General features: G+C 39.0%; 45 protein-coding genes. 16 read left to right on the plus strand and 29 right to left on the minus strand.

The genetic code is table 11. The features are described from left to right. The 5 genes from JWP71_RS08780 to JWP71_RS08800 all read right to left on the minus strand — a co-directional run. A partial coding sequence (locus JWP71_RS08780; RefSeq protein ID WP_299498811.1) for a biopolymer transporter ExbD occupies positions 1-169 on the minus strand: 169 nt, incomplete at its 3' end. Positions 170-175: 6 nt separating this feature from the next. Then, positions 176-790 carry a biopolymer transporter ExbD gene (locus tag JWP71_RS08785; RefSeq protein ID WP_299498722.1) on the minus strand — a complete coding sequence of 205 codons (615 nt, stop codon included), beginning with the start codon at positions 788-790 and terminating at the stop codon, positions 176-178. Positions 791-875: 85 nt separating this feature from the next. After that, positions 876-1,703 (minus strand): MotA/TolQ/ExbB proton channel family protein, encoded by an 828-nt coding sequence (locus JWP71_RS08790; protein ID WP_299498724.1) that lies wholly within the window; start codon positions 1,701-1,703, stop codon positions 876-878. A gap of 633 nt (positions 1,704-2,336) precedes the next feature. Then, positions 2,337-2,678: a translation initiation factor gene (locus tag JWP71_RS08795; RefSeq protein WP_299498726.1), complete on the minus strand. Its 342-nt coding sequence runs from the start codon at positions 2,676-2,678 to the stop codon at positions 2,337-2,339. Positions 2,679-2,745: 67 nt separating this feature from the next. Continuing rightward, positions 2,746-3,621, minus strand: coding sequence for a diacylglycerol kinase family protein (locus JWP71_RS08800; RefSeq protein ID WP_299498729.1), 876 nt, complete (start codon positions 3,619-3,621; stop codon positions 2,746-2,748). A 217-nt stretch (positions 3,622-3,838) separates the two neighbouring features. Between JWP71_RS08800 and metK the strand changes: the two genes are divergently transcribed. The 3 genes from metK (at position 3,839) to JWP71_RS08815 (ending at position 6,546) form a co-directional block, all read left to right on the plus strand. After that, positions 3,839-5,089: a methionine adenosyltransferase gene (metK, locus tag JWP71_RS08805; protein WP_299498730.1), complete on the plus strand. Its 1,251-nt coding sequence runs from the start codon at positions 3,839-3,841 to the stop codon at positions 5,087-5,089. A 110-nt stretch (positions 5,090-5,199) separates the two neighbouring features. Then, positions 5,200-5,766 (plus strand): NUDIX hydrolase, encoded by a 567-nt coding sequence (locus JWP71_RS08810; RefSeq protein WP_299498732.1) that lies wholly within the window; start codon positions 5,200-5,202, stop codon positions 5,764-5,766. Between the two features lie 39 nt (positions 5,767-5,805). After that, the gene (locus tag JWP71_RS08815) at positions 5,806-6,546 is read left to right on the plus strand and encodes a lysophospholipid acyltransferase family protein (RefSeq protein ID WP_299498734.1); all 741 of its coding nucleotides are present in this window, start codon (positions 5,806-5,808) and stop codon (positions 6,544-6,546) included. A 45-nt stretch (positions 6,547-6,591) separates the two neighbouring features. On the opposite strand, the gene JWP71_RS08820 is transcribed toward JWP71_RS08815, so the two are convergent. Together JWP71_RS08820 and JWP71_RS08825 are read right to left on the minus strand one after the other, a co-directional pair. Beyond that, entirely contained in the window at positions 6,592-7,320 is a 729-nt protein-coding gene (locus JWP71_RS08820) for a LytTR family DNA-binding domain-containing protein (RefSeq protein ID WP_299498737.1), read from the minus strand. Between the two features lies 1 nt (position 7,321). Continuing rightward, complete coding sequence (locus tag JWP71_RS08825) at positions 7,322-8,329, minus strand: sensor histidine kinase (protein ID WP_299498739.1); 1,008 nt, start codon at positions 8,327-8,329, stop codon at positions 7,322-7,324. 201 nt (positions 8,330-8,530) lie between these two features. Here JWP71_RS08825 and JWP71_RS08830 point away from each other — a divergent pair, with 201 nt between their 5' ends. From JWP71_RS08830 to JWP71_RS08840, 3 genes are read left to right on the plus strand one after another with little or no spacing between them, the layout of a single operon-like run. Beyond that, a complete protein-coding gene (locus JWP71_RS08830) occupies positions 8,531-8,737 on the plus strand; it encodes a hypothetical protein (protein ID WP_299498741.1) in 207 nt (68 codons plus the stop codon). Continuing rightward, positions 8,731-9,663 (plus strand): ABC transporter ATP-binding protein, encoded by a 933-nt coding sequence (locus JWP71_RS08835; RefSeq protein WP_299498743.1) that lies wholly within the window; start codon positions 8,731-8,733, stop codon positions 9,661-9,663. The genes JWP71_RS08830 and JWP71_RS08835 overlap by 7 nt, the downstream gene beginning before the upstream one ends. Further along, positions 9,632-10,432: an ABC transporter permease gene (locus JWP71_RS08840; protein WP_299498745.1), complete on the plus strand. Its 801-nt coding sequence runs from the start codon at positions 9,632-9,634 to the stop codon at positions 10,430-10,432. The genes JWP71_RS08835 and JWP71_RS08840 overlap by 32 nt, the downstream gene beginning before the upstream one ends. Positions 10,433-10,460: 28 nt before the next feature. On the opposite strand, the gene JWP71_RS08845 is transcribed toward JWP71_RS08840, so the two are convergent. From JWP71_RS08845 to JWP71_RS08855, 3 genes are read right to left on the minus strand one after another with little or no spacing between them, the layout of a single operon-like run. Then, the gene (locus JWP71_RS08845; protein ID WP_299498747.1) at positions 10,461-13,628 is read right to left on the minus strand and encodes an ATP-dependent DNA helicase; all 3,168 of its coding nucleotides are present in this window, start codon (positions 13,626-13,628) and stop codon (positions 10,461-10,463) included. Positions 13,629-13,641: 13 nt separating this feature from the next. Further along, on the minus strand, positions 13,642-13,929 hold the full coding sequence (locus JWP71_RS08850) for a type II toxin-antitoxin system RelE/ParE family toxin (protein ID WP_299498750.1): 288 nt from the start codon (positions 13,927-13,929) through the stop codon (positions 13,642-13,644). Further along, a complete protein-coding gene (locus JWP71_RS08855) occupies positions 13,926-14,153 on the minus strand; it encodes a hypothetical protein (protein WP_299498752.1) in 228 nt (75 codons plus the stop codon). Before JWP71_RS08855 ends, JWP71_RS08850 begins: the two co-directional genes overlap by 4 nt. 101 nt (positions 14,154-14,254) lie before the next feature. Here JWP71_RS08855 and JWP71_RS08860 point away from each other — a divergent pair, with 101 nt between their 5' ends. Continuing rightward, positions 14,255-14,485, plus strand: a complete 231-nt coding sequence (locus JWP71_RS08860) for a hypothetical protein (protein ID WP_299498755.1) — start codon at positions 14,255-14,257, stop codon at positions 14,483-14,485. A 14-nt stretch (positions 14,486-14,499) separates the two neighbouring features. On the opposite strand, the gene JWP71_RS08865 is transcribed toward JWP71_RS08860, so the two are convergent. Continuing rightward, positions 14,500-16,218: a glycoside hydrolase family 3 N-terminal domain-containing protein gene (locus tag JWP71_RS08865; RefSeq protein ID WP_299498757.1), complete on the minus strand. Its 1,719-nt coding sequence runs from the start codon at positions 16,216-16,218 to the stop codon at positions 14,500-14,502. Between the two features lie 149 nt (positions 16,219-16,367). On the opposite strand from JWP71_RS08865, the gene JWP71_RS08870 reads away from it, so the two are divergent. Beyond that, the gene (locus tag JWP71_RS08870) at positions 16,368-17,003 is read left to right on the plus strand and encodes an outer membrane beta-barrel protein (protein ID WP_299498759.1); all 636 of its coding nucleotides are present in this window, start codon (positions 16,368-16,370) and stop codon (positions 17,001-17,003) included. Between the two features lie 130 nt (positions 17,004-17,133). Beyond that, positions 17,134-18,219: an acyltransferase gene (locus JWP71_RS08875; RefSeq protein ID WP_299498761.1), complete on the plus strand. Its 1,086-nt coding sequence runs from the start codon at positions 17,134-17,136 to the stop codon at positions 18,217-18,219. Between the two features lie 68 nt (positions 18,220-18,287). Here the strand turns inward: JWP71_RS08875 and JWP71_RS08880 are convergent, their stop codons facing one another. The 8 genes from JWP71_RS08880 to JWP71_RS08915 form a co-directional block, all read right to left on the minus strand. Then, complete coding sequence (locus JWP71_RS08880) at positions 18,288-19,106, minus strand: DUF5672 family protein (protein WP_299498762.1); 819 nt, start codon at positions 19,104-19,106, stop codon at positions 18,288-18,290. Between the two features lie 2 nt (positions 19,107-19,108). Further along, positions 19,109-20,938, minus strand: coding sequence for an ABC transporter ATP-binding protein (locus tag JWP71_RS08885; protein ID WP_299498764.1), 1,830 nt, complete (start codon positions 20,936-20,938; stop codon positions 19,109-19,111). 228 nt (positions 20,939-21,166) lie between these two features. Then, on the minus strand, positions 21,167-21,670 hold the full coding sequence (locus JWP71_RS08890; protein ID WP_299498766.1) for a hypothetical protein: 504 nt from the start codon (positions 21,668-21,670) through the stop codon (positions 21,167-21,169). A 414-nt stretch (positions 21,671-22,084) separates the two neighbouring features. Beyond that, entirely contained in the window at positions 22,085-23,029 is a 945-nt protein-coding gene (locus JWP71_RS08895; protein ID WP_299498767.1) for a hypothetical protein, read from the minus strand. Positions 23,030-23,039: 10 nt separating this feature from the next. Beyond that, positions 23,040-23,984, minus strand: a complete 945-nt coding sequence (locus JWP71_RS08900; protein ID WP_299498769.1) for a hypothetical protein — start codon at positions 23,982-23,984, stop codon at positions 23,040-23,042. Positions 23,985-24,247: 263 nt separating this feature from the next. Continuing rightward, on the minus strand, positions 24,248-25,183 hold the full coding sequence (locus tag JWP71_RS08905) for a glycosyltransferase family 2 protein (protein WP_299498771.1): 936 nt from the start codon (positions 25,181-25,183) through the stop codon (positions 24,248-24,250). Further along, positions 25,184-26,179 carry a glycosyltransferase family 2 protein gene (locus JWP71_RS08910; protein ID WP_299498773.1) on the minus strand — a complete coding sequence of 332 codons (996 nt, stop codon included), beginning with the start codon at positions 26,177-26,179 and terminating at the stop codon, positions 25,184-25,186. Positions 26,180-26,182: 3 nt separating this feature from the next. Beyond that, positions 26,183-27,070, minus strand: coding sequence for a glycosyltransferase family 2 protein (locus tag JWP71_RS08915; RefSeq protein WP_299498775.1), 888 nt, complete (start codon positions 27,068-27,070; stop codon positions 26,183-26,185). Between the two features lie 175 nt (positions 27,071-27,245). Between JWP71_RS08915 and meaB the strand changes: the two genes are divergently transcribed. After that, positions 27,246-28,151 carry a methylmalonyl Co-A mutase-associated GTPase MeaB gene (gene meaB, locus JWP71_RS08920; protein ID WP_299498777.1) on the plus strand — a complete coding sequence of 302 codons (906 nt, stop codon included), beginning with the start codon at positions 27,246-27,248 and terminating at the stop codon, positions 28,149-28,151. A 4-nt stretch (positions 28,152-28,155) separates the two neighbouring features. Here the strand turns inward: meaB and JWP71_RS08925 are convergent, their stop codons facing one another. Beyond that, positions 28,156-29,469, minus strand: a complete 1,314-nt coding sequence (locus tag JWP71_RS08925) for an aminopeptidase P N-terminal domain-containing protein (RefSeq protein ID WP_299498779.1) — start codon at positions 29,467-29,469, stop codon at positions 28,156-28,158. A 151-nt stretch (positions 29,470-29,620) separates the two neighbouring features. On the opposite strand from JWP71_RS08925, the gene JWP71_RS08930 reads away from it, so the two are divergent. The 5 genes from JWP71_RS08930 (at position 29,621) to JWP71_RS08950 (ending at position 35,135) form a co-directional block, all read left to right on the plus strand. Then, complete coding sequence (locus JWP71_RS08930) at positions 29,621-30,970, plus strand: OmpA family protein (RefSeq protein ID WP_299498781.1); 1,350 nt, start codon at positions 29,621-29,623, stop codon at positions 30,968-30,970. 99 nt (positions 30,971-31,069) lie between these two features. Then, positions 31,070-31,213 carry a DUF6728 family protein gene (locus JWP71_RS08935; RefSeq protein ID WP_299498784.1) on the plus strand — a complete coding sequence of 48 codons (144 nt, stop codon included), beginning with the start codon at positions 31,070-31,072 and terminating at the stop codon, positions 31,211-31,213. Positions 31,214-31,264: 51 nt separating this feature from the next. After that, on the plus strand, positions 31,265-31,645 hold the full coding sequence (locus JWP71_RS08940) for a RidA family protein (RefSeq protein ID WP_299498786.1): 381 nt from the start codon (positions 31,265-31,267) through the stop codon (positions 31,643-31,645). 8 nt (positions 31,646-31,653) lie between these two features. Beyond that, positions 31,654-33,762: an ATP-dependent DNA helicase RecG gene (gene recG / locus JWP71_RS08945; RefSeq protein WP_299498788.1), complete on the plus strand. Its 2,109-nt coding sequence runs from the start codon at positions 31,654-31,656 to the stop codon at positions 33,760-33,762. Positions 33,763-33,836: 74 nt separating this feature from the next. Beyond that, complete coding sequence (locus JWP71_RS08950; protein WP_299498790.1) at positions 33,837-35,135, plus strand: MFS transporter; 1,299 nt, start codon at positions 33,837-33,839, stop codon at positions 35,133-35,135. A 133-nt stretch (positions 35,136-35,268) separates the two neighbouring features. Here the strand turns inward: JWP71_RS08950 and JWP71_RS17350 are convergent, their stop codons facing one another. The 3 genes from JWP71_RS17350 to frr form a co-directional block, all read right to left on the minus strand. Next, positions 35,269-35,481, minus strand: a complete 213-nt coding sequence (locus tag JWP71_RS17350) for a PLDc N-terminal domain-containing protein (RefSeq protein WP_366143528.1) — start codon at positions 35,479-35,481, stop codon at positions 35,269-35,271. 11 nt (positions 35,482-35,492) lie between these two features. After that, positions 35,493-37,250, minus strand: coding sequence for an ABC transporter ATP-binding protein (locus JWP71_RS08955; RefSeq protein ID WP_299498792.1), 1,758 nt, complete (start codon positions 37,248-37,250; stop codon positions 35,493-35,495). A gap of 83 nt (positions 37,251-37,333) precedes the next feature. Beyond that, on the minus strand, positions 37,334-37,897 hold the full coding sequence (gene frr, locus JWP71_RS08960; protein ID WP_299498794.1) for a ribosome recycling factor: 564 nt from the start codon (positions 37,895-37,897) through the stop codon (positions 37,334-37,336). 143 nt (positions 37,898-38,040) lie between these two features. Here frr and JWP71_RS08965 point away from each other — a divergent pair, with 143 nt between their 5' ends. Next, positions 38,041-38,184, plus strand: coding sequence for an addiction module protein (locus tag JWP71_RS08965; protein WP_299498796.1), 144 nt, complete (start codon positions 38,041-38,043; stop codon positions 38,182-38,184). A 64-nt stretch (positions 38,185-38,248) separates the two neighbouring features. On the opposite strand, the gene pyrH is transcribed toward JWP71_RS08965, so the two are convergent. The 6 genes from pyrH to rplM form a co-directional block, all read right to left on the minus strand. After that, positions 38,249-38,953 (minus strand): UMP kinase, encoded by a 705-nt coding sequence (pyrH, locus tag JWP71_RS08970; protein ID WP_299498798.1) that lies wholly within the window; start codon positions 38,951-38,953, stop codon positions 38,249-38,251. A gap of 64 nt (positions 38,954-39,017) precedes the next feature. Continuing rightward, positions 39,018-40,127, minus strand: a complete 1,110-nt coding sequence (gene nagA, locus JWP71_RS08975) for an N-acetylglucosamine-6-phosphate deacetylase (protein WP_299498800.1) — start codon at positions 40,125-40,127, stop codon at positions 39,018-39,020. Positions 40,128-40,274: 147 nt separating this feature from the next. Next, positions 40,275-41,126 (minus strand): translation elongation factor Ts, encoded by an 852-nt coding sequence (tsf, locus tag JWP71_RS08980; protein ID WP_299498802.1) that lies wholly within the window; start codon positions 41,124-41,126, stop codon positions 40,275-40,277. Between the two features lie 93 nt (positions 41,127-41,219). Next, positions 41,220-42,086, minus strand: a complete 867-nt coding sequence (rpsB, locus tag JWP71_RS08985) for a 30S ribosomal protein S2 (RefSeq protein WP_299498805.1) — start codon at positions 42,084-42,086, stop codon at positions 41,220-41,222. An 18-nt stretch (positions 42,087-42,104) separates the two neighbouring features. Next, a complete protein-coding gene (rpsI, locus tag JWP71_RS08990; RefSeq protein WP_299498807.1) occupies positions 42,105-42,491 on the minus strand; it encodes a 30S ribosomal protein S9 in 387 nt (128 codons plus the stop codon). Positions 42,492-42,515: 24 nt separating this feature from the next. Continuing rightward, complete coding sequence (gene rplM, locus JWP71_RS08995; protein ID WP_299498809.1) at positions 42,516-42,953, minus strand: 50S ribosomal protein L13; 438 nt, start codon at positions 42,951-42,953, stop codon at positions 42,516-42,518. Between the last annotated feature and the right edge of the window lie 63 nt (positions 42,954-43,016).

Consider the following 43,016-nt stretch of genomic DNA (forward strand, 5'->3'; position numbering starts at 1 on the left):
CCAGGTCCATTGCTTTTGGCTTTTGGAGCGTAGTTGTAAGGATAAAGAAAGTGATCAGCAGGAAAGCAAGATCCACCATGGCTGTTAAATCCACACGGGTTGATGCTTTTTTACTCCTTACTTTACCTCCACCTTTTTTACACCCGCCGGAGGTATCTAATTCTGCCATAATTTTTTATTTTGTCACCGTTCTAAGCGATGTAATTAAACTAAATTTGTTAACCTTTTGCTTTTGCAGGGTTTTGATGATCTTGGCAATGGTAGGATATTCTTCCTTGCTGTCACCTTTAATTGCTATTTGCGGTTCTTTGTTATGAAGCAATACATTAGCCTTACGTGTTGCTAATACCCAGTTAGCCAAATCATTGTGCTCTGTGGTATCAACCGGCATACCGGTTTGTTTAAAATCGGTTTTTTCAGGACCGGTAAGGCTTAAAAATTGCGGCAAAACATTAAGCGCAACACCAAAAGACTCTGTGTGAGCAAAAGTGTTTATTTGCTCTGGTGTAAAAGCAATTTTATACTGATCGCCCATAGCTTTTATGGTCTCTTTACGTACATCATCGCCTTCAATAGTATAAAATACTTTACCCTCGCCAACAGTAATGATCGCAAAGTCGGTTTCAGGTATGGTTTCCTTAGCTATAGAAGCAGGAACCTCTGCACGAACAGGATCTTCTGTTTTTGGTTTTGCGGATAGTATAAAAAAGGTAAGCAATAGAAAAGCTACGTCGCACATGGCGGTCATATCAATTGCTGTACTCTTTCTTTGAACTTTTGCTCTAGACATATAATTTCTTTTAAATATAGTGTTATTAATGAATTAATTAACTCCGGACTTTAAGCTATTAAAGCCCGGATATTAACACTAAAATTTATTTGTTTTTGTGTGATGCAGCAAATGTTTGTACAATGCTGAAACCAGTTTCGTCAATTGCATAAGTTAAACCATCAATTTTTGATGTAAATACGTTATACATTACAATTGATAAAGCTGAAGTTGTGATACCCATAGCAGTGTTAACCAATGCTTCAGAGATAGCAGCTGATAATGCTGATGTATTGGTAGCAGCACCTGATAACTCGGCGAAGGCCTTGATCATACCCACAACCGTACCTAACAGACCGGTTAATGTACCGATAGATACTAATGTAGCGATGATTGTTAAGTTTTGCTCTAACATTGGCATCTCTAAAGCTGTTGCTTCTTCAATGTCTTTTTGGATAGCTAAAGTTTTTTGATCAACATCTAATTTTGTATCAGCTTCCATTTCTTTGTATTTTTTCAATCCTGCTTTAATTACAGCAGCAACAGAACCTTTTTGTTTGTCGCATTCTGCAGAAGCAGCATCAATGTTACCACCATTAAGGCAACCTTGTACTCTTCTAACAAATGAATCAACACTTGTAGTACCTGATGCTTTACCAATAACGATAAATCTTTCGATAGAGAAAACAATTACCATTAATACATAAGACATAACCAATGGTACTAATACACCACCTTTGTGTACAGTTCCGAAAATGTCTGCAGGCTCGCCACTTGCGTCTCCACCTTTATAGTGACTTCCATCACCCAGTATAAATATGAAAATACATATTGCAATAATAATGCAAATTGGGATAGTCAAGGTCGCAAACATGCCAGATGCACTTGAGCTTTCTTTTTTAACGGTAGTTGGTTTTGTTGGTGCGTTTGCCATTACTTTTAAATTTTAGTTTTTAGTTTTTGTTATTTTATTTAGTTAGTTAATTGCGTTTTTTAAAGCGGATAACAAAAATAGAATTTTAATGAAATAAAAAAACTTTTTGTCAATCTTTATTAATTATTTAATGCATTAATAGCATTGATTTTATAAGCAGCACCCCTATAACGTTTGGAAATGCAAAATTCATATTCGTTCAAACAATTTTTTACAATAAAACTTATTATTTTTTATAATAGCAAGCAATAGTTATAAAAGTTGTGTAATTATGCTGTTATAATTAAACCTTTTTGATATTATTACTTTCCTCAGCAGCATTCTTTCATGCTTTTTCAAAAAAAAGTGTGTAAAAAAGACACTATCTGTCATTATTTTTACCTAATTATATGGCTAATCCGTATTATTAAACAAATTTAACCCGTTATTTATTCAGTAGTGTTAATTTATAGCAATACAAAACGGTGGCGCGGTTATCAATAATCTTATATGCGAAAACAAGTAACGAAATACCTTTTAATATCACAAACACAATATTAACTAAAAAATTAGTCGGTAGCAAATTTTTTAAGACTTTTTTTTATTTACCCGTTTTTTAGGCTGATAGTTGCTATAACATTAAAACTTCAGCGCTTATCCACCCGCCTTTTTAGCTTTATATCCATCGGCTTGCAATAGGGTTATAATTTTATCTCTAAAGTCGCCCTGTATTAATATCTCGCCATCTTTCACTGTCCCGCCAACACCACATTTGGTTTTTAGCTTTTTCCCTATTACTTCCAGCTCAGCGGCAGCACCTATAAAGCCACCTATTGCAGTAACCAATTTGCCGCCACCTTTTCTATCAAGATAAATTTTTAAATTTTGTTGCTGAGGGGGTAAAGTACCCGGACCAGCACTATTATTTTCCTGATATTTAAAATCAGGATTAGTAGAATACATGATACCCGCAGAATTTTTGTTCTTTTTTGACATCCTTTAAGTTTTGCTGATGGGGTTTGAATTATTGTAAGATAAACCAGAGCTCTTACTTATAAACTCATTATTTAAAACTATTACCTACAATGACTTTTAATGAACCGGGCAAAACATTAATTTCAACTTCGTTACCTGTAATTTCAGGCTCGCCATCCAAATGCATTGGCCCGGGAGTATCTCGTTTAATAATTATATGCCTGCCTTTAATAATTTCTACAAACTTAGATCCGCTTGTAGTTTTGGTAAACATACGTATCCCTAATTCAGGAAAACGGTATAATGGAAAAGGCTTAATTATACAAACATCTATCAACCCATCCTGTACCGAAGCTTGCGGGGATATATGCGCATTATTTCCATATTGTGATGAATTAGCGAAGCTTAGCATAAAGGCTTTATAGCTATGCTTGATCCCATCAATTTCTAAATGATAGGTTTGCGGCCTATATTTTAATATTTCTTGTAAAGATGATTTGATGTAGGTAATAAAGCCCCGCTTCTTTCCATGAGCAAATACCTCGCTTATATGTGCATCAAAACCCATGCCTGCCATATTAAAAAATGGCTTACCATTAGCTTGCGCAGAATCTATTGTTGCTATCCTGCCTGTATTTAAATGTTTTATTGCCTGCTGCATATCCATAGAGATACCGAGGAAACGGGCCAGGCCATTACCGGATCCGCATGGAATGATGCCTAATACAGCGTTACTGCCCACCAGGGCCGATGCTACCTCATTTACAGTACCATCACCGCCCACCGCAACTATCAGATCGTAATTATTAATAGCCGATGCCGCTACTTCGCTTGCGTGTGACACTCCATGTGTAAAAACTATGGTAGCCTCTACATCTAAATATTTTCCAATTAGTTGCGGCACACCGTCCTTTTTCTTCCCGCCCGATATAGGGTTTATAATAAATAACGCTTTCCGTTTCAACTATATAATATTTTTCACTATCCAAAAGTAAATGTATTTTCGACTTTGTAAAAATTGTTTTATTTTTGGCAAATAATAGTGGACTGATTTAGTTGTTCAAGAGCATTGAACCGGATTGCAACCACGTAAAAAAGTGCTAAAACCCTGCTTCTTTACAAAGTTCAGTTAAATCCTTCTTTTTTATTGTACATAATAATAACATAATATATAAAAAAATATGCCCTACTTATTTACATCGGAGTCCGTATCAGAAGGACATCCTGATAAAGTTGCCGATCAGATATCGGATGCTTTAATTGATAATTTTTTAGCTCTTGATCCTGATTCAAAAGTTGCATGCGAAACTTTGGTTACCACCGGCCAGGTTTTTTTAGCCGGCGAAGTAAAATCAAAAGCATATCTGGATGTGCAGAAAATAGCCCGCGAGGTAATTAACAAAATTGGTTATACCAAAGGCGAGTATATGTTTGACGGAAGCTCTTGCAGCGTATTATCGGCAATACACGAGCAATCGCCTGATATTAACCAGGGTGTTGACCGCCAGGCTAAAGAAGAGCAAGGCGCAGGCGACCAGGGGATGATGTTTGGTTATGCTACTATAGAGACTGATAACTATATGCCATTGGCTTTAGATATTGCCCATGCTTTATTAATTGAGCTTGCAGCTATCCGCCGTGAAAATACCGAAATTAAATACCTTCGCCCGGATGCAAAATCGCAGGTAACGTTAGAGTATGATGATAACAATAAGCCAACCCGCATTGATGCTATCGTAATATCTACCCAACATGATGACTTTGACGAAGAGAAAGCTATGCTGGCCAAGATCAGTAAAGAGATTATAGGCGTTTTGATACCCCGCGTAAAAGCTAAATATCCAAAATATGCTCACTTCTTTAATAACGACATTAAATACCACATTAACCCTACTGGTAAATTTGTTATTGGCGGCCCGCATGGCGATACCGGTTTAACCGGCCGTAAAATTATTGTAGATACCTACGGCGGCAAAGGCGCCCATGGTGGTGGTGCATTCTCTGGCAAGGACCCATCAAAGGTTGACCGTTCTGCAGCATATGCTACGCGCCACATTGCTAAAAACCTGGTTGCTGCCGGTGTTTGTAATGAGGTATTGGTACAGGTATCATACGCTATTGGTGTTGCACAGCCCATGGGCATATACATAAACACCTATGGAACCGGGAAAGTAAACCTTAATGATGGTGAGATAGCCAAAAAAGTTGAGGCCATATTTAATATGACCCCGTATGCTATCGAAACCCGTTTTAAATTACGTAACCCTATTTATAGCGAAACCGCTGCTTATGGCCACTTTGGTAAACCAAGCGAGATAGTAACCAAAACGTTTACCCATCATGATGGTACAGTAATTAAAAAGGAAGTAGAACTGTTTACCTGGGAAAAACTTGATTACGTTGATAACGTAAAGAAAGCTTTTGGTTTATAACAATATCTTTAATTGATTTTTTTAATTTAGAGCGATGGATAACCCATCGCTCTTTTTTATTATCTAATAATACTAAACCATGAAATTGTTAAGGGATTAAAAAAACAATTATGCAGGAGCCTGAAGAAAATCCGTGGCAAATTTTAGCTGAAAAAGAAGTTTATAATAATACATGGATAAATTTAACCGAATACCAGGTTATCAATCCATCAGGCAATCCCGGTATTTATGGTAAAGTACATTTTAAAAACCGGGCCATTGGTATTGTACCGTTAGATGATGATATGAATACCTATTTAGTGGGCCAATACCGTTTTGTACTTAATGAGTACAGCTGGGAAATACCCGAGGGCGGCGGACCATTAAATGATGATCCGTTAGCTGCGGCAAAACGCGAATTACTGGAAGAAACCGGCTTAAAAGCTACAAAATGGACCGAAGTGCAGCGCATGCACCTAAGTAATTCTGTAAGTGATGAGCTATGCATTATTTATGTAGCGAGAGGTTTGGAACAATTTGAAGCTGAACCCGAGGAAACGGAACAGTTGCTGGTAAAAAAAGTGCCTTTTGAGGAAGTTTACCGTATGGTATGTACTGGCGAAATTACCGACTCTGTAACAGTAGCGGCAGTATTAAAAGTAAAATTACTTCTGTTGGAAAACAGCCTGCCTGAGTAATTATTAAAATATTTTTACTTTTGCGCGATTAGTTAACTCATGAAAAAGTTTCTCGGCTACATTTTATCACCAATTGCTATTGTGGCTTTTTTATTGCTACTATGCATATTTCAACCTATACAATGGATAAGCTACCGCTTTTTTGGTTATAAGGCACATAAAAGCGCTGTTGACCTTTTAAACTTATTGCTTACCAGCACAGTTTACTTCCTGGGTAACACGGTAACGTTTATTAATAAGCAGAATTTACCTGTAAACAGGCCAATAATTTTTTTAGCTAACCATCAAAGCATGTTAGATATTCCGCCGCTTATTTGGTACTTGCGGAAATATCATGCTAAATTCATTTCAAAAATTGAGTTGACAAAAGGTATACCATCCATATCCTATAATTTAAAATATGGCGGTGGTGCAAATATCAATCGTAAAGATTCGCGTCAATCTTTAATGGAAATGAGTAAAATGGGTATCCGCATGAAAGAAAATAATTGGTCGGCAGTAATATTCCCCGAAGGCACCCGCTCTAAAACCGGGCAGGTAAAAACTTTCCAGGTGGGCGGTATAGCTATCATCCTTAAAAAATGCCCTGATGCGCTGCTTGTACCTATCGCCATAAAAGATTCATGGAAAATGATACGTTACGGCCTATATCCCCTTAACACCTTCACCCCCATGACCTGGAAAGTACTGGAACCTATTGAACCGGGCAAAACCCCGGTTGAGGAACTGGTTGCCGAAGCAGAAAATAAGATCAAAGAAGCTTTAGGGCAAACCCCCTAACCCTTAAAGTTAATCAAAAAACTCTCCCTTCAGGGGGTTGGGGGGTTAGACGTTCTTCCCGTCAATGATCTTAAAAAAATCATCGCGATAGGTGTCTCCTACCGGGATAATTTTATCGCCTATCCGGATGCGGCTGCGCTCAATGCTATCAATCTTATTAAGCGCTACTATATATGATTTGTGCACGCGAATAAAATGCTTTTCGGGCAGGGTATCCTCCATCTTTTTCATGTTTTGCAGCGTGATAATGCGTTCGGCAGTAGTGAATATGGAGATGTAATCCTTCAACCCCTCTATAAATAATATTTGATGCAGGTATACCTTTTGTATTTTATGCTCGCTTTTAACAAAAATAAAATCGCTCATAAAATCCTGTTGCTGCTGCACCTGCACAGGCTCGGCTATCGCGGCTTTTGATGGCTGAATTATGCCTTGTGCTTTTTGCGCCGCCTTAAAGAACCTATCGAAAGCAATTGGTTTAAGCAGGTAATCAACCACATCAAGTTCATAACCTTCTAACGCGTATTGTGGATAGGCTGTAGTTAATATTACTTTGGTTTTGCCGTTAGCTATGCGCAAAAACTGTATACCGGTAAGCTCGGGCATTTGCACATCCAGAAATACAAGGTCGATATTACCATCCTGTACCAAGGTTAAAGCCTCGATAGGGTTGGTGGTAGATCTAACCAACTCCATAAATGGCACTTTGGATATATAGTCTTCCAGTATATGCAGCGCCAAAGGCTCGTCATCAACTATTAGGCATCTTATCATATTATAAAACTAAGGATAATTCGCAAGTGTAAGTATCTATTTCATTGCGTATATCTAAATTATATTTTCCGGGATATAACAGATCAAGCCGACGCTTAACGTTATTTAACCCGATACCACCCATATCATCGCGGTTATTACTATGCTTTTTGTTTTGAATATAAAAATGCAGATGCTCGTTGTCAACATTTATCAACAGGCGAATTGGGGTAAGCGAATCATTGGCTATGCCATGTTTAAAGGCGTTTTCAATAAAAGCTATCAAAAGTAATGGTACTATTTGTTGGTTTGTTACCTGACCATCTATTTTAAAATCAATAAAAGCTTTATGGCCAAATCTTATTTTTTGCAGGTCGATATAGTTTTGCAGGTATTGTAACTCTTTGGCCAGGTCAACTTTATTGTCATTACACTCATAGAGCATATAGCGCATTATTTCTGATAGCTTGAGTATAGCACCAGGTGTATTCTCTGATTGTTGATAAGCCAGTGAGTATATGCTATTTAATGAATTAAACAAAAAATGCGGATTTATCTGCGACTTCAAAAAGGCTAATTCGGCACTTAAGCGTTGGTTCTCAAGGTCGCGTTGTATACGCTCGTTCAGGAACCAATCCACACTAAATTTAAGTACAACGCTGAGGAATAGAAATATAATACTCACAAAAAGCGTGCTGGTGAAATATGACCAGAAACCCACCAGTACCTTCATATGTACCAACACATCTTGTTTAAACATAAGGCCGACACCATATTTGCCGACACCATATATGATTATAGTAAGCACCATTGCTATAGCATACATGCCATAACGTTTCCGGTTTAAAAGACGGGGAATAAACAGCAGGTAATTAAGATAAAAAAGGCTTATGTTAATACTCCCATACACTACAAAAATGACCAGGATGCGATGCCTCGTCATTTTATCATTATGTATTAAAAACAAAAAGAACGAGATAATACTTACCCAAATTAATATATGCCAGAATATTTGCCATTTTTTTTTCATCGAGCCAAAATTAATATTTTGAATTGTCGAAGTACATTATTTATATAGAGTTACCTATTTCATCGATGAACAGGACTTTATTATCTATGAACTGGCATTAACAGTTAATTAGCGTTCGTCTACAAATTACTGCGGTTGGTATAAATGTTTTTAGTGGGTCAGTTATTTAATATTCCTTTGTTGTATCAAAAATCACTTGCAATGAAAAAGCTATTTACCAACACCAATCCATTTATACTTTTACTTGCTCCGGTAATGTTTGCATTAATTATGGGCATTAGTTATCAGTTTGAACAAAAGAAACAAAATACTGATACAGCTGCTACTTCGGCACACACGTCATTATTTTACAAGGGCATTACCCTTGTAAAAGCTGTTTGCTCAATTGGTAACCTAGATGTATGGTAATCCAAACCGAAGGATTAACCTTTAATTTTGGTAGCCAAACAGTTGTTAAATCATTATCTCTACAAGTTCCGGAAGGAAGCATATATGGTTTTCTTGGCCCAAATGGCGCCGGCAAGACTACTACTATAAAATTACTGTTAAACCTTTTGCAAACACAGGAAGGAAGTATTCGTATATTCGACCTGGACTTTCAAACCAATCGTAAAGAAATATTATCTCAGGTAGGATCGCTTATTGAGCAGCCTGCTATTTACGCGCACCTTACCGGTAAAGAAAATTTGCTAAACCGGGCCATCCTATTACAAATTTCTGAAAACCGTGTTGACGAAATGCTGGAACTGGTGCATCTAACCCAGGCAGCGCATAAAAAAGCCGGTAATTATTCGCTGGGCATGAAACAACGCTTAGGAATTGCTTTGGCTTTATTATCAGACCCCAAACTATTGATTCTTGACGAGCCGACTAACGGCCTTGACCCTAATGGTATTATTGAAATACGCGAACTATTAAAAAAACTGGTAAGCAAACACAATAAAACTGTTTTTATATCAAGCCATTTACTAGCCGAAATTGAGCGCATGGCTACCCATGTAGGCATTATTAATAATGGCGAATTGCTTTTTCAGGGAAAGATAAAAGACCTGGAGTCGATAAGTCAACCTCTGGTACGTATTGAAGCTAACAATACTGTTGACGCGGCAAACCTGCTTTCAAAAAACGGTTACCATGTTATTGATGTTAATGACAATTATCTTGCTGTAACCTACCAATCAAAAGAAAAAATGGGGCAAATCAATGCTTTGCTTAATAAAAACGGGTATACAATTTACAGTATACACAAAGTACAAAAGGATCTTGAAAAACTATTCTTAGACATTACCCAAACCCCGAATAATGAAAGGCTTTATACTATCCCTACAGTCTGAATTTTACAAGAGCCGTAAAACATTAGGATTTTGGGCAGCTATATTGTTGCCATTAATATTAACGCTATTGGTTTTTATTGGCTTTTACGTAAAAAGTGAAAAAATGACCAATATGCCGGGTATTTTACTTTGGATGCGTTTTTCGGGGGCCATATTAGGCATAATGGGTTCATTACTGCTACCCATGTTTGTAATATTTGTAGCCTACTCTGTAAACAGCGTTGAACATAAGGCCGATACCTGGAAAACATTATTCAGTTTGCCTATAGCCAAATGGTCGGTTTATTCGGCCAAATATTTATATGCACTCTTTTTGGTTATTTTAAGCCTGGGCCTTTTTGCATTGTTTACCATTGGCTTTGGCAACTTATTGGGCCTTTTAAAACCAGGGTTAAAGTTTTCTGAATACCATATGGAAGTAATGCTGTTACAGGTTTACTTTAAGTTATTTTTATCAGCATTAGGTATTTTATCTATTCAGTTTTTGCTGAGCCTTCTTTGGGCCGATTTTTTAAAGCCAATGGGTATTGGGTTTGTATGTACCATAGCCGGTGTAATTATGGCTACAGCCAATTGGGAATACGATTTTTGGTTCCCCTATGCCTCTCCCATGATGGCATTAAAAACCATGATGCCGCATACAAAGGGCCAAAACAACTCTCAAATGGTAATTGATATTTTTACCAAAGATGTTTTTGTAAGCATTGTAATATCGGCAATAGTGTTTATTGCAGGATATTATATTGTGCAGAAAAAGAGTGTGAAATAATAGACTGTAAGCATTTTTTTATATTTAATTATTCCTCCTCATCCCCCGCGATAGCCAGCATATCATCAACCTGTTTAAAATTGCTGCGTACAAAGTGGCACCAGTCGCATTCTTTTTTACCGCAACCGCTATTAAAATCATGCGCCATAATTTTTTGGTAAACCGAGGTGATCTGATCTGTCACCAAGGCAACATCATCCGGGTGTATTACAATCTTTTCTTTATGATATTCGCCCTCGTTTATGGGTTCAACAAAATCAAAAATGGTTGTTGTTGCTTCCCAGTCATTACTGCGGTCGTTGTCTATTAATATTTTATAAAACACAGCCTGGCGCCAATAATCGCCGCCCTCGGGTTTGTCATTTGTTGGACCAACTAACTTGTCTTTAGCATTTTTTAGCTTGCCTGTTTTATAATCAACAATGGTAGCCTGTTTACCCTCAAACTCTATTTTATCCAGGTTACCTTTTATAGGTACGCCTTGTATTTCAATATTTTTAATACTCCGCTCGGTTACTGCTACCTTGTTCCATTTGGTAATGTTTTGCTCATAATATGGCGGCAATATCTTTTCGCCATAATCAACACGCAGTTTAAATTCTTCTTTGGTGAACGAATCGCGGTTACGGTACATGTACCATTTAAACTCTTTCATAAACTGTCCGGTCGATGGGAAATTATCGTCATCATCCTTTAACCACCTGAAGGCTTTGTTTAATGCCCAATGCACCGCCTGCCCAAATGTTGCCGAGGGGCTTTTACCAGACGGTACCCTAATTAAACACTGGAAATAAAACCTGAGCGGGCAATCTAAAAAGTTATTTAAATGCGTAACCGACAGGGTATAATTTTGTAGTAATTGGTTAATGTAATTGGTATCCAGCAGTTCAACCTTTGGCTTATCAGCTTCGCTAAACTGGGTTGCATAAAACTCAAGCATATTGGTTTCTGTAACTTTAGGATGCCCGATAACCATATCGGTATCAGCCAATATTTCGCCAATAAATTGTGACGGTTCCTGCTCTTTGCCCTTTTTATCTTTATTAGCATACGATATCATGAGGCATTGTTTGGCGCGGGTAAGTGCTACATAAAACAACCGCCTCGACTCTTCTTTTTGAGCGATATCATCATTTGTAGCTTGCGTCAACGTATCTGGGTAGCTGAAACCTGTATTGCGGCCCTTGCTGTCCCACGTTTTTTTATCACATCCAATAAAAAACACATGCTCAAACTCCTGTCCTTTTGAACCATGCGCAGTGAAGAAATTTACACCATTATCAGAATAGATAACCTGGTTCAAATCCAACCGGATACGGTGTTCTTTCATGGTATCGATAGTAGCCAGCAGATCGGCTATTTTTATTTCGGGCTTTTTGCGACTCTCGTCCTTTAAAAAATTAAAGAAATTAGTGAGCACCTGCATGTAAGTTCCCTTATCTGCCTGCTGCATAATATACCGCAGGATACCCATTTTACCAATAACCTGCTGAAAAAGCTGTTGTAGTGTAATGCTTACCGCATCGCCTATCAGCTCATCAATATTATTAATGAGGTATTTCATTTCGGTATTCGGCTCGGCATCAAACAGGTTGGGTTGTTTGGGGGCGCGCATTTCATGTATATACCGACGCAATGATGTTTTGGGCTGATTGTTGGCTGATGTAACAAAATTTTCTTTTGATACCGCTATGCTTGCCTTGGCAATTTCTATAGGTGCTATGGTAAAGAAATCATAATGCATGATCTCGAACAACAACTCATCACCGCTATAAGGCGAATTAAGCTCCATAGCCAAATAGCGCAATATGTTTATGATCTTTTCACCAAACGGAATGGTCAACACATCTATTTTCCGGCGGGTGTTTACGGCTATTTTCTGGGTATCTAAAAAATGTATCAGGTCCTCTACCTGGCTATGGTTACGGTAGATAACGGCTATCTCCCCCGGCGGCGTACCTTTTTCTACCAAATGTTTTATGCTAATGGCTACATCAACCATTTCCTGATCGGGATTTTCATACTCGCGTATAACCGGCTTTACCACCAGTTCATCAAAACGTGAATGTGACGACTGCAAGCTTTTATCCAACGCCAGCTGCCGGGTTAAACGCTCGTTATTATTGTTGATAAGCGCTTTAGAAATATCCAATATATGTTGATTAGACCGGTAATTATGTTTAAGCACAACAGTTGATAGCGTACTTACATAATCATTAGCAAAATCCAAAATGTTCTTCATGTTGGCACCCTGAAACTTGAAGATAGACTGGTCATCATCGCCTACCACAAATACATTGGGTGTTTCCCAGTAGTTCAATAAAAACTTAAGCAACTCATTTTGCGCTCCACTGGTATCCTGGAACTCATCCACCAAAATATAATGATAGCGTTCCTGGTACTTGCGTAATATCTCTTCATTTTCACGGAAAGCCTTTAATACCCAAATGATCATATCATCATAATCATACCGGCCGCTGGCTTTCATTTTGGCATCGTAGCGCTGGTATTCAACCACCGCTGCCAGCAGTTTTTTCATGAGGTCATGCGCGGCATCAATATCTTTTTGCTTGGGATCGCCAATGCTTATGCCTTTGGCAGAATTCCCCCGCTTATAAATAAATTCTTCCCGGTTAGGCAGATCATCCAGATATTCGTTTATAGCGTTTTCAATAAATTGCTCATTCCAGTTTTCCCGCTTCATGGTAGAGAACAAACTCTTTAACCGGGGTACATCATAATAAATATCGCCCGTAAAACGCTTTAGTAAATGCTCATTCGGAAGATCATCCACTAATTCCCTGAACAACATTGCCGACTCGAGGTCAGACAATGGCTCTAAATTCAATTTGCCAAAGTACTCCAGATTTTCCTGTATCACCTCATTACAAAAAGCATGGAAGGTATAAATGTGTATTCGGTAAGCATCAGGCCCAATAAACTCAAATAAACGCTTGCGCATGGCTACTGCACCCGCATCAGTGTAGGTAAGGCAAAGTATTTCACCGGGCAACGCGTCGGTATCCGTCAATATTTTGCCGATACGCGCAGCCAGTATCTGTGTTTTGCCTGTACCGGGGCCGGCAATAACCAACACAGGGCCATCCATTTTATTTACGGCCGCCAGTTGCTCGGGGTTTAGGCCGGCTAATGCCTCCTGGAATTTTTGGTTGTATTTATTGGGGGTGGATTGCATAGCAATTAAAGATTTAGAAAATTGGTTCTTGCCGGTTATCCCAAAAGAACAATATGGTTATAAATTCATGATGAATTTCGTAAAACATAGAAGTTTGAGGAGAAATAATTGCCTGCCTGACATTATTACCATTAAGAGATGCCTTATACATATAAGGCTGATCTGCAATAAGCGATAATATTTTTTGAGTATGTTTTACAAATCCTTCAGCTTGTTTTAAGGCCCACCTATTTTCGATAAATAAAACTATACTATCAAACGTCTCAGTAGCTTCATCTGTCCAGAATATGGCCAGACTCATAAATACTTGCTGTATCTTTTCATTACCTCTTCATGAGGTATCAATTTACCATCAGCAGCTTGTTTTCTACTTCGTTCAATCCCGGCTTTTACATGCTCGGGCAAATCGTTCCAAAAGTCCTTATCATTACTTTCAAAAACTTCTTTTATTTGGAGCAATACAGCTTCGTCATCCGTTTCGAGTAAACGCTTTGCTAATGCTATTTTTTCAATTTGCACGTCCATATTCAAATTTACTATAATTAAACTAAATTTTTAATATTTGAAAACTAAAAACTCAAAGTAGCGTCTACAACAGTTATCTTTACCGCCGGAGGATTGAGACTATGGGATTACCGCTACGGATTACTTTTGATGACAAAGACTATGTTTATCAAATACTTAATACTAACCTTATCAATAAAAACACTACCGAATTAGAAATAATTTTTAACGGCGAAAAGGTGGAATTAATTATGGATAATAAAACCTGGATACAAAAAGATAAAAGCAATACCATTGACCCTAACCTGGTACAGGCACTCGGGCGTTCTGTATCCTTGCGGTTGAGGATGTGATAAACGGTTATAGTTTATAAACCTGCCCCATTAGGGAAATACACATTCACGCTCACGGATAGTTTGCCGGTTGGCTTTAATTGCCGTGTAATTACCTTTACGGCTGCCCGCTGTAGCTCATCACTCATTTGATAGCAGGCAATAAGGGCACCGCTTTTTTCGATGCCCGGCAAACCGGCAATGGTATATGGGTTTGCAAAAACGCTTATCACCGTATTATTATGTTCGGCCAGGGCAGTAATAAATTCTTTAACCCCATTACTGTAATCGAGCTTACTTTGCGGGCGCGCACGGGTATCATGTATACCTACGTAAACCTGCCCATAATCTTTTAAGGTTTCCAGCATCCTGTTCAGCTCGGCAACCGGGGTGCTTTTGTTTATGGTAAATAGGGTACTGTTGTTATACCATTTAGCCAGCTCGGTTTGAAAAACCGTTTCTTTATCAACCCCGATACTTATAATAGCTGTTTTTTGTATGGGGTTAAGCTCCAGTGTTTGGGCATTACCCTTTAGTAACGTCACCGCGGCATCGCTTAGTTGTTGTACCAGTTCGCGGGCGGCAGGCCTATTCAAATCAGCAAATAAATGTTCTGTAGAAACTTCATGCAGATTATTTAATCCCGACCAGTATTTTGCGGCCAGCACTTTTTTAACCTTCGCTTCAAACTGTTCGTCAGGTATATCGCCCCTGCGCACGGCACGTCTTATTTTTTGTATTGCTTTTTTAGAATCGCCTGATAATTCAATAATATCATTACCTGCTAAAAAAGCTTTCAGCTCCGCTTCACCGTCAGGGTAATATTTGGTTACGGCTTTCATTTCCATCGCATCAGACACTATCAGTCCTTTAAACCCTAGTTCGTTTTTTAATACGCGGGTCACAATTTTTTTAGATAGCGTAGATGGCTGGTTTTTAGTACTATCTAAAGCAGGTATACTCATATGAGCTATCATTACACCGGCTATGCCCGCCTTTACCGCTTCGCGGAAAGGGTATTCTTCCAATGAATCTAACCGCTCAACGCTAAAAGGCAACAGCGGCAAATCCAAATGCGAATCAACATTGGTATCACCATGACCGGGGAAATGCTTTGCAGTTGTTAGCAGCCCGGCATTTTGCATACCTTTAAAATAGGCTATTCCCTTTTTTGCAACATTGTATTTATTATCACCAAACGACCGGTAGTTAATAACTGGATTATTGGGGTTATTATTTACATCCATATCCGGCCCAAAATTCATTTGCATGCCCAACCGCTTAAAATCATAAGCCACCTGCTGCCCCATTTTATAAATCAGGCTATTATCCTGTATGGCCCCTAAAGTCATTTGATAAGGATATGATATGGTAGAATCTAACCGCATTCCAACTCCCCACTCGCCATCCATAGCTATTAATAATGGCACGTTTGATATTTTTTGATACCGGTTAATCAGATCAGCTTGCCTCACCGGGCCACCCTGAAAAAACACCAGCCCGCCCACCTGTTGGCTTTTGATAACTTTAGCTACCGAGTCCTCATAAGCCAAACCTCTATTGGTATGCGCTCTTACAAAAAACAATTGCGCCACTTTTTGCCTTCGGTTCAGCGTTTTATATACTGAATCTACCCAATGATTTTGGTGGCTCAGTATTTGGATATAATTATCCTGTTGGGCAAAAGCATCCAGGTTAAAAAGATTAAAGATAAGTAGTAAAACAGGTAGTAATTTTTTTTTCAATCGACGCATACACCAAAAGTAAATTAAAATGATAAAAAATTGCAACTCTTTATTATTAAACGCCGTATACATAGTAACGGTTATTAAAAAGTTAATTATTACAACTTTTTTACACAGGTTTAAAAATCAAATACACTTCATTTAAAATATATAATATAATGAAAAAATATATCCTTTTAGCCACTATGCTGCTAATTGTGGGAAGTGTACGTGCTCAAACATTTTTAAACAGTGACCGTGCCGATCTATCCGGCGCCGGCCTGCCAAGCGTAACGGTTGAAGCAGGTGCAGCATTATCAAGCACAACGGGCGGCACTAATTTTAACACCAGCAGCTTAGCAGGTTTTACCGCTGGGTTTTCTTTTGATCTGCCGGTTAATACCACTCTGGCTATTGTACCAGAGATATTATATGCACAAAAAGGGTATAGCGCAGCCACCCCATTTGGTAATTTTACATTACGCTCGCAGTTTATTGATGCACCGTTACTGGCAAAGTTTCGCGCCGGCTCCAGAATTAATTTTTACGCAGGTCCGCAACTGTCTTATATGATCGCTTCATCAAGTAAATTTAGCAGTAGCTTTTCATCAGCGGCCCAACAAAATTACGACATCAGCGGAAGCAATCTTTTAGTTGATGGTGTTGTTGGACTGGGTATAAATATTAGCCATACTGTAGAACTGCGTGCCCGTTACGCTGTTGATCTGCAAGGAAAAAACACCAATGGTAACACGTTTGTACCTGCTTACCGTAACCAGGCCTTACAAATGGGCTTTGGTTTTAAATTGAATTAATAACTAAACCTTATAACCAAAAAAGCCATCCGTAATACGGGTGGCTTTTTGCTTTGTGATGATTGCAACCATTTACTTACATAGTGTGTATTATTCGAAATGACAAGGATTGGTATATTTGCTCCGAATTATGCAGAATTTAGTTAATGAGGCGCCAGCCAAAAAAAATTACGAGTTTATAGATTCCATACGTGCAATTGCTATGATAAGTATTGTAGTGGAGCATTGTTTTTCGTTTGATGAAAGCACCTATCACCCAACTGATAAGCTCAGTATCTTCACGTTTGTATCTGTTATTCAGTTTATAAAATTTGGCACTATAGCGTTTTTCCTACTATCCGGATTTTTAATAGGCGAAAAATTCACCACTTACACCCCTTATCAATATTTAAAAAGACGTGTTGATAATACCATTGCCCCCTGGGTGTTTTGGTCGTTATTTTTTTTGGCGATGAAAGTTTTGAATGACGCGGTTATAGCTTACAAATTTAACTCGGGCGTGTTTCAGCCACATTTTGGTTTAACGGTGCTTGACTATGCTAAAAACATTTACCTGTATACCAGCTATTGGTTCATCCCTAACTTTTTAATCTGTATAGGCATACTATTAATATTTAAACGCTGGCTTTACTCCTACTGGCTCGGCGGCATTCTGTTTTTGTTTACCATAGTATATATGTTCAACATTTATAATGAGTGGATAGAGCCCCGCCACTCTACCGCGATATTTGGTTTTGTGTTTTTTTTATGGTTAGGTGCACAGTTTAACAGGCATTTAAGCACGCTGGAAAACTGGGTTGATAAAACATCTATCTGGCTTTGGATAGCGTTATCAGCAGTAACACTAGTATCGGGCATTTGGGAAATACAGCACCTTAAAACCTTGCATAGTGTAGACCCCTATAACACGCTGCGGCTAAGTAATATTTTGTATTCGCTTTGTTTCTTTTTCCTGTTGATAAAGATCAAAAATTTCGGGTTCGCCAAATATTTAAAATCTCGCGAAACTACTTACGGTATCTATCTTATCCACTACATATTAGTAGCTATGCTATTGCCCATCATCTTTGTATCGTTAAGGTTTGATATTAACCCCCTAAGCTATGGCGAGGTATGGTTATATATGTTAACGCGTTTAGTTATAGTATATAGCTTAACATTTATAATAGTTACGCTGTTGAATAAAACAAAGGCGAAGGTGTTAATAGGGCGGTAAAACTAAAAAGCAGTTGGTGTAATTCCTTCCCAACTGAATAAACAGGTTGCTCCGGCCAAAACATTTAGCTATATATCATATCCACACTCCTTAAAAAACGGCCGCCAAAAATCAAGGTGTTCATCCCAGGCGTGGCAGCCAAAAGGCAACTGGTTATTGGTGAGCGACATGGCCCTGTCCAGCACATACTCGAACGAGAATTTAATCCCTGTTTTATAATAAGGTATCCTTAACGCTTTGCGCTTGCGGTTTACCTCAATGCTCCAAAACCTATCCTCGTTAAAATGGGTGCTGTCGTTTGCCAGGTAGCCTGCAATAAATTCTTTTTTAGCTACGCTGATGTCGTAAAACTTTTTCACTCTGCGTAACGAGAAACCACCGTTGCCAACCTTATTTTCAAACTGGTAGTGGCTTGGTTCGCCGTTTACGTAGATATCATAACGGATATGAAAAAAGTACTTGATGTTTGATTTAACCGCCTTAATCCAATCCGGATGATCGCAATCGCGCAGCCAGGGCGCGCCTATGTAATCGTAATTTTGATCGCACCAATAATTAAGCTCGTCCCTAAAAACAAATGCATCCAGTTGATGAATGAGGATATATTCATATCCTAAAAATTCTTTATAAAATTTATCAGACAGCATAAGGGCATTGTAACCTTTAATGTCTTTAAAATAGTCGTCGTCAAAACTTATAGTATCAGCAAATGGATAGGCCGTTATTGCTGCAGGCAGAGTAAGGTGATTTGGTTTAACAGCTATTACCGGGTAATTTGCCAGCACCTTAAAACATTGCTGTAGTGCGATAGCCTCATGAGCCGAAAGTGTATCCTTATAAAAAGGAATAACTACCGCAACCTTATGTTTAGCTTGCTGCCCGGCCATAGTTAATTGGTAAAGGTTTGCATATCTATCAGCTTACGGTATAAACCGTTATGGCCGATGAGTTCATGGTGAGTGCCCTGCTCTACAATTTTACCGCTTTCAAGCACCACAATAATATCGGCATTTTGTATGGTGCTTAAACGGTGCGCTATAATGAGCGAGGTGCGGTTTTTCATCAAATTATTCAAGGCATCCTGCACCAATTTTTCCGATTCGGTATCCAGTGCCGAGGTAGCCTCATCCAGCAACATGATAGGCGGATTGCTCAAAACCGCACGTGCAATACATATTCGCTGCCTTTGCCCGCCGGATAGTTTGGTACCGCGATCGCCTATGTTGGTACTGTAGCCTTCTTCGGTCTCTAAAATGAAACTGTGCGCGTTGGCAATTTTTGCCGCGGCCTCTACCTGTTCGGGCGTGGCATCTACTTTGCCGAAGGCGATGTTGTTGTAGATAGAATCATTAAACAAAATGGATTCCTGGTTTACAAAACCCATTAAAGCTCTTAATGATTCGGCTGTGATAGATTTGATGTTATGGTCATCTATCAGCACCTCACCGCTTTGCGGGTCGGTAAAGCGGGGTATCAGATCCATTAAGGTAGATTTACCACCACCCGACGGACCAACCAATGCTACGGTTTTACCTTTGGGGATATTTAAATTAATACCTGATAATACTTCTTTTTCCTGGTAAGCGAACGATACATTTTTAAAGTGGATGCCTTCGTTAAATTCGGTTATGGCAGTTGCATTCGGCGCATCTTTAATTAAAGGTTTTTCATCTATTAAAGCTAAAACCCGCTCGCCTGCGGCAATACCCGAGTGGATATTGCTAAATGAATCTGAGATGGCTTTGGCAGGGCGCATTAACTGTGAGAATATGCCTATATAAGCGATGAAATGACCCGCGTCAAGATCAGATTTGTGATTTAATATTAAATACCCGCCATACATCACAATAAACGCGATCATGGTAACAGATAGTGTTTCTGAAACCGGTGAAGCTAATTGCTGGCGCCTTGCCATTGAGCGCGCTATGCTTGAATAGGTTTCGTTTTCCTTATTGAATCGCTTTTTTATAAAATCGAGCGCGTTAAATGCTTTGATTATTTTTATACCAGATAATGCCTCATCCAGGTAACTAATCATGTTACCATATGATTGCTGACCAGCTATAGCTTGCGCTTTTAATCGTTTTACTATCCTTGATATGATGAACGCAGAAACAGGAATAATTAATAATGAAAACAAGGTAAGTCTTGTCGAAATACTGAATAGCGCCACCATATAAGCTATCATGGTAACGGGTTCTTTAAATATTACCTGCAAGGTAGCTGTTACAGAAAATTGTACAACCTGCACATCTGACGCAACTTTAGATATAATATCGCCCTTACGCTCATTATTAAAATAACCTAAATGCAGATCCATTACATTATTAAATACGGTTTTCCTGAGGTTTAACAAGGTATGCACCCGCAGGTTTTCCATAGTGCGTTGAGAAAGATAACGAAACAGGTTACCTAAAAAAACAAAAATTATAATAATAAAGCATACAAACTTTAACGCGCCCCACGGGCCGCCATAATTATTAATATAGTATTGCATGTAATATTTAAACATTTCGCTCATGTGGAATATTGAGGGAGCGGGGCCTGTTTGTGCTACAACCGCATGTGCATTTGTCGAAAATAAAGCATTTAATAAAGGGCCTAATAATACCAGCACCATAGTACTGAAAAATACATACAAAAGGGTGAAAATTATATAAGGAATAGCAAATTTTTCAATTGGCTTGGCAAAGGATAGTAGCCTGAAATAAGTCTTCATTAAAAATATTTAAAGAGTGCAAAGCTAACGGTATTTAGCGAATATTAGTATGGGAAATTAACGGTAGGTGAGTCTGGTTGGTTTATACTCCCGGCGGGGTTACAGGTGGATAGAAAAAACAGAATAAATTATAATTTGGCCTTTATTCCCGTCCCCACTGGTTTCTCAAAGAGTATCTGTGGTTAATATACCTATCCCACTCTTGTTGGTGGATATAATATTTATAAGTTATTTTTTTGTGGTTTGTTGAGATAAAACTTTGGATAGCTTCTCGTCTAGCTTAAATGTAGCAATATATAAATCGGTATCAATACTATTTGTTGATCTGTAAGTTTGTTCGATTATCCAGCCTTCCGGTTTACCTTTATACCCTAACAAATATTGTAAACTCTGTTCAAGCAGCATGTTGCGTTTATTATAATTTTTTTTACTTAATTTTTGAAGGATGGAAATCTCAGAATTGTTTTTAGTGTTCGCTATTTTTTTGTTTAAAGAATCACCAATTTTATAAGTGTTGTCAATTTTTTCAGTGATTATTTGATAATCTGGTTCATTATCCGGACCACCTCTTAAAGTATCAATTGGACTGGTTTTTATTATCTCATATTTATCCGAGCCTTTTAAGGTGCTGTCTAAGTATTTTTTTGCTAATCCGTCTGCCTGCTGTTGTTTGGTTTCGAAATAAGTACAGGATACAAAAATAAATAGTATGGCAAGATGCGTCTTTTTCATAATAAATTAGGATTACTAAAATAAATATAGGGTAATAATGTTACTTACGAACTATCGCTTTCTTTCCCTTAGTCCTAATTTATAATCCCGGACTAACTTTTCAGGGGATCTGCACTCCCCGTATTCAAACCCTCAATCAATGTTATTTCCAGTAAAGCTATATTATTCCGCTCGTGGCAACCAGACAGGTAATGAATAAACAGGAGCCTGGATCAGGTGGGACCAGGTGAGGTCAGGTAGGATCAGGTGGTCAGAACGCGCGCCGGGGACTCACCCCGCGGCACTTCGTGCGCGACCCTCTCTTCGGCAAGCCGCAAAGAGGGTAACCAAGTGCAGAACTATTGAAAAACCCTCTTTCCGCCGAAGCGAAGAGAGAGGGTCGACCAGCGCAGCATAGTCGGGTGAGTAAATTGCCTACTGCGCCAGCTTCTGTACCAGCGTTTCAAAATGATCCTGGAAGAAAAAGTCGTAGCCGCCCTCGCCTTCGGGCACCACATTTATTACATCGAACGAAACCTCCAAAACGCGTGGCACTTTTAACGCCTCGGCTATGGAATATGGGAACGATTGATTGCCGATAAACAATTTACACCCGGCTATCATTTTTGCCATTTGTAAAAAGTCGTCCACCTTTACCCATTTAATATTGGGGATGGTTTTAATGATGTCGTTATATTCTGATTCCACACCTATGAATATCAGGTTATCATACTTATTCAAAAACTGATGATCTATCATGATGTTCCGGTAGCGTTCGCTGCGTGCCAGGATGATGGTATCTTTATAAGTATGGTCGGGTTCAACCGTCAGCCATTTTTTCCAAAGCGGCGGGTTAACACCGGTAACATAAGCGCACCAATGGGCAATGTTTCCCTTATCCTGCGGTACAAAGCCCGAGCGAAAATAATCCAGATCGATATCAATTGGTTTATCGCTGCTAGCCTCGCACTCATTAATATAGGGCTGACTTTTTATCAGCGGCACCAGCATATCTATCATCTTCTGGTTAAGCATTACGCCACCCAGCGCGTGCGAGTGCGTTACGCCCTCGGCAAATATCATGGGGCGGTTTAGCGTAAAATATAAATTTACAGGCACACCAGTAAATTCATGTATTTCGCGAATGGTTGGCAGGGCATAAATAATATCGCCCGCGTTACCGCTATGGTTAAGGTTCAGTTTTCCGTTAGCAAGGGCATGCGCTTTAATTTGCGGAAAGTTGCTTAACCGCTGGTTGCCGGTAATGAAACGTTTAAACTCAACATCTTTATAATTAACCAGCTGCCATTTATATTCTTTGTAACCCTTTTTATCAGTATGTTTTAGCCAAAGCTTATTTAAAAGACCTTTTTTCTTCATATTATAATTATTAAACGGCCAACTGTTTTACTAACGATTCCAAATGCTCCTGGAAGAAAAAATCATGCGCGTTCTCGCCTTCGGGAATCACATTGGCTATCTGGTAATACAACTCTAATATACGCGGCACTTTAAGCCCTTCGGCAATAGAGAACGGGAACGATTGGTTACCAATAAAAACCTTACAACCTGCAATTATCCGCGCCAGCTTTAAAAAATCATCCACTTGTACCCATTTAAGGTTGGGTATTGATTTGCGCATATCCTCATACTCTGATGCTACGCCTATAAAAACCACATCCTTATAATCTTGTAAAAACGAATAATTAATAGCTGTATTACGGTAGCGTTCGCTACGGGCAATAACTATGGTATTGGCATAAGCTTTATCAGCATCAACTGTTAGCCAGCTTTTCCATAATTGCGGGGTTACCCCGGTTAAATATCCGCACCAGCGTGCAATGTTTCCATGATCTATCGGTATCAGTTTCGATCTGAAAAAATCCAGGTCGATATGTATTTGCTCACCATTATAGGCCTCGCATTTATCCATATACTTTTGCGATAATACCAGCGGAGCCAGCATATCCACCATTTTTTGGTTCAGCATAACACTACCCAGCGGGTGTGTCATGTGTTTAGGCATATTACGCGGTTTGCTTAGCTTTAAATACAGGTTTATTTTTACGCCGGTTAGCTCATGTATTTCTTTAAGTGTTGCCAAAGCATATATAATATCGCCCGCGTTGCCGCTATGGTGTACGTTAAGTTGGGGGCTTGATGCGCAAAATGCCTTTATTTTCTCTACGGTGTTTAAGCGCTGCTTACCGATAAAGTAATTTTGAAATTCCTCTTTATTATAATTGGTGATCTCCCACTTGTACTCTTTATATTTATCCCTATCAGAATATTTTAAAAGCAATTTACCCAGGAAATTCTTTTTCTTAAAAGTCATCCTTCCAAAATTAATTAAATAACGCGTTTAGTGATTAAATTAGATATAAAAAATTAGTGCATCCGGAAGTAAACAAGTTCTGCAATAAACCTATTACCCATTAAATGCTTTTACTGTACTGTCCCACGAACACCTGGTACACCCTGGGACACCTTGGGACACCTTGGGACACCTTGGGACACCCTGGGACACCCTGGGACACCCTGGGACATTATAAATTTCAATCAATTGAAAATCAACTATATAAAATCACATCCAATAAATTAACTAAATAGTTTCTTTGTTTTTGCACCCCATATTTGGCTGTAAATATAATTGGCGCGGTTTAGCTTGCTCTTTTTGCGGATAAGAAAAATAGTATTCCGATATTTTATTAACAGACTGCTTAATTCAAATGATATATAACTACCCATCCGTTTGGTAAACGCTTTATAAAATTGTTGGGCAATATCATTTTTGTTTTTCGGATAAGCCGCGCAATGGCCCAGCCAGGTTTGTATACGCTCCAGTTTTTGTATAGAGGTATGCTTATGCACCTCTTTATCCCGTTTGGTGCGTAAAATGTTGGTATCGCTTTTATCATGCTGACGATATTTAACCAGGCACTCGGGAATAAAATCTATCGTGCTTATATTGGTTGCTACGTAGGCCAACCACCAGTCATGAAAATAGGTTTCTTTGAGCGGCAGGGCCTCATCCAGCAGTTCGCGCTTCATTAATATGGAATGGCCCGATACACAATTAAAAAACAAAAACACTTCAGGCTCACCTCCACGATAAAGGTTCATTACATCTGATACTTTTTTATTCATCGGGCTGCCATCCTCATGTATAAATTCCGAATCGTGATATATCAACACATTGTCCTTTATAGCGTTAACCTGCTTTTCAATTTTCTCCAAGTCCCAAATATCATCCTGGTCGCAAAGGGCAATCAGTTCACCGGTGCATAAAGTTGCCGCACGTTCAAAATTCTTTACAAAGCCAAGATTGCTTTCGTTTTGGTAATGCTTAATCTTCGGATAACGGGATGCGTAAGCAGTTAAAATGTCGTATGTATTATCGGTAGAGCAATCGTCAACCACAACAATCTCCAAATTTTTATAAGTTTGATCAACAAGCGTATCTAACTGCTGCGTCAAATAAGCCGCCCCATTATAGGTGCACAACGCGACAGAAACTAATGGCCCACTTTTCATTTATGATAACTTAACTTTTATTATCTTTTTATTTTTTACAGATAGCCTGATGGTGTTAACCACATTAAATATAGTGCGGTTGCTACCGTGTTTATTTAATAATGCAGTTAAACGTTCTTTATATTGATCAATCAGGTGGCTGTTTTTAAACAGTTCTTTATAGCTTTTCCATATCCAGGTTTGACCGGTTAACAATTTGGGTAAAAGGTCTATCAATGTTATTTGCACATACCAGCAAAATAGCGCCAGGCCATTCAGGTGCAGCGCGTGCAAATAAAACCGGTTACGGTAATAGGTGCTTTTTATCCATTTTGGCTTTTGGTAGTTTTTGGTACTGGCCGATACCTGGTGCCGGCATACCGATTGATGCTCATAATAACATTTCCACCCCAGTTTCCAGGCGCGTATGCTCAGCTCCATATCCTCACAGTAAAACGGCGAAAATAATTCATAAAACCCACCTATCTCTTTCAGTTTGGCGGCATCTATTAACGCGTTAGCGCCCGACAGATAAAGGGTATACAGCCTGTCACAGGTGTCTTCAGTATAATAAAAATATTCAGTTTTTAATTTTAGTCCGTTAAATTTTGGCAAGCGGGCGGCATCCTGTATGCCATCGCCATCCATATCAATAATGCGCCCCATTACACCGAAGGTGTCATCAGCCTCAAAATATTTAAACTGCTGCTCAAAATAATCGGGCGCAAGTTTAACGTCCGAGTTCAGCAACAAAATCAGCTCATATTGCGCGGCGGCTATGCCCTGGTTGCAGGTAAAAGAAAATCCGCTGTTTTGTTCATTTATCAATAAGGTCAGCTGCGGATATACCTGTTTAATAAACTCCACCGAAGTATCGGTCGAAGCATCATCCACCACAATAACCTCATAAGCTACATTGGCATTTTCAATAGCTGCAAAAGTATAGGGCAGGTATTCTGCCAGCAGTTGCCTGCCGTTATAATTAGGTATAACTATGCTGATGCTTTTTTTATCCACCTGCTATTTCTTAACTATTTTATAATTGCGGTATTCGCTTACGCGCCAGCCGGTAATATCTTCTACTTTTTGCAATAGCTTACGGCGGAAGGTCATTTTTTTGTTTAAATTTTTCAGGTCGATATCCAGTTTCCAGTTTGTGGCCGCTATCCGGTTTTGCATTACTGCCGGGTGGCTGCCCGCAAAATGTACCAGCCTGTCGGGGTTTTTATGGCTATAATCAAACGTAAAGCTATCGGGCAGGTTTTGGGCCATCCATTCATCATCATGATAAAATTGATTAAAGTTACGCAGCTTATTTGCCAATCCTGATGGTGGCTTTACCCAACCATAATGATATATATAAGCATCTATCAATTTTACATTTATCTTTCGGTTATCCAACCTAAAACCTTGCGCATCACGGTAAGAGTGTATAGCTTTATTATTTCTAACAATACGTATCTCCCTGCGGTACCACCTGCGCGAATGCCCATAATAATCATACGACCCATAAAAATGCAGGTATTTAAACAGCAGCCCCTCAATATTGGCATCGTTTAAATTATCGGCCATCTCCTTTTTAATTAATGGATGATATTTTTCGTGTACGCACTCATCACCTTGTATATAAAATGCCCAATCGGCATCGGGCGATATAGCAGCAAAAGCTTTGTCCGTTTCGGCAGCGAATACCGCCCCTCCTTCGCGAATGGAATCGTCCCAAACCGTATTAATGATTTTTATTTTTGGCGAATTGATACCTCTTACTAATTGTTCGGTACCATCCTCGCAGTTGCCCAGGACCACCACAAATTCATCGCATAAGGGCAATATAGAAGTTATGGCCTCCACAATGGGGTAATCGTTTTTTACGGCATTACGGATAAAAGTGAACCCGGCTACTTTCATTAAAACTTTAGTTTGGTTTTAAGTTGAGTGACAAATATAGTTATCTTTTTTTCGCTGTATGTGTTGTCAAGCACAGTTGCTATAAACTATATGGTATACGAGGACACGGTGTTGTCATCAACAAAAGCCGCCGTTATGGCTTTTCCTTATTATTTTTGTTCCTTTATATATTCATATGCCAGGCGACAACAACATATCATCCAACTACATCGATTTTAAATCAGTTGCCCGCACACTTACGGTTGTTGAGAATGATTTACCGGGCGCTGATAAACTTCTAAAAGAGCTTCGTTTTACCAAAAACACACCTATTATAGGTATAACCGGGCCACCAGGGGCGGGTAAAAGCACCTTGGTAAATATGCTTATCGAACAATTGATAAGCAAAGGGAATAAGATTGCGGTGTTAGCCATCGACCCTACTTCGCCATTTAATTTTGGCTCTTTATTAGGCGACAGGATACGGATGAGCAAGCATTTTAATAGCCCTAATGTTTTTATACGCTCATTGGCTACACGCGGTTCGTTAGGTGGCCTATCCGCAAAAACCATTGAAATGGCCGATGTGTTGCGAGCCTCAGGTTTTGATTATGTGCTGATAGAAACTGTTGGCGTGGGCCAATCAGAAATTGAAATTGCAGGATTGGCAGATGTTACTTTTGTGGTGCTGGTTCCGGAATCGGGCGATGAGATACAGAATATTAAATCGGGCTTGATGGAAATTGCCGATGCCTTTATCATTAATAAAGCCGACCGTGATGATGCCGACCTGTTTACCAATAACCTTAAAAAGATAATCCATCAAAATCCGGGCGAAGAGATACCTGTTTTTAAAACCGTAGCCACTACAGGAACAGGTATTAATGAAATAGCAGATTTTATTTTATCAGTAAAGAACATAAAAAACACCCGCAAAGAATTTTTGCTGACCGAAAAGGCCTACAAGCTCATTCAACAAAAACGTATGGCTGGTGTGGACAAAAAAAAGCTTCAGCAGGATATTGCTAAAGCTTTAAATGATGATGGGTTTAATTTGTATGTATTTGTGGAGAAATATTCGCCCACCCTTAAAGAGGAATAGGCGATTATGCTCCCCCTTTAGGGGGTTGGGGGGTATTCATTATCTCCTCAATCTCTTCTGCCTCAACCGGAATATCAGCCATCAAATCAATATTACCGCCTTTAGTTATCAGGATGTTATTCTCTATCCTTATCCCCAAACCTTCGGCAGGGATATATATACCCGGCTCGCAGGTTAATATATTACCAACCTCAAATGGTTTATAGCGACTGGCAAAATCATGCACATCCAAACCTAAATGGTGCGATGTGCCGTGCATGAAGTATTTTTTATAGGCAGGCATTTTAGGGTCCTGCTTATCAACATCATGTTTGGTTAACAGGCTCAGGCCTATCAATTCGCTGGTCATTATCTTACCAACTTCCTCATGGTAATCGTTCCATACGGTACCATCTACCAGCATTTTGGTTGCTGCGCGCATTACGCGTAAAACAGCATTGTATACTTCGCGCTGGCGTTTGGTGAAGCGGCCATTAACCGGTATAGAGCGGCTCATATCGGCATTGTAGTTTGCATATTCGGCACCAAAATCAAAAAGTATCACATCACCATCTTTACAAACCTGGTTGTTATCTATATAATGCAGTACAATGGCGTTTTTGCCCGATGCGATGATAGGGTTATAAGCATGCCCGGTTGCACGTTGCTTAATAAATTCATGAATTATCTCTGCTTCTATTTCATATTCGGTAACTCCGGGTTTAGTAAATTTTAAAACACGCTCAAAAGCATCTTTTGTAATGGTACAGGCTTTTTTAGTAAGATCAATTTCTGTTTGAGATTTCACCGCTCGCAGGTCGCGCATAATTACTGCCGACCGCTCATAATGATGCAAAGGATATTTTACGCGTAATGCTTCAAGCATCCTCAAATCACGATATGGAACAGAAAAACTAAAGCGGTCGTTCTCGTTAGTATTGATATAAATATTGTCTACATAGTTTACTATGCTATGTAATATATTATCAAATTCACTCAACCAATATATGGTTTCAATGCCCGATGCTTCCTTTGCTTCTTCCTTTGTATACTTATGTCCTTCCCAAACAGCAATGTGTTCATTTGTTTGTCTTAAAAAGAGGACTTCTTTATACAGCGGATTAGGACATTCAGGAAACAATAACAGGATACTTTGTTCCTGATCAATGCCTGTCAGGTAAAAAAAATCCGGATTTTGCTTAAAAATAAACGTCTGATCTCCGCTTCTGGGAAACTCGTCGTTAGCATAAAATATAGCTAATGATGCTGGTTTTATGCGCGAAACGAAATTTTTTCTATTAATTGTAAATAAATTATTTTGAACGGGTAAATATTTCATAGTATTTATTATAATTTGTACTAACTATAGAACATTTTTCATTTCTTTGTGTTAATGTTATAATTTTTGGAACAGTATTTGGTAATCGTTTCAAACATAATTACTATTTTTGAAAAAAATCACAATTAAAACATTGTTTAATCTTAAAACTATGAACTATTCTACATTAAAAAAATCAGTCGCTTTTTCCTTGGTGTCGTTGATGGCCGTTGGTGCCGTTAAAGCCCAGACAGCGACTACACCTACGGCCAAGGTATTTGGTGGTAGCGGACAGTACAATACCTGGAGCCTTGGCGTTAACGTTGGTGCAACATCACCTATGCTTGCAACCGGCGGTTCAAGCGATTTTAACGGTAACGTTGTTAACTTAGGTTATGGCGTTTCTGTTAGAGACCAATTGGCACACTCATTTGGTTTACAACTTGATGTACGCGGTGGCAAAGTAGCCGGCAACAGCGGTAGTGCACCTTTTGTTACTGACGGTGTAACTTTCAACAACTATGTAAGTTATTCAACTACTTTTGTACAAGGAAGCTTAAGTGGTGTTGTAAACGTAGCTACTATTGATTATTTACGTCGTAAAAATGCTATCAACTTCTTCGCTACAGGTGGTGTTGGTTTAGCATCTTATACTCCAACTATTGTTGGTTATGGCACAAACGGCACAGATGGTGCAACTTTAAAATGGCCTAAACACGTTATGGAATTTGTTATTCCGATTGGTGTTGGTGCTAAATTCCGTTTAACTGATCAAATTGCATTAAACTTAGGTTACACTGAAAACTTTATCGATGGTGATAACTTTGATGGTGTACGTAAAAGCTATCCTACTAAAGATCGTTACTCATACGGTTATGCAGGTTTAGAATTTACTTTAGGTCCAAAATCAAAACCAAGCTTAGAATGGGTTAACCCGGTAGCTATGATGTATGATGAATTATATGATGAAGCATTACGTCAGGAAGTTGCAGCTTTAAAAGGCCGTGTAACTAACGTTGAAAACGCTGTTAATGATCTGAAAAAAGATTCTGACGGTGACGGTGTTGCTGATCAATTTGACAAATGCCCGGGCACTCCTGCAGGTACTGTAGTTGATGGTTCTGGTTGCGCTATTGTATTCCCTAAAATTGATACTTCTTTATTTGTAAGAAAACCAATAGGTGGGGCTGCTGTTGCTGCATACAGTAACATCCAATTTGAGTTTGATAGTTCAGTATTAAGAACTTCATCTTACCCAGTATTAGATGCATCTTCAGCTGATCTTAGAGCTTCAGGTTCTGGTGTTGAGTTAGATGGTTACGCTTCATCTGAAGGTACTGCTGCTCACAACATGGCTTTATCTAAAGACCGTGCTAATTCTGTAAAAACTTACCTGGTTAACTCTGGTGTTGATGCTAAGAAAGTAAAAATTAAAGCTTTCGGTGAAACTCATCCAATTGCTGACAATTCAACTGAAGAAGGACGTGTATTAAACCGTCGTGTTCAATTCAAGAAAAAATAATTTGAATTCAGTTAAATAATATTAAAGGCTCTCCGATATCGGGGAGCCTTTTTTTGTTTACCCCCATTCGTACAGCGAAAATTTATGTAAATTTGTTGCATGTATTTCTTCCGAAAAAAGGATCCTAACAGGCCAACAAACTTTAACATTAGGGTAATGCATATTATTAATGCTATAGCCATAATTATGTTCCTGGCCGGCATTATCTGGAAACTCATCTATTGGTTTATATTAAAGAAATAGGTAAAGCTCCCAAGAAATACAATTTAAAAAAACACTATTATCAATTAATAAATGAAAAAAGTAATTAATACTGCCGATGCACCCGCCCCTATCGGGCCATACAACCAGGCCATAGTTGCCGATAAATTTATATTCGTTTCGGGTCAGATACCCCTGCACCCGTTTACCGGCGAATTAGTTACAGATGATATTACCATTGCTACAAACTTAGTAATGGAAAACATTGGCGCTATTTTGAATGAAGCCAAGGCCCATTTTAATGATATTGTTAAAACAACCATATTTTTAACAGACCTTGCCGATTTTGCCGAAGTAAACGAAGTTTATGGAACTTATTTTACTGATAAACACCCGGCCCGCGAAACTGTACAGGTAGCTGCTTTGCCTAAAGGTGTAAGTGTTGAAATTTCTGTAATTGCAGTAAAGGCTTAAAGTAATCATTGAACGGTCAGCTATTTCAAACTCCTGTAGCGTATTTAAAAGGCGTTGGCAGTGCACGTGCCGAGGTACTTAAAAAAGAGCTGGCCGTGCATAACTTTGAAGACCTGCTGCAGCATTTCCCGTTTAGGCATATTGATCGCACCCGTTTTTATAAAATAAAAGACATCCAGCAGGATTTACCTTATGTGCAGGCTATAGTGCGATTGACACATAGAGAAATTCTTGGCGAAAAACACACTAAACGGTTAGTTGCCCAGGTGCAGGACGAAACCGGTATAATGGAGCTGGTATGGTTCCAGGGAATAAAATGGGCCGAAAAGAATCTTATTATAGGTAAAGCCTACATCTTGTTTGGTAAACCCGGATCTTTTAACGGCAAGGCCCAAATGTCGCATCCCGAATTTGATCTATACTCGGCCGAAGTTATTCAGCGCAAGGGAAATATGACCTTGCAGCCTGTATATAGCTCTACAGAAAAGTTAAAGCAATTTACTTTAGATAGTAAAGGCATCCAAAAGCTTATAGCGGGCTTGCTGGAACAGCACGCGAAAGATATTCATGAAAATTTACCGCTTTACATTCTAAACAAATTTAAGCTGATGGGCCGTGCGGATGCCTACCGCAATATTCATTTCCCCGAAGATGCCAACAAACTGGCTGAAGCACGGCATCGTTTAAAATTTGAAGAGCTTTTCTTTTTGCAGCTTAAACTTTTAAAAAATAAGTTGCTGCGCATTCAAAAATTCAAGGGTAATATATTTGATAAAGTGGGCCATTATTTTAATGAGTTTTATCACCATAAATTACCTTTTGAACTAACCAATTCACAAAAAAAAGTTTTAAAAGAAATACGGCAGGATACCCAGCGAGGTGTGCAAATGAACCGCTTGTTACAAGGCGATGTTGGCAGCGGTAAAACCGTTGTTGCCCTAATGAGCATGCTCATAGCTATTGACAATGGTTTCCAAACTTGTATTATGGCGCCTACAGAGATATTGGCAAATCAGCATTATCAAACTATAAAAAGTTTGGTTGGCAATGATTTTATTGAAGTAGCCCTGTTAACAGGCTCTACCAAACAAAAAGATCGCAAAATATTACACGAAAAACTAGAGAACGGCGACCTTAAAATATTAATAGGCACACACGCGCTTATTGAAGATAAGGTACAATACAAAAATCTGGGTTTGGTAGTAATTGATGAGCAGCATCGTTTTGGTGTTGAGCAACGTGCCAAATTATGGCGAAAGAATGCCGTTCCGCCACATATTTTGGTAATGACGGCTACCCCTATTCCGCGTACATTAGCTATGACGCTCTATGGCGATTTGGATATTTCTGTAATAGATGAGTTACCTGCTGGACGGAAGCCTATAAAGACCGTTCACTTTTATGAGAACAGCCGCTTGCGAATGTTTGGCTTGATGAAAGATGAAATAGCTAAGGGTAGGCAAATTTATATTGTATATCCGCTGATACAGGAGAGTGAAAAACTCGACCTTAAAAACTTAATGGAGGGTTTTGATGTAATATCGCGTGAGTTTCCGTTACCAAATTATAAATTAAGCGTGGTATACGGCAAAATAAAGGCTGCCGAAAAAGAATTTGAAATGCAACGCTTTGTTAAAGGCGAAACGCAAATTATGGTAGCTACTACTGTAATTGAAGTGGGTGTTAATATCCCTAACGCTTCGGTAATGATTATTGAGAATGCAGAGCGGTTTGGGTTATCACAATTGCACCAGCTTAGGGGCCGTGTGGGGCGCGGGGCCGAGCAATCTTATTGTATATTAATGAGTAAAGAAAAATTGAGTCATGAGGGCCGTATACGCTTAAACACCATGGTTAAAACCAATAACGGTTTTGAGATTGCAGAAACCGACCTACAGCTACGTGGCCCAGGTAATATTGAAGGCACCCAGCAAAGCGGCCTGCTCGACCTAAAAGTTGCCGACCTTACTACAGACCAGCAATTACTATTACAGGCACGTAAATGTGTTGAAGATATTTTTGCCACAGATCCTCAACTGGTAGCACCCGAAAATCAAATACTTAACCTGGCCTTCCAGGTAAAGAACGCGGGGTTGAGTTGGGATAAAATATCGTAACAAAAATATATCTTCACTTTACATTTATCTCAAATAATCTTAAATCTTAAATTTTGAATTGTAAATTTGCTTAGATGCCAGAAGCAGACAGTCAACCCTTACCAAAAAATGATTCTTTCATAGCTTTACGCTATAAAGATTTTCGCTCATACCTGGGCATGAAGTTTTTCTTCACTTTCGCTTACCAAATGCAGGCCGTAATTTTAGGCTTTTATGTTTACCAATTAACTAAAAGCGCTTTTGCTTTGGGGCTAATAGGTTTAAGCGAAGCTATTCCATCCATTGGTATTGCTTTATATGGTGGCTACATAGCTGATAAATCCGAAAAAAAGAAAATGCTGCTGTTCGTCTTTTTTGCAGTATTACTCTCATCAATAGTAATGTTTACCATTACCCTACAAAGCATGGAAGCCTACATACATGCAGGGTGGATAATACCCATTTTATATATGATGGTATTTTGTAATGGCGTGGCACGGGCATTTTACAACCCGGCTGCTTTTACCATTATGGCACATAGCGTACCAAAAGAAATTTACCCAAACTCCAGCAGCTGGAATAGCTCGAGCTGGCAAATAGCATCCATTTTAGGTCCGTTGGTTGGTGGTTTGGTTTATGGATTTTATGGAATTACCGTAACATTTATCATTATTATTATATTCCTGCTAATAGCATTGATATGTGTGTTTTTCTTAAAAAGATTCCCACCTGTATACATACCTAAAGAAAGTATCTGGAAGAGCCTGTCAGAAGGTATTCATTTCGTGTTCAATAACAAGATGATGATAGGGGCCATGAGCCTCGATCTGTTCTCGGTATTTTTTGGCGGCGCGGTTGCCTTGTTGCCTGTATTTGCTAATGAGGTATTACATGTAGGCCCGCAAGGATTAGGCATTATGCGTGCTACTTCATCATTAGGCGCGGTATTGGTTATGCTGGCAATGGCCCGTATATCACCAATGGGTAAGCCGTGGCGCAATTTGTTAATAGCGGTAACCGGTTTTGGCTTGTCTATTATCTGTTTTGCCTTATCGCGCAATTTTTATTTATCGTTGTTATTTTTATTTACTGAGGGTGGGTTTGATAGCATCAGTGTATTAATTCGTGGTACTATTATGCAGCTACTAACGCCTGATAGTATGCGTGGGCGCGTATCGGCAGTAAATCAAATGTTTATTGGCTCATCAAACGAGATAGGCGCTTTTGAATCAGGCACTGCAGCTAACCTAATGGGCACGGTCCCATCTGTGCTTTTTGGGGGAAGTATGACTTTAATAATAGTAAGTATCACCTACTTTAAAACTAAAAAGCTGATACCATTATCATTACATGAGATATCAGCGCCTAAAGTAAAAAAGGAAACAGCTATTTAAAGTGTATTCACTAATGAATGCGTCGAAAGTCATCCTGAGTTATAAAATTTCGTGAAATTCTGAAGGAGAAATGGCATAAGAGCGGGTCCAGTCACATAGTTTCATGTCATGTATAACATGACAGCTATGTATGTTATCCCGGCTGCCTTACACTGTGCCAGAACCAATAAGTGAGCGGACCAACTATCGGCACTATAACAACTATAATAAACCATAAAAATTTATTATCCCGGTTTACGTTGGAATTACGAAAGATACTGATCAAAGCAAAAAATACCAATAATACCCACAGTATCAAAAATATAAATCCTACAGTACCGCTGAAAGCTGAAGTTATAATATACATAGTTTATTAAATTAATCTACCTCGACGGTATCTTTTTCGCCAATTTGCTGTCTCCACATAGCATAATACAGGCCTTTTTGCAATAACAGGTCAGCATGTTTGCCAGATTCTATAATTCTACCTTTTTCCAATACATACACTCTATCGGCATGCATTATGGTTGATAAACGGTGAGCTATCAAAATAGTTATTTGATTTCCGTATACAGATACATCCCTGATAGTTTCTGTTATCTCTTCCTCGGTCAACGAATCTAACGATGAGGTTGCTTCATCAAATACCAACAGATCAGGTTTACGTAATAAGGCACGCGCTATTGACAAACGTTGCTTCTCGCCACCCGAAACCTTTACGCCACCCTCACCTATCACTGTATCAAGGCCATTGCTGGCGCGCTCCATTAAAGTTTGGCATGCGGCACGTTGCAGTACTTCCAAACATTCTTCATCTGTAGCTTCCGGGCGAACGAATAGTAAGTTCTCACGGATAGTGCCCGAAAACAACTGTGTGTCCTGCGTTACAAACCCTATTTTCTCGCGTAGCTGATCCAGATCGATCTCTTTACTTTGGATATTATTATAAGATATATTACCCTCTAACGGCTGATATAAGCCTACCAATAACTTAACTAACGTTGTTTTGCCTGATCCTGACGGACCTACAAAAGCAATAGTTTCGCCACTTACAGTTTCAAAGCTAATATGGTTAAGCGCGTTACGGTTAGCTGTTAAGTGTTTAAAGCTTACGTTATCAAAAGTTAAGGTATTGATCTTTTCTAACAAGACAGGTTTTTCAGGTTTTTTATCAATAGGTGTGCTTGTTATCCGCTCAAAATTAGCTAACGAAACCTGGGCCTCGCGCCAGGCAACAATAACATTTCCTAACTCCTGCAGCGGGTTAAACAAAAAGAACGAATAAAAAAGCAAGCTTAAGTACTGGCCCGCGGTTATAGTGCGGTCATGAATAAGCAGTAACAATACCAACACCATAACACTGCGTACAAAATTCACGGTTGTACCTTGCACAAAGCTCATGCTTCGTACATATTTTACTTTTTTTAGTTCAAGACCTAGAATTTTATAGGTAGTATTATTTAACCGGCTTATTTCCTGTTTTACCAGTCCAAGACTTTTTACCAATTCAATATTTCTTAATGACTCTGTGGTAGATCCCGCCAATGCGGTTGTTTCAGAAAGTATACTTCTTTGCACCGTTTTTATCCGGCGGCTTAGTGATGTGCTTACAAACGTAATAATAGGGATAGCTGCCAAATAAACCAATGTAACCTTATAGCTTACAAACAGTGAGTAAACAATTACAAAGCTCATACCTGTAATGCTCACAAACAGTATCCCAATAAATGCGGTTATAAATGCTTCGCAATCAATCCGTACTTTTTGCAGGATTCCCAATGTCTCGCCACTGCGCTGATCTTCAAAAACCTGGTATGGTAATTCAAGAGAGTGCTTTAATCCATCGGCATACATTTTAGCGCCAACTTTTTGCGTGATGATATTAGTGAAGTAATCCTGGAAATTTTTTGCTATACGCGATACCATAGCGACACCAACGCCCAGGCCGACTAATTTTAATGCGCTACCCAAGTATGCGCTTAAATTAAGCTTGTCACTTTGGCCAATAACGGTATCCAGAATACGACCCGAGATATAAGGATCCATTAAAGAAAACCCAATGTTCATTGCAGCCAAAAACAGGGCAAAAATAACAATACTGCGGTGTTCTTTAAGGTATGATAAGAGTACTTTCATTCAATTATTTGAGTTTTGTCCAAAAATAAAAAAAGGGAACGGCTAAGTAGCTCATCCCCTTTAATTTGACAATAAGGTTAATATTAAACCGTCATGATATCTTTTTCTTTAGCTTCTGATAGCTGGTCTACCTTAATAATATAGGCATCGGTTAGCTTTTGTATCTCGCCCTCGCCGGCTTTCATTTCATCTTCTGATACTCCGTCGGCTTTTAGCTTACGTATTTTTTCGTTGGCATCCTTGCGTACGTTGCGAATAGCAATTTTACCATTTTCGGCCTCACCTTTAGCTCTCTTAACCAAATCACGACGACGCTCCTCGGTTAACGGCGGTACGTTAATGCGAATAATTATGCCATCATTTTGTGGGTTAACGCCAAGGTTAGCCTCCATTATGGCTTTCTCAATAGCGCTTAATAGCGATTTTTCCCAGGGCTGCACCACAATGGTACGCGCATCAGGGGTATTAACACTACCTACCTGGCTTAAAGGTGTTGCAGTACCATAGTAATCAACATAAACATCATCCAGCATTGAAGGACTCGCCTTGCCCGCACGTATTTTATTTAATTCGCCGTCTGCATGGTCAATTGCCCTGTCCATTGCCGCTTTGGCGTCAGTTACTTGTTTTCTAATGAGTTCGCTCATTGTTATAATTTTTTGTCAAAAATAGTAAAAAGTATGATTTTTGGTTTAATTAATCCTATGCTATTATTTAATTAACAATATTTAACTTGTTGACAGCGCCTTTGCCATAGTTGCTAAAAATAAAAAAATACATTAATTAACACATGATACCAATGAAGGAAATATTAGAGATGAGTGTTGCTGAGCGCATTTTGATGATCGAAAAAATTTGGGATAGTATTGACCCCAACAATATTGCCACTACACACGAACAGGAATTAGATAGGCGACTTAGCCGTTATAAATAAAGGTGAGACTACTTTTTTAAGTTGGAACGATATAAAAAGTGAGCTAAACGCCGCTAAATAATCACTAATGAACCAATGTCCCTATCGGCTCACCCTCTGCAATTTTCATAAAATTGCCTGGTTTGTTCATATCGAACACGATGATAGGCAGCTTGTTTTCCTGGCAAAGGGTAATGGCGGTCATATCCATAACGTTTAAACCCTTATCATATACTTCCTGGAAAGTTATTTCATCGTAACGGGTAGCAGTTAGGTCCTTCTCGGGGTCGGCGGTATAAATACCATCAACACGGGTACCTTTTAAAACTACATCGGCTTTTATTTCGATAGCGCGCAGCGATGCCGCTGTATCAGTAGTAAAGTACGGGTTACCAGTACCGGCACCAAATATTACTATTTTACCTACCTCTAAATGATGCATAGCCCGACGGCGGATATAAGGCTCGCAAATTTGCTCCATTTTAATGGCCGATTGTAAACGGGTTTCAACACCAACACTTTCTAACGCGTTTTGCAGCGCCATACAATTTATAACTGTGGCCAGCATACCCATATAATCTGCCTGGGCACGTTCCATGCCAGATTTTTCGGCACTCAGTCCTCTAAAAATATTACCACCTCCAACTACTATTGCTATTTCAATGCCCTTTTCATAAACACCCTTTATATCATGAGCATATTGCAATACCTGTTTGTTATCAATGCCGTATTGCCTGTCGCCCATTAAGGATTCGCCGCTGAGTTTTAGTAATATTCTTTTGTATTTCATGAATGCCGTAGGTTTACCAAAAATAGAGAATTAATGCTATTGTTAAAATTTTATATTGTAATTGTTAAATAACACCCTTAAATACAATCCCCTTAACTTCAAAATCATTATTGAATATTATCATGTCAGCATCATAGCCCTTCTCAATTTTTCCTTTTTTATCAGCGTTAATTAATCGAGCAGGATATAATGATGCCATATTTATCGCCTCTGGTAGTTCAATACCCACATGTACAACACAGTTCTGTACTGCTTTTAACATGGTGAGGCATGAGCCGGATAAAGTTCCGTCCGGGGTAACATATCTGTCACCCTTAAATTGATGCTGATACGTTCCTTTATCAGCTTCTGTTACGGCATCGGTTATTAAAAACAGCTTGTCGCCTAATTCGCGTTTAGCTAAACGAATCAGTGCAAAATCAACATGCACACCATCGGCAACAATACTTGTATAAGGTTTCTCTTCAAATATTGCCGGGATATACCCTGGCTCGCGATGGTGCATTGGCGGCATAGCATTATATAAATGTGTAACTGCCCTAATTGGTTTGTTTAGAAATGATTTTCCCTCGGTATAAGTAGCATTGCTATGACCCGAGGATAGTACAATACCCTGTTGATGCAAATAATCAATTACTTCGGCATCCTGCAATTCGGGCGCCAGGGTTATCATCTTTATGAGACCATTGGCTTTTTCAACCCAGCTCTTAACCTGCGCAAGGGTTGCCTTTTTAATTAACTCCTCCGGATGGGCGCCTTTACGTTTAGGGTTTAAATATGGGCCCTCTAAATGCAGCCCTAATAAATTACCTGTTCTTTTATCCCAATATTGTACAGCTGCATCTATGCCCTGTTCAACAATATCATCGGTATTGGTAGCAATGGTTGCTAAAAAGCCGGTACATCCCTGAGCAAGCAACGCTTGCTCCATTTGTGCCAATGCTTCTGCTGATGGATCACCGCCAAAAAATAACGACGAACCACTACCATAAATTTGCAGGTCAATTAATCCGGGCGCGAGATAATTACCGTTTAGGTCGACTCGCTTTACATCTTGCGGAATATCGGTATCTGCAATAATATCTATGATCTGTTCGCCTTGTAACAAAACAGCTTTGCCTCTGGTAATAACACCATCAGTAATAAGTTGAAGATTATGTAAGACTGTTATCATTTAGCCCTTTCTAAATCTCCCCCGGTAGAGGAGACTTTCTAAAATATTTTATAATAACGAAATAACATTTAAAAGCCCTCCTATCGGAAAGGGTCGGGTGGGGCTAAGACAAAAAAAATCCCCGCTTTTCAGCGGGGATTAAAATATTTAAGCTCCTAAAGCAACCCGTTTAAAGGCAGTCACTGTCAGTCCCTTATCAACCGTATCTAAAAATTGAGATACATTTTTTGATGGGTCTTTAACAAACTCCTGGTTTAACAGGGTTGAGTCTTTGTAGAATTTGTTTAATTTACCTAAAGAGATCTTTTCAACCATTTCTTCCGGTTTGCCTTCTGCACGTATTTGGTCTTTAGCAATTTCAAGCTCACGCTCTATAGTAGTTGCATCAACACCATCTTTATCAATAGCAACAGGGTTCATGGCAGCAATTTGCATAGCTACGTCTTTTCCTGCTTCATCAGCACCTGCAACATTTTTGCTCAGGCCAACTAATACAGCTAAACGGAAGTTACCATGTATGTAAGCGATAACTTTTTCGCCTTCAATAACTTCATATTTAGATACGCTTATTTTCTCGCCAATTTTTCCTGTTTTATCAATAGTAGCTTCGCCGATAGTAGTGCGTGAGTTTTCAACGTCAATACCTAATTTATTTAATTCTTCAAGGTTTGCAGGGTTTTGCTCAACCGCTTCGTTAGCAATCGCGTTAGCAAAAGCAACAAACTCGGCATTTTTAGCAACGAAATCAGTTTCGCAATTTAATTCAATTACTACACCGCGTTTTCCATCTGCAGATGTGCGTGCAATAACAACACCTTCGTTAGACTCTCTATCTTGACGGCTGGCGGCTACTTTAGCACCTTTTTTTCTTAAAAAATCAATAGCTGCTTCAAAATCACCGTTAGTTTCGGTTAAAGCTTTTTTGCAATCCATCATACCGGCACCAGTTTGCTGGCGCAGTTTGTTTACATCGGATGCTGATATTTGTACTGTAGACATCTTATTTTCAGTTATAAGTTTTAAATAGCGAATGGTGAATAGTGATTGGTAAGTTTAAAATTACTCACTAATCACCACTCACCATTCACAAAATTATTCTTCTGTGCTATCAGCTGCGGCAGGAGCTTCGTCGGCTACAGCTGCGGTAGCATCAACAGCTACTTTACGGCTTCTTTTACCTTCAGCAGCCGGGGCCCTGTCAGCAACTTCAGGAGCATCAGCTTTAGCTTTCGCTACTGCTGCTTCTTTTTCAGCTTCATCATCTTTTTCGCGTTTGCGTTCTTCTAAACCTTCTTCAATTGCTTTGATTATGATACCGGTTATCAATGAAATTGATTTGGTAGCATCATCATTTGCAGGGATAGGGAAATCGATGTTTGAAGGATCGGAGTTAGTATCAACCATTGCAAAGGTTGGTATGTTTAACTTTAATGCTTCAGAAACAGCGATGTGCTCTTTCTTAACGTCGATCAAAAACAATGCAGCAGGTAAACGATTTAAATCAGAAATACCACCTAACAAAGTTTCTAATTTAATACGCTCACGTTGTATCATCAATCTTTCTTTTTTAGAAAGGTTGGTGTAAGTACCGTCTTTAGTCAATTTATCGATGTTAGACATCTTTTTGATAGACTTGCGTACAGTTGCAAAGTTGGTTAACATACCACCTAACCAACGTTCGGTTATGAAAGGCATGTTTACACCTTTTGCATATTCAGCAACAATATCTTTCGCTTGTTTCTTTGTAGCTACGAATAATACTTTACGTCCTGATTTTACAATTTGTTTTATAGCTGCAGCAGCTTCTTCAACCTTCGATAAGGTTTTATTTAAGTCTATTATATGAATACCGTTGCGCTCCATAAAAATGTACTGTGACATTTTAGGATCCCATTTGCGGGTAAGGTGACCAAAGTGTACACCTGCATCCAGTAACTCGTCGTATGTTGTTCTTGCCATTTTGTTGTCCTCCTTAAATTATCGTTTACTGAATTGGAATCTCTTACGTGCTTTCTTGCGACCTGGTTTTTTACGCTCAACCATACGGTTATCACGTGTCATTAAACCTTTAGCGCGCAATGAAGGCTTCTTATCAGCATCGAGTTCAACAATAGCTTTCGCAATAGCTAAACGAACGGCTTCTGCCTGTCCTTTTACACCACCACCTGCAACATTAACTTTAACATCATATAATCCGGTTGACCCAGAAACCTCGGTTGATTGAGTAACGATGTATTGCAATGGCAATGTAGGGAAGTATTCTTTGTAATCTTTACCGTTTACGGTAATTGCACCGCTACCATCTGTAAGGTAGATACGTGCAACGGCTGTTTTTCTTCTGCCTGAAGTGTTAGTTGTTGGCATTTCTTTTTTCCTTAGTTTTTAAAGTTAAATGGCTTTCGGGTTTTGTGCTTCATGAGGATGCTGGTCGCCTGCATATACATGCAAATTGCCAAACAATACTTTGCCCAAACGACTTTTAGGTAACATACCACGCACGGCTTTTTCAATTACGCGTGTTGGATGTTTTGCCATTAACTCCTTAGGAGAAATGAAACGCTGACCACCAGGATAACCTGTGTAAGAAACATATTGCTTATCGCTGAATTTGTTTCCGGTCAACTTTACCTTGTCTGCGTTGATAACTATTACATTATCACCACAGTCTACGTTTGGGGTAAAATCTGGCTTGTTTTTTCCACGGATGATCATTGCGATCTTCGTAGACAAGCGCCCCAAAATCTCGCCATTTGCGTCAACAACAACCCACTGTTTGTTAACGGTTTTTTTGTTGGCTGAGACAGTTTTGTAACTTAACGTATTCACTTGCTTTAATTTAAATTATTAAAATCTTATTATACCCCGCTTTTTCGGGACTGCAAAGATACG

The sequence above is a fragment of the Mucilaginibacter sp. genome, assembly GCF_028287845.1.
Classification (GTDB): domain Bacteria; phylum Bacteroidota; class Bacteroidia; order Sphingobacteriales; family Sphingobacteriaceae; genus Mucilaginibacter.

Coding starts and splice junctions, on each gene's coding strand:
- JWP71_RS08785 (WP_299498722.1), bottom strand. CDS start 790: ATGTCTAGAGCAAAAGTTCAAAGAAAGAGTACAGCAATTGATATGACC.
- JWP71_RS08790 (WP_299498724.1), bottom strand. CDS start 1,703: ATGGCAAACGCACCAACAAAACCAACTACCGTTAAAAAAGAAAGCTCA.
- JWP71_RS08795 (WP_299498726.1), bottom strand. CDS start 2,678: ATGTCAAAAAAGAACAAAAATTCTGCGGGTATCATGTATTCTACTAAT.
- metK (WP_299498730.1), top strand. CDS start 3,839: ATGCCCTACTTATTTACATCGGAGTCCGTATCAGAAGGACATCCTGAT.
- JWP71_RS08810 (WP_299498732.1), top strand. CDS start 5,200: ATGCAGGAGCCTGAAGAAAATCCGTGGCAAATTTTAGCTGAAAAAGAA.
- JWP71_RS08815 (WP_299498734.1), top strand. CDS start 5,806: ATGAAAAAGTTTCTCGGCTACATTTTATCACCAATTGCTATTGTGGCT.
- JWP71_RS08820 (WP_299498737.1), bottom strand. CDS start 7,320: ATGATAAGATGCCTAATAGTTGATGACGAGCCTTTGGCGCTGCATATA.
- JWP71_RS08825 (WP_299498739.1), bottom strand. CDS start 8,329: ATGAAAAAAAAATGGCAAATATTCTGGCATATATTAATTTGGGTAAGT.
- JWP71_RS08830 (WP_299498741.1), top strand. CDS start 8,531: ATGAAAAAGCTATTTACCAACACCAATCCATTTATACTTTTACTTGCT.
- JWP71_RS08835 (WP_299498743.1), top strand. CDS start 8,731: ATGGTAATCCAAACCGAAGGATTAACCTTTAATTTTGGTAGCCAAACA.
- JWP71_RS08840 (WP_299498745.1), top strand. CDS start 9,632: ATGAAAGGCTTTATACTATCCCTACAGTCTGAATTTTACAAGAGCCGT.
- JWP71_RS08845 (WP_299498747.1), bottom strand. CDS start 13,628: ATGCAATCCACCCCCAATAAATACAACCAAAAATTCCAGGAGGCATTA.
- JWP71_RS08850 (WP_299498750.1), bottom strand. CDS start 13,929: ATGAGTCTGGCCATATTCTGGACAGATGAAGCTACTGAGACGTTTGAT.
- JWP71_RS08855 (WP_299498752.1), bottom strand. CDS start 14,153: ATGGACGTGCAAATTGAAAAAATAGCATTAGCAAAGCGTTTACTCGAA.
- JWP71_RS08860 (WP_299498755.1), top strand. CDS start 14,255: ATGGGATTACCGCTACGGATTACTTTTGATGACAAAGACTATGTTTAT.
- JWP71_RS08865 (WP_299498757.1), bottom strand. CDS start 16,218: ATGCGTCGATTGAAAAAAAAATTACTACCTGTTTTACTACTTATCTTT.
- JWP71_RS08870 (WP_299498759.1), top strand. CDS start 16,368: ATGAAAAAATATATCCTTTTAGCCACTATGCTGCTAATTGTGGGAAGT.
- JWP71_RS08875 (WP_299498761.1), top strand. CDS start 17,134: ATGCAGAATTTAGTTAATGAGGCGCCAGCCAAAAAAAATTACGAGTTT.
- JWP71_RS08880 (WP_299498762.1), bottom strand. CDS start 19,106: ATGGCCGGGCAGCAAGCTAAACATAAGGTTGCGGTAGTTATTCCTTTT.
- JWP71_RS08885 (WP_299498764.1), bottom strand. CDS start 20,938: ATGAAGACTTATTTCAGGCTACTATCCTTTGCCAAGCCAATTGAAAAA.
- JWP71_RS08890 (WP_299498766.1), bottom strand. CDS start 21,670: ATGAAAAAGACGCATCTTGCCATACTATTTATTTTTGTATCCTGTACT.
- JWP71_RS08895 (WP_299498767.1), bottom strand. CDS start 23,029: ATGAAGAAAAAAGGTCTTTTAAATAAGCTTTGGCTAAAACATACTGAT.
- JWP71_RS08900 (WP_299498769.1), bottom strand. CDS start 23,984: ATGACTTTTAAGAAAAAGAATTTCCTGGGTAAATTGCTTTTAAAATAT.
- JWP71_RS08905 (WP_299498771.1), bottom strand. CDS start 25,183: ATGAAAAGTGGGCCATTAGTTTCTGTCGCGTTGTGCACCTATAATGGG.
- JWP71_RS08915 (WP_299498775.1), bottom strand. CDS start 27,070: ATGAAAGTAGCCGGGTTCACTTTTATCCGTAATGCCGTAAAAAACGAT.
- meaB (WP_299498777.1), top strand. CDS start 27,246: ATGCCAGGCGACAACAACATATCATCCAACTACATCGATTTTAAATCA.
- JWP71_RS08925 (WP_299498779.1), bottom strand. CDS start 29,469: ATGAAATATTTACCCGTTCAAAATAATTTATTTACAATTAATAGAAAA.
- JWP71_RS08930 (WP_299498781.1), top strand. CDS start 29,621: ATGAACTATTCTACATTAAAAAAATCAGTCGCTTTTTCCTTGGTGTCG.
- JWP71_RS08935 (WP_299498784.1), top strand. CDS start 31,070: ATGTATTTCTTCCGAAAAAAGGATCCTAACAGGCCAACAAACTTTAAC.
- JWP71_RS08940 (WP_299498786.1), top strand. CDS start 31,265: ATGAAAAAAGTAATTAATACTGCCGATGCACCCGCCCCTATCGGGCCA.
- JWP71_RS08950 (WP_299498790.1), top strand. CDS start 33,837: ATGCCAGAAGCAGACAGTCAACCCTTACCAAAAAATGATTCTTTCATA.
- JWP71_RS17350 (WP_366143528.1), bottom strand. CDS start 35,481: ATGTATATTATAACTTCAGCTTTCAGCGGTACTGTAGGATTTATATTT.
- JWP71_RS08955 (WP_299498792.1), bottom strand. CDS start 37,250: ATGAAAGTACTCTTATCATACCTTAAAGAACACCGCAGTATTGTTATT.
- frr (WP_299498794.1), bottom strand. CDS start 37,897: ATGAGCGAACTCATTAGAAAACAAGTAACTGACGCCAAAGCGGCAATG.
- JWP71_RS08965 (WP_299498796.1), top strand. CDS start 38,041: ATGATACCAATGAAGGAAATATTAGAGATGAGTGTTGCTGAGCGCATT.
- pyrH (WP_299498798.1), bottom strand. CDS start 38,953: ATGAAATACAAAAGAATATTACTAAAACTCAGCGGCGAATCCTTAATG.
- nagA (WP_299498800.1), bottom strand. CDS start 40,127: ATGATAACAGTCTTACATAATCTTCAACTTATTACTGATGGTGTTATT.
- tsf (WP_299498802.1), bottom strand. CDS start 41,126: ATGTCTACAGTACAAATATCAGCATCCGATGTAAACAAACTGCGCCAG.
- rpsB (WP_299498805.1), bottom strand. CDS start 42,086: ATGGCAAGAACAACATACGACGAGTTACTGGATGCAGGTGTACACTTT.
- rpsI (WP_299498807.1), bottom strand. CDS start 42,491: ATGCCAACAACTAACACTTCAGGCAGAAGAAAAACAGCCGTTGCACGT.